The sequence below is a fragment of the Rhizobium sp. FKY42 genome, assembly GCF_005222835.1.
GTDB lineage: Bacteria > Pseudomonadota > Alphaproteobacteria > Rhizobiales > Rhizobiaceae > Neorhizobium.
This window is the reverse complement of the sequence record NZ_STGA01000008.1, coordinates 1-57,516: the sequence shown is the minus strand read 5'-3', so window position 1 is coordinate 57,516 and position 57,516 is coordinate 1. Positions and strand designations below refer to the sequence as shown.

The 57,516-nt window shown below is 57.0% G+C and carries 54 protein-coding genes (1 of these 54 only partly in view); 27 read left to right on the top strand and 27 right to left on the bottom strand.

All coding sequences use genetic code 11. From position 1 onward, the window contains the following. Positions 1 to 171 carry the 5' portion of a DUF2171 domain-containing protein gene (locus E8M78_RS04375; protein ID WP_137134005.1) on the bottom strand. It extends 18 nt beyond the left edge of the window, so only the first 171 of its 189 coding nucleotides appear in the window; it begins with the start codon at positions 169 to 171; its stop codon lies beyond the left edge, outside the window. Positions 172 to 252: 81 nt separating this feature from the next. Beyond that, a complete protein-coding gene (locus tag E8M78_RS04370) occupies positions 253 to 585 on the bottom strand; it encodes a hypothetical protein (RefSeq protein ID WP_137133898.1) in 333 nt (110 codons plus the stop codon). 305 nt (positions 586 to 890) lie between these two features. Between E8M78_RS04370 and E8M78_RS04365 the strand changes: the two genes are divergently transcribed. The 4 genes from E8M78_RS04365 to E8M78_RS04350 all read left to right on the top strand — a co-directional run bounded on the left by E8M78_RS04365 (position 891) and on the right by E8M78_RS04350 (position 4,725). Further along, positions 891 to 2,099 carry an efflux RND transporter periplasmic adaptor subunit gene (locus E8M78_RS04365; protein WP_246658220.1) on the top strand — a complete coding sequence of 403 codons (1,209 nt, stop codon included), beginning with the start codon at positions 891 to 893 and terminating at the stop codon, positions 2,097 to 2,099. A 5-nt stretch (positions 2,100 to 2,104) separates the two neighbouring features. Beyond that, positions 2,105 to 2,821, top strand: a complete 717-nt coding sequence (locus E8M78_RS04360) for an ABC transporter ATP-binding protein (protein WP_137133896.1) — start codon at positions 2,105 to 2,107, stop codon at positions 2,819 to 2,821. Then, positions 2,811 to 4,013 carry an ABC transporter permease gene (locus E8M78_RS04355; RefSeq protein ID WP_137133895.1) on the top strand — a complete coding sequence of 401 codons (1,203 nt, stop codon included), beginning with the start codon at positions 2,811 to 2,813 and terminating at the stop codon, positions 4,011 to 4,013. The genes E8M78_RS04360 and E8M78_RS04355 overlap by 11 nt, the downstream gene beginning before the upstream one ends. Before the next feature lie 67 nt (positions 4,014 to 4,080). Continuing rightward, on the top strand, positions 4,081 to 4,725 hold the full coding sequence (locus tag E8M78_RS04350; RefSeq protein WP_137133894.1) for a GntR family transcriptional regulator: 645 nt from the start codon (positions 4,081 to 4,083) through the stop codon (positions 4,723 to 4,725). A gap of 70 nt (positions 4,726 to 4,795) precedes the next feature. Here E8M78_RS04350 and sufA read toward each other — a convergent pair whose 3' ends face one another. The 7 genes from sufA to E8M78_RS04315 all read right to left on the bottom strand — a co-directional run bounded on the left by sufA (position 4,796) and on the right by E8M78_RS04315 (position 11,902). Next, complete coding sequence (gene sufA, locus E8M78_RS04345; RefSeq protein ID WP_137133893.1) at positions 4,796 to 5,188, bottom strand: Fe-S cluster assembly scaffold SufA; 393 nt, start codon at positions 5,186 to 5,188, stop codon at positions 4,796 to 4,798. A 107-nt stretch (positions 5,189 to 5,295) separates the two neighbouring features. After that, on the bottom strand, positions 5,296 to 5,676 hold the full coding sequence (locus E8M78_RS04340; RefSeq protein WP_062554788.1) for an SUF system Fe-S cluster assembly protein: 381 nt from the start codon (positions 5,674 to 5,676) through the stop codon (positions 5,296 to 5,298). A 10-nt stretch (positions 5,677 to 5,686) separates the two neighbouring features. Beyond that, the gene (locus tag E8M78_RS04335) at positions 5,687 to 6,907 is read right to left on the bottom strand and encodes a cysteine desulfurase (RefSeq protein WP_137133892.1); all 1,221 of its coding nucleotides are present in this window, start codon (positions 6,905 to 6,907) and stop codon (positions 5,687 to 5,689) included. A 92-nt stretch (positions 6,908 to 6,999) separates the two neighbouring features. Further along, the gene (sufD, locus tag E8M78_RS04330) at positions 7,000 to 8,274 is read right to left on the bottom strand and encodes a Fe-S cluster assembly protein SufD (RefSeq protein ID WP_137133891.1); all 1,275 of its coding nucleotides are present in this window, start codon (positions 8,272 to 8,274) and stop codon (positions 7,000 to 7,002) included. A 24-nt stretch (positions 8,275 to 8,298) separates the two neighbouring features. Continuing rightward, positions 8,299 to 9,054: a Fe-S cluster assembly ATPase SufC gene (gene sufC, locus E8M78_RS04325; RefSeq protein WP_137133890.1), complete on the bottom strand. Its 756-nt coding sequence runs from the start codon at positions 9,052 to 9,054 to the stop codon at positions 8,299 to 8,301. A 68-nt stretch (positions 9,055 to 9,122) separates the two neighbouring features. Then, positions 9,123 to 10,592, bottom strand: coding sequence for a Fe-S cluster assembly protein SufB (sufB, locus tag E8M78_RS04320; RefSeq protein WP_137133889.1), 1,470 nt, complete (start codon positions 10,590 to 10,592; stop codon positions 9,123 to 9,125). Between the two features lie 143 nt (positions 10,593 to 10,735). After that, positions 10,736 to 11,902, bottom strand: coding sequence for a cysteine desulfurase family protein (locus E8M78_RS04315; protein WP_137133888.1), 1,167 nt, complete (start codon positions 11,900 to 11,902; stop codon positions 10,736 to 10,738). A 214-nt stretch (positions 11,903 to 12,116) separates the two neighbouring features. On the opposite strand from E8M78_RS04315, the gene E8M78_RS04310 reads away from it, so the two are divergent. Next, positions 12,117 to 12,794, top strand: coding sequence for an alpha/beta hydrolase (locus E8M78_RS04310; protein ID WP_137133887.1), 678 nt, complete (start codon positions 12,117 to 12,119; stop codon positions 12,792 to 12,794). A gap of 64 nt (positions 12,795 to 12,858) precedes the next feature. On the opposite strand, the gene E8M78_RS04305 is transcribed toward E8M78_RS04310, so the two are convergent. After that, positions 12,859 to 14,043, bottom strand: a complete 1,185-nt coding sequence (locus E8M78_RS04305; protein WP_246658219.1) for a GGDEF domain-containing protein — start codon at positions 14,041 to 14,043, stop codon at positions 12,859 to 12,861. 200 nt (positions 14,044 to 14,243) lie between these two features. Between E8M78_RS04305 and tyrS the strand changes: the two genes are divergently transcribed. Further along, positions 14,244 to 15,497: a tyrosine--tRNA ligase gene (tyrS, locus tag E8M78_RS04300; RefSeq protein WP_137133886.1), complete on the top strand. Its 1,254-nt coding sequence runs from the start codon at positions 14,244 to 14,246 to the stop codon at positions 15,495 to 15,497. A gap of 52 nt (positions 15,498 to 15,549) precedes the next feature. Here tyrS and E8M78_RS04295 read toward each other — a convergent pair whose 3' ends face one another. The 3 genes from E8M78_RS04295 to E8M78_RS04285 form a co-directional block, all read right to left on the bottom strand. After that, positions 15,550 to 16,233, bottom strand: a complete 684-nt coding sequence (locus E8M78_RS04295; protein ID WP_137133885.1) for a hypothetical protein — start codon at positions 16,231 to 16,233, stop codon at positions 15,550 to 15,552. A gap of 110 nt (positions 16,234 to 16,343) precedes the next feature. Continuing rightward, positions 16,344 to 17,219 carry an ABC transporter ATP-binding protein gene (locus E8M78_RS04290; RefSeq protein WP_281405053.1) on the bottom strand — a complete coding sequence of 292 codons (876 nt, stop codon included), beginning with the start codon at positions 17,217 to 17,219 and terminating at the stop codon, positions 16,344 to 16,346. Between the two features lie 35 nt (positions 17,220 to 17,254). Continuing rightward, positions 17,255 to 20,671 carry a DUF3971 domain-containing protein gene (locus tag E8M78_RS04285; protein ID WP_137133883.1) on the bottom strand — a complete coding sequence of 1,139 codons (3,417 nt, stop codon included), beginning with the start codon at positions 20,669 to 20,671 and terminating at the stop codon, positions 17,255 to 17,257. A gap of 113 nt (positions 20,672 to 20,784) precedes the next feature. On the opposite strand from E8M78_RS04285, the gene bcp reads away from it, so the two are divergent. From bcp to E8M78_RS04260, 5 genes are all read left to right on the top strand, one after another. Then, positions 20,785 to 21,252, top strand: a complete 468-nt coding sequence (gene bcp, locus E8M78_RS04280; protein ID WP_137133882.1) for a thioredoxin-dependent thiol peroxidase — start codon at positions 20,785 to 20,787, stop codon at positions 21,250 to 21,252. A gap of 14 nt (positions 21,253 to 21,266) precedes the next feature. Beyond that, a complete protein-coding gene (locus E8M78_RS04275) occupies positions 21,267 to 22,109 on the top strand; it encodes a ferritin-like domain-containing protein (protein ID WP_137134003.1) in 843 nt (280 codons plus the stop codon). An 83-nt stretch (positions 22,110 to 22,192) separates the two neighbouring features. Then, a complete protein-coding gene (locus E8M78_RS04270) occupies positions 22,193 to 23,476 on the top strand; it encodes a M23 family metallopeptidase (RefSeq protein WP_246658217.1) in 1,284 nt (427 codons plus the stop codon). A 177-nt stretch (positions 23,477 to 23,653) separates the two neighbouring features. Next, on the top strand, positions 23,654 to 25,153 hold the full coding sequence (locus E8M78_RS04265; protein WP_137133881.1) for a DEAD/DEAH box helicase: 1,500 nt from the start codon (positions 23,654 to 23,656) through the stop codon (positions 25,151 to 25,153). A gap of 8 nt (positions 25,154 to 25,161) precedes the next feature. After that, on the top strand, positions 25,162 to 25,575 hold the full coding sequence (locus tag E8M78_RS04260) for an NUDIX domain-containing protein (RefSeq protein WP_137133880.1): 414 nt from the start codon (positions 25,162 to 25,164) through the stop codon (positions 25,573 to 25,575). An 8-nt stretch (positions 25,576 to 25,583) separates the two neighbouring features. Here E8M78_RS04260 and E8M78_RS04255 read toward each other — a convergent pair whose 3' ends face one another. From E8M78_RS04255 to E8M78_RS04225, 7 genes are read right to left on the bottom strand one after another with little or no spacing between them, the layout of a single operon-like run. After that, entirely contained in the window at positions 25,584 to 25,907 is a 324-nt protein-coding gene (locus E8M78_RS04255; RefSeq protein ID WP_137133879.1) for a TfoX/Sxy family protein, read from the bottom strand. Between the two features lie 6 nt (positions 25,908 to 25,913). After that, positions 25,914 to 27,545 carry a molybdopterin-binding/glycosyltransferase family 2 protein gene (locus tag E8M78_RS04250; RefSeq protein ID WP_137133878.1) on the bottom strand — a complete coding sequence of 544 codons (1,632 nt, stop codon included), beginning with the start codon at positions 27,543 to 27,545 and terminating at the stop codon, positions 25,914 to 25,916. After that, complete coding sequence (locus E8M78_RS04245; RefSeq protein ID WP_137133877.1) at positions 27,542 to 28,240, bottom strand: XdhC family protein; 699 nt, start codon at positions 28,238 to 28,240, stop codon at positions 27,542 to 27,544. Before E8M78_RS04245 ends, E8M78_RS04250 begins: the two co-directional genes overlap by 4 nt. Then, entirely contained in the window at positions 28,240 to 28,563 is a 324-nt protein-coding gene (locus E8M78_RS04240; protein ID WP_137133876.1) for an XdhC family protein, read from the bottom strand. Before E8M78_RS04240 ends, E8M78_RS04245 begins: the two co-directional genes overlap by 1 nt. Beyond that, complete coding sequence (locus E8M78_RS04235; protein WP_137133875.1) at positions 28,544 to 29,821, bottom strand: VWA domain-containing protein; 1,278 nt, start codon at positions 29,819 to 29,821, stop codon at positions 28,544 to 28,546. Before E8M78_RS04235 ends, E8M78_RS04240 begins: the two co-directional genes overlap by 20 nt. A gap of 3 nt (positions 29,822 to 29,824) precedes the next feature. Further along, positions 29,825 to 30,754: a MoxR family ATPase gene (locus E8M78_RS04230; protein ID WP_137133874.1), complete on the bottom strand. Its 930-nt coding sequence runs from the start codon at positions 30,752 to 30,754 to the stop codon at positions 29,825 to 29,827. Positions 30,755 to 30,780: 26 nt separating this feature from the next. Beyond that, complete coding sequence (locus tag E8M78_RS04225) at positions 30,781 to 31,230, bottom strand: flavin reductase family protein (protein ID WP_137134001.1); 450 nt, start codon at positions 31,228 to 31,230, stop codon at positions 30,781 to 30,783. Positions 31,231 to 31,432: 202 nt separating this feature from the next. Between E8M78_RS04225 and E8M78_RS04220 the strand changes: the two genes are divergently transcribed. The 4 genes from E8M78_RS04220 (at position 31,433) to purB (ending at position 35,151) form a co-directional block, all read left to right on the top strand. Then, complete coding sequence (locus tag E8M78_RS04220; RefSeq protein WP_170973313.1) at positions 31,433 to 32,521, top strand: branched-chain amino acid ABC transporter substrate-binding protein; 1,089 nt, start codon at positions 31,433 to 31,435, stop codon at positions 32,519 to 32,521. 81 nt (positions 32,522 to 32,602) lie between these two features. Continuing rightward, entirely contained in the window at positions 32,603 to 33,271 is a 669-nt protein-coding gene (rpe, locus tag E8M78_RS04215; RefSeq protein ID WP_137133872.1) for a ribulose-phosphate 3-epimerase, read from the top strand. A 7-nt stretch (positions 33,272 to 33,278) separates the two neighbouring features. Further along, entirely contained in the window at positions 33,279 to 33,788 is a 510-nt protein-coding gene (locus tag E8M78_RS04210) for a hypothetical protein (RefSeq protein ID WP_137133871.1), read from the top strand. Positions 33,789 to 33,849: 61 nt separating this feature from the next. Beyond that, a complete protein-coding gene (gene purB, locus E8M78_RS04205) occupies positions 33,850 to 35,151 on the top strand; it encodes an adenylosuccinate lyase (protein WP_137133870.1) in 1,302 nt (433 codons plus the stop codon). 53 nt (positions 35,152 to 35,204) lie between these two features. Here the strand turns inward: purB and E8M78_RS04200 are convergent, their stop codons facing one another. Further along, positions 35,205 to 36,860 (bottom strand): tannase/feruloyl esterase family alpha/beta hydrolase, encoded by a 1,656-nt coding sequence (locus E8M78_RS04200; RefSeq protein ID WP_137133869.1) that lies wholly within the window; start codon positions 36,858 to 36,860, stop codon positions 35,205 to 35,207. 140 nt (positions 36,861 to 37,000) lie between these two features. Here E8M78_RS04200 and E8M78_RS04195 point away from each other — a divergent pair, with 140 nt between their 5' ends. Continuing rightward, positions 37,001 to 37,555, top strand: coding sequence for an alpha/beta hydrolase (locus tag E8M78_RS04195; protein WP_137133868.1), 555 nt, complete (start codon positions 37,001 to 37,003; stop codon positions 37,553 to 37,555). A gap of 116 nt (positions 37,556 to 37,671) precedes the next feature. Continuing rightward, complete coding sequence (locus E8M78_RS04190) at positions 37,672 to 39,438, top strand: diguanylate cyclase (protein ID WP_137133867.1); 1,767 nt, start codon at positions 37,672 to 37,674, stop codon at positions 39,436 to 39,438. 49 nt (positions 39,439 to 39,487) lie between these two features. Here the strand turns inward: E8M78_RS04190 and E8M78_RS04185 are convergent, their stop codons facing one another. Further along, on the bottom strand, positions 39,488 to 39,799 hold the full coding sequence (locus E8M78_RS04185) for a DUF1476 domain-containing protein (RefSeq protein ID WP_170973312.1): 312 nt from the start codon (positions 39,797 to 39,799) through the stop codon (positions 39,488 to 39,490). A gap of 237 nt (positions 39,800 to 40,036) precedes the next feature. Here E8M78_RS04185 and purC point away from each other — a divergent pair, with 237 nt between their 5' ends. From purC to E8M78_RS04140, 9 genes are all read left to right on the top strand, one after another. Next, entirely contained in the window at positions 40,037 to 40,801 is a 765-nt protein-coding gene (gene purC, locus E8M78_RS04180) for a phosphoribosylaminoimidazolesuccinocarboxamide synthase (protein ID WP_062554317.1), read from the top strand. Between the two features lie 18 nt (positions 40,802 to 40,819). Further along, positions 40,820 to 41,062: a phosphoribosylformylglycinamidine synthase subunit PurS gene (gene purS, locus E8M78_RS04175; RefSeq protein ID WP_137133865.1), complete on the top strand. Its 243-nt coding sequence runs from the start codon at positions 40,820 to 40,822 to the stop codon at positions 41,060 to 41,062. 123 nt (positions 41,063 to 41,185) lie between these two features. Continuing rightward, positions 41,186 to 41,860 carry a phosphoribosylformylglycinamidine synthase subunit PurQ gene (purQ, locus tag E8M78_RS04170; RefSeq protein ID WP_137133864.1) on the top strand — a complete coding sequence of 225 codons (675 nt, stop codon included), beginning with the start codon at positions 41,186 to 41,188 and terminating at the stop codon, positions 41,858 to 41,860. A gap of 28 nt (positions 41,861 to 41,888) precedes the next feature. Next, positions 41,889 to 42,278, top strand: a complete 390-nt coding sequence (locus tag E8M78_RS04165; protein ID WP_137133863.1) for a hypothetical protein — start codon at positions 41,889 to 41,891, stop codon at positions 42,276 to 42,278. A 162-nt stretch (positions 42,279 to 42,440) separates the two neighbouring features. After that, the gene (locus tag E8M78_RS04160) at positions 42,441 to 43,025 is read left to right on the top strand and encodes an acyloxyacyl hydrolase (protein WP_137133862.1); all 585 of its coding nucleotides are present in this window, start codon (positions 42,441 to 42,443) and stop codon (positions 43,023 to 43,025) included. A gap of 155 nt (positions 43,026 to 43,180) precedes the next feature. Beyond that, positions 43,181 to 45,388: a phosphoribosylformylglycinamidine synthase subunit PurL gene (gene purL / locus E8M78_RS04155; RefSeq protein WP_137133861.1), complete on the top strand. Its 2,208-nt coding sequence runs from the start codon at positions 43,181 to 43,183 to the stop codon at positions 45,386 to 45,388. An 83-nt stretch (positions 45,389 to 45,471) separates the two neighbouring features. Continuing rightward, positions 45,472 to 45,705 carry a BolA family transcriptional regulator gene (locus E8M78_RS04150; protein WP_137133860.1) on the top strand — a complete coding sequence of 78 codons (234 nt, stop codon included), beginning with the start codon at positions 45,472 to 45,474 and terminating at the stop codon, positions 45,703 to 45,705. Positions 45,706 to 45,848: 143 nt separating this feature from the next. Then, positions 45,849 to 46,184, top strand: coding sequence for a Grx4 family monothiol glutaredoxin (gene grxD, locus E8M78_RS04145; RefSeq protein WP_137133859.1), 336 nt, complete (start codon positions 45,849 to 45,851; stop codon positions 46,182 to 46,184). 128 nt (positions 46,185 to 46,312) lie between these two features. Beyond that, a complete protein-coding gene (locus E8M78_RS04140; RefSeq protein WP_170973319.1) occupies positions 46,313 to 47,518 on the top strand; it encodes a multidrug effflux MFS transporter in 1,206 nt (401 codons plus the stop codon). A 59-nt stretch (positions 47,519 to 47,577) separates the two neighbouring features. On the opposite strand, the gene E8M78_RS04135 is transcribed toward E8M78_RS04140, so the two are convergent. The 5 genes from E8M78_RS04135 to E8M78_RS04115 all read right to left on the bottom strand — a co-directional run bounded on the left by E8M78_RS04135 (position 47,578) and on the right by E8M78_RS04115 (position 56,051). Then, on the bottom strand, positions 47,578 to 48,393 hold the full coding sequence (locus E8M78_RS04135; protein WP_137133857.1) for an inositol monophosphatase: 816 nt from the start codon (positions 48,391 to 48,393) through the stop codon (positions 47,578 to 47,580). Positions 48,394 to 48,401: 8 nt separating this feature from the next. After that, a complete protein-coding gene (gene ttcA / locus E8M78_RS04130) occupies positions 48,402 to 49,274 on the bottom strand; it encodes a tRNA 2-thiocytidine(32) synthetase TtcA (protein WP_246658229.1) in 873 nt (290 codons plus the stop codon). 55 nt (positions 49,275 to 49,329) lie between these two features. Further along, on the bottom strand, positions 49,330 to 51,990 hold the full coding sequence (alaS, locus tag E8M78_RS04125; protein WP_137133855.1) for an alanine--tRNA ligase: 2,661 nt from the start codon (positions 51,988 to 51,990) through the stop codon (positions 49,330 to 49,332). Positions 51,991 to 52,147: 157 nt separating this feature from the next. Then, positions 52,148 to 53,236, bottom strand: a complete 1,089-nt coding sequence (gene recA, locus E8M78_RS04120; RefSeq protein WP_137133854.1) for a recombinase RecA — start codon at positions 53,234 to 53,236, stop codon at positions 52,148 to 52,150. Positions 53,237 to 53,420: 184 nt separating this feature from the next. Beyond that, positions 53,421 to 56,051 carry a PAS domain-containing sensor histidine kinase gene (locus E8M78_RS04115; protein WP_137133853.1) on the bottom strand — a complete coding sequence of 877 codons (2,631 nt, stop codon included), beginning with the start codon at positions 56,049 to 56,051 and terminating at the stop codon, positions 53,421 to 53,423. A 322-nt stretch (positions 56,052 to 56,373) separates the two neighbouring features. Here E8M78_RS04115 and E8M78_RS04110 point away from each other — a divergent pair, with 322 nt between their 5' ends. Then, complete coding sequence (locus E8M78_RS04110; protein ID WP_246658216.1) at positions 56,374 to 57,417, top strand: flagellar biosynthetic protein FliO; 1,044 nt, start codon at positions 56,374 to 56,376, stop codon at positions 57,415 to 57,417. The last annotated feature ends 99 nt before the right edge of the window (positions 57,418 to 57,516 follow it).

Here is a 57,516-nt window from a genome sequence, read left to right as displayed (position 1 = left end):
ATCGGGCTCTTCTTCGAAGCTGGCTGCCTCCGCGCCATTTGTTGAGCGACGCACGCGATCACGCCTTGTAAGCTTGATTCGGCCATCTTTAACGCGAACAACGGTGCCGACATGCACTCCGTCGGCTCCAATTACTTCTGCATGCTCGCGGATACGGCTTGGTTCAATAATTGCTGGATCTCCTTTGCTGCTGCCTGCATCTAAGCGCAGTCATGCAGCAAAGGATCCCGTCAGAGCAGTTGGGAGCCGCTCTCATTCATGAATGGTATAGGAGCCAAGCTCGCAGAGGTTCTGCGTATCTTCTGTGGTATCGAGGTCAGAATCTTCAGTAAACTCGAAGCGCATGTCGTACTTGCACACTGTCCGACCATCGCGAATGGTGATTTTGATGCTTTCACCGGGCTGAAGAACGTCGTTACCGAATACGTCTTCTTCCCAGTCGTTGACACCAACAGGTGATGTATAAAAGCGTTCAAGCGTAGAACGTGTATTGTTCGTCAGCATGAACACGAGATCTTCCGCTTTTGCGGAGGACGCCAAAGCCGCGAAAGCGGCCGAAAACGCAACAACGTGTCGCAATTTCATCGAATTATCCCCTAAATCACCTCGTTATGGAGGCGCCCTCAGCATTAACTCATCAATTTTCATTCAACAATGTTCCTTTCGAAACATCACTAACGGTTAGCCTTACAGATTTTTAACTATGCAAGACCGCAGACTCGTGTCACGCGAAACTTGACAATTTTGGTATCCATTCCCGTGGGAGATGCTGGCTGATGAAGGCAAGCGAAGAGAGAACGACCGGCGAAAGTTCGGACGCTTTTCCAAGAAAACCTGATTTGAATAGCGTGCTGCTTGAATCAAGAACGAGCCGAAGCATTGGGAGAAAAATGCTCTGGTCCTTGGTCTTTCTCTCGCTGGCAGCAATGGTATCCGCAGGTTATCTCTATTCGGAGAATCGGCAGGCAACAGTCATATACAAAACGATTCCGGCCAAACGCGGTGATCTCGACGTTATGGTCACCGCAACCGGTTCGGTCCAACCGACAAACAAGGTGGAGATCTCCAGCGAGCTTTCCGGTACTATTCGCAAGGTCAATGTCACGTTCAATTCGCCGGTCAGCGCCGGTGAAGTTCTGGCAGAACTGGATACCAACAAACTTCAGGCCGACGTTCAGAGCGCCCGAGCAAAGCTGGCTTCGGCCAAAGCCAATGTCCTGAAAGCAGAGGCCGAACTCGGCTCCGCCAAAACACAATTGGAACGACTGAAATCCCTTGTCACGAATCGGATCTCAAGTCAGCAGGAGCTTGATACAGCGCAATATGCCTACGATGCGGCTCTGGCCACGCGCGAGATAAACCAGAGTAGCGTCCTGTCTTCAGAGGCAGATCTCAAACTTGCAGAAGTCAATCTTGGAAAGGCTCGCATCGTATCACCCATCGACGGCGTCATCCTGACCCGGGCAGTCGAGCCGGGTCAAACAGTCGCATCGTCTTTGTCCGCACCTGTTCTCTTCACGATAGCCGGTGACTTGAAAGAAATGGAACTGCAGGTGTCCGTAGACGAAGCTGACGTCGGCCAGGTCCGTGAGGGACAACATGCGAATTTCCGAGTTGATGCCTACCCAGACCGCACCTTCCCTGCCCGAATCGAGGCAGTCCGTTTCGCCTCTGAAACTGTATCCAATGTGGTGACATACAAAGCGGTGCTGGCCGTGGATAATGGTGCTTTGCTGTTACGACCAGGCATGACCGCTACGGCAGACATAGTTGTTCAGTCTGTGAAGGATGCTCTTCTTATTCCCAATATGGCGCTGCGGTATTCACCGGCTCCAACAGCGACACAAGAATCTGGCAGCATTCTGAATAGGCTTTTTCGAACGCCGCGTCCGCCTGGCGCATCCCGGAACCGGAGCACTCAGGATGCCGAATCCGCTGGCAAGCAGAGCCGTACGATCTGGGTCCAGCGTGGCGATGAAGTTCAACGCATCGTCATCGAAACGGGTGCGACCGATGGACAGTTCACGATCGTAAAGTCTGGAGATATTCGTGAGGGCGATGAACTCATCACCGCTGCGTCCGTGCGTGGAAGTCAATGACTGAAATGACCACCTACCCTCTCATAGAGCTTCGCGATGTGTGCAAGACATATGGCCGCGGGGAGGCAAGTATCCGAGCGCTTGCCAATGTCGATCTGTCCATCAAGGCGGGTGAATTTGTTGCGATCATGGGTCCTTCAGGTTCGGGCAAATCCACAGCCATGAACATACTTGGCTGTCTGGACGTCCCAACCTCCGGTGAATATTTCTTCCAGGGTATCGCCACATCTGGATTCGACGGTCGTCAGTTGACGCTTCTACGGCGGCACATGCTGGGTTTCGTGTTCCAGGGCTTTAATCTGCTGGCACGAACATCGGCAGTTGAAAATGTGGAACTCCCCCTCGTCTATCGTGGCATGGAAGCGCGCCAGCGCCGCAGCCTTGCAATGAAGGCGTTGGATCAGGTTGGCCTCAAGGGGCGCGAAAGCCACACGACACAAGAACTTTCCGGCGGTCAGCAACAGCGTGTGGCCATTGCACGCGCAATCGTCACGAATCCCACGATGTTATTGGCAGACGAGCCCACCGGCAATCTGGATACGAAAACAAGCGATGAGATCATGCAACTTCTGACGGACCTGAACCGTCAGCAGGGAATCACGATCGTCATCGTCACGCATGAAGAAGACATTGCAGCCTGTGCCCAGCGGCTGGTGCGTTTTACAGACGGCAGGATTGCCATCGACAGGCCCAATGAGAAGGGTACGGTCCATGCTTTTTGAGACGATGAAACTGGCATGGCGTGCCATCACCCGCAACATGCTTCGATCCTTTCTGACGGTGCTTGGTGTCGTCATCGGCGTCGCCGCTGTCATCGCCATGGTAACGGTCGGGAACGGCACGACAGCCAAAGTCCGCGAAGAGCTGTCTCGCCTCGGAACCAACACTCTTTTCGTCCGACCAGGACAATGGGGGCCGGGTCGCGCCAGCGTCGAGGCCAAGCGCTTTACTGAGTCAGACGTAGTGGCGATCCAGGAGCAGATTTCCGGCCTGAGGGCCGTTGCTCCGATCAACAGGTCGACGCAGACAGCGGTCGTTGGCGGACAAAACCGTTCGACCAGCATCATCGGATCAACAAACGACTATCTTCTCTCTCAAGACTGGACACTAGCAAACGGTCGCAGCTTCACATCAGCCGAGGAACGAGGTCAGGCGGCCTGTATCATCGGAGATACGATCCGTAGGGAGCTCTTCGGATCCGGCAATCCCGTTGGACAGGTTGTCCGTATCGGAACGGTAGCCTGTCCTGTTATCGGCGTTCTCGCGGCAAAGGGCCAGTCCGGGATGGGCGATGATCAGGATGATGCCATCATCATGCCACTGAAGCTGCATCAACGGCGAATTGGCGGCACAACGACCATTTCCAGCATTACTCTGTCAGCTGCTGATGGTGTCTCGACGGCCAAGGTTCAGGCGCAGGTGGAAACTCTTCTGCGCGAACGCCGGCGGATTGCATTCGGCAAAGAGGATGATTTTTCGGTCAGCGACATGACCCAGATTGCATCCGCCATGACAGGAACAACCGCGCTATTGACCGGACTTCTGGGTTCCGTTGCAGCCGTAAGCCTGCTGGTCGGCGGCATTGGCATCATGAACATCATGCTGGTGTCTGTTACGGAACGCACCCGCGAAATCGGTATCCGCCTTGCAATTGGCGCTCTGGAAGGTCAGGTGCTCCGGCAGTTTCTGGTCGAGGCAGTCATGCTTTCGCTTTTCGGCGGCATTAGCGGAATTCTGCTTGGCTTGGGTTTGGCCTATGGCGTGGTATCACTGTTAAGGGTCCCTTTCGTGGTAAACCCCACAATCATCACCATTGCCTTCGTTTTTTCCGCCGTGATCGGCATGATCTTTGGCTACTTTCCCGCAAGACGTGCAGCCATGATGAAACCAATCGACGCCCTTCGCCACGAATAGTGCCATTGGTTGCTGATATATCAACAGGTGCGTTGAGCGGTGTTTCTAACTGGTATATCAACGCATCATGGATGAAGTCGACGCCTCCCCCGCAGCACAGGAATCCTACAGCCGCCAAGCCTATCGGGCGCTTGAGCACCTGATCGTCACCTTGAAGCTCAAGCCAGGCACGCTGGTGACAGAGAAACAGTTGATCGATCTCTCCGGTCATGGACGCACGCCCGTTCGTGAAGCGATCCAGAAGCTGGAATGGCAAGGCCTGCTCGCGGTGCGTGCCCGAATCGGGCTGCAGATCTCCGAAATCATTCCGTCCGATTATCGCGATATTCTCGGCGTTCGCCGTCGTTTGGAACCCATGGCGGCAGAATTAGTGGCGACTCATGCAAACGAAGAGCAGCGTCGCAGAATGGTCAACTGCGCGCGAGATATGGGCGCTGCGGCTGCAACGGGAGACGTGAATGCGTTCCTGTCTGCTGACAAGCGTTTTGACGAAATTGTCGAGGAGGCCTGCCCCAACAAGTTTCTTGTCGGTTCCCTGGCGCCACTCCAAACGCATGCACGCCGGCTCTGGTTCTCCACCGCGACAACCTCTGCAATGGACCGGTCGGTCACACTCCATGTCAGCATCATCAGGGCCATCCAGCAAAGAAATGGCCAGGAAGCCTATACGGCAACAGAACAATTGCTCGATTACTTGAGCGAGAACATCTGATAAGCCAGCAAAAAACCCCGCAGCGAACGCGGGGTCTGATTTGTGCACTATTGCGATCTTACCGATTCATTCAGGCAGAAGGGCTTTCAGTTGCGCGCTGCTTGGCAAGCGCTGCCAAATCGGCGGGCTTCAATTCGACGGATTCACCACATCCACATGCCGAGGTCTGGTTCGGGTTCGTGAAGATGAAGCCGGACCGCATCTGTGTCGTCTCAAAATCCATCTGTGTACCAAGAAGATAAAGCACAGCAGAGGGTTCGATCCACACCTTCGCCCCGGCATGCTCAATCAGGTCATCCTTTGGATTCGGCTCAGTCACCAGATCAACGGTATATTCCATACCGGCGCAGCCTCCCTTCTTGATGCCGACGCGAATGCCCTTAGCATCCGGGCCAGACTTTTCGACGATTGCCTTGACGCGACCTGCGGCAGCGTCGGTCATGCTCATTACTACAAAGCCCATTGGCCTGATCTCCTTAACGCATCCGGATTCAAGGTCCGGAGGTTTCGGTCTGAATGTAGTCGCTTGAGGCTTAAGGATCAATGATTCCCAACAGTCGGCGGAACCAGTTAATACCAGCCGACGGCAACCTGCGCCTCTTCCGACATGCGCTCAGGCGTCCACGGCGGATCGAACGTCATTTCAACTTCAACACCGGAAACGCCTTCAACAGCGCCAACGGCGTTTTCAACCCAACCCGGCATCTCGCCTGCGACCGGGCAGCCCGGTGCCGTCAGGGTCATCACGATCTTGACCATGCGGTCGTCTTCGATATCGATCTTGTAAATGAGGCCAAGTTCAAAGATGTCCGCCGGGATTTCCGGATCATAGACGGTTTTGAGCGCCGCAATTATGTCATCGGAAAGGCGGGCCACTTCTTCGGGCGGAATGGCGGACTGGATGATGCCCTCGCGGGCATCCCACTTCGGTATGGTTTCTTCGGTCGACATCATTTCGTCCCTAAGCAAAGAAATTTCGCGCATAGTCCAGCGCATCGGCCAGCGCATCGACTTCGGCGCGGGTGTTGTACATCGCGAATGATGCACGGCAAGTGGAAGTTACGCCGAAGCGTTTCAAGAGCGGCATGGCACAATGGGTGCCCGCCCGCACCGCGACGCCCTTGCGATCAATGACCATGGAGACATCATGAGCGTGGATGCCGGCAAGCTCAAACGAGAAGATTGCACCCTTGCCGGGTGCATTTCCGATGATGCGAAGCGAGTTGATGGCCCGCAAACGCTCATTCGCATAGGCCGTCAGGTCAGCCTCATGGCGCGCAATCGCTTCTCTCCCGACTTTCTCGATGTAATCGAGCGCATGACCTAACCCGATTGCCTGAACGATGGGCGGCGTGCCAGCCTCAAAACGATGCGGCGGATCATTGTAGGTCACGAAATCTTCCGCGACATCGATGATCATCTCGCCGCCACCCTGGAACGGGCGCATTTCGTGCAAACGCTCCGGCTTGCCGTAAAGAACACCGATGCCGGATGGACCGTAGAGCTTGTGACCGGTCATCACGTACCAGTCGCAATCGATGTCCTTCACGTCGACCGGCATATGGACAGCGCCCTGGCTCCCATCGACGAGAACACGGATGCCGCGTTCCTTGGCGATACGGCAAACATCCTTCACCGGAACAACCGTGCCAAGCGCGTTCGACATCTGGGTGATCGCAATCAGACGTGTCCGATCCGTCAGGCATTTCTCGAATTCTTCGAGATGAAAAGCGCCTTCATCATCAACCGGCACCCACACCAGTTTCACGCCCTGACGCTCGCGCAGAAAATGCCACGGCACGATGTTGGAGTGGTGCTCAAGAACCGTCAGAACGATTTCATCACCCTCCTTGAGGTGTGGCATTGCCCAGCCATAGGCCACAGTGTTGATCGCTTCCGTCGAATTCTTGGTGAACACCACATTGTCCACCGAGCCAGCATTCAGGAAATTGCACACTTTCTGGCGTGCAGCTTCATAGGCTTCGGTTGCCGCGTTGGACAGGTAATGAAGCCCACGATGCACATTGGCATATTCTGCCGAATAGGCATGGCTGATCGCGTCGATCACCGACTGCGGCTTTTGCGCGGATGCTCCATTGTCGAGGTAGACAAGCGGTTTTCCGTGCACAGTTGTTGACAGAATTGGGAAGTCGCGACGGATCGCTTCGACATCGTAGGTCATGGGCAGCTATCTCACCGGCGGCTCAACTGGCCGCGCCATCATCTGCGTCGCCCGCAGGCATGGGCCAGCGCCCCTGCCTGCGGTAAAGTCAATCAGGCATGCTTTTCCAGCCAATTGGAAATGATCGCCTCAAGCGCTTCGACAAGCGCCTCATCTTCCAGCTCTTCAACGATTTCGGCTACGAACGCGTTGACCAGCATGGCGCGCGCCTTGCTGCGTGGGATGCCACGGGCCATCAGATAATACAGATGGTTGTCGTCGATATCAGCGACTGTTGCGCCATGCCCGCACTGCACGTCATCCGCAAAGATTTCGAGTTCCGGCTTCGCGGCAAACTCGGCATCATCCGACATCAGAAGCGTGTTGCAGGCCATGCGCGCATCGGTCTTCTGCGCATCCAGAGCAACCTTGATCATGCCCTGGAAAACGCCGCGCGCGCGGTCGAACACCACGTTGCGGAAAATTTCCGTCGACGTCGTGTTCGGCACGTTGTGCCCCAGCACCAGCGTCACGTCCGTATGGGTATCACCACCCAGAAGGTTCACACCCCGTAGTTGGAGATCAGCACCCTCACCCGCAACGTCGATGCGCAGTTCCTGGCGCACCAGCTTGCCACCGGCATTGATGACGAACAGGCGAAGCTTGGCGTTATCGCCAACGCGCACGCGCACCTGTGCCAGATGCGTATCGTCCGCGCCCTGCTCCTGCACGACAATCCAGGTAACCTCGGCGCCATCCTCCAGCGAAATATCGCTGACCGAAGAGACGAAAGCCTGCCCATCCGTGGTCTGGATATGCCGCTCGATCACCGTTGCCTTCGCACCAGCGCCAAAGCTGACCGGGAACCGGGTATGGGCCTGTCCGGCGCCATGCAGTGCCTGAATCTCGATCGGCTGTGAAATTTCGGCCCCTGCCGGAAACTCCAGCACATAACCATCGCGCACGAAGCTGCCATTGATCCTGCCGATCGTATCATCCTTGTCGATGACCGAAAGACCCGGTGCAGCAGTCCCTTCCCGCAGCATATCCGCGTAGGAACCGACGACTATACCCTCTACAGAGACGTTTCCGTCCACTTCACCCTGCTGCGTCTTGATCAACGCGGCCCCTTCAACCAGTGGGGCTGGGTTGCGTACAGATGCCGCCGGGCCGCTTGCCGGGATATTGCGCAGAAGCGTCTTCAGATCCGTATAGTGCCAGGCCTCGACACGACGTGTCGGAAGCCCGTTGTTCTTGAGATCGTCCACGAGGCGGTCACGTGCGCTGATAACGGCTCCATTGCCCGGCAATTCGCCGATCTGGGCATTGTAGCTGTCCAGCAGCGCAGCTTCCGCCGCCGTCTGGCGACTTTGTGTCTGCATGTTCATGCCAAAATTCCTTTCGCAGCGAGCTCAGGCGGCCTGACCGATGATATCGGCATAGCCATTGGCTTCCAGTTCCAGCGCCAGTTCCTTGTCGCCAGTGCGGATGATTTGCCCCTTGTAGAGGACGTGAACCGTATCCGGCACGATGTAATCCAGCAGGCGCTGATAGTGCGTGATCACGATGACGGCGCGATCAGGCGATTTCAGCGCGTTCACGCCATCGGCAACGATCTTCAGAGCGTCAATATCGAGACCGGAATCGGTTTCATCGAGAACGCACAGTTTCGGCTCAAGCAGCGCCATCTGCAGGATCTCGGCGCGCTTCTTTTCGCCGCCGGAGAAGCCAACATTCAGCGGACGCTTCAGCATGTCCGGGTTGATCTTCAACTCGGCAGCCGCTTCTTTGACCTTGCGGATGAAATCAGGCGTCGAAAGCTCCGCCTCGCCGCGTGCCTTGCGCTGCTCGTTCATGGCAACCTTCAGGAACTGCATGGTCGCAACACCCGGAATTTCAACCGGATACTGGAACGCAAGGAAGATGCCCTTGGCGGCGCGCTCGGCCGGATCAAGCTCCAGAATGTTTTCACCGTTGTACAAAATCTCGCCTTCGGTCACTTCGTAGTCTTCACGACCGGACAGAATGTAAGACAGCGTGGACTTGCCGGAACCGTTGGGGCCCATGATGGCGGCAACTTCGCCAGCCTTCACGGTCAGGTTCAGGCCGCGGATGATCTCTGTGCCGTCCTCGGCGATACGGGCGTGCAGATTGCGAATTTCAAGCATGATGTGATCCTTTCGGACGAATTGGTGCGGCGTCAAGCGCCATTGAAAAGGTGCGATTGGTTCGATCGTCAGCCGACCGAACCCTCAAGCGAAATACCGATCAGCTTCTGGGCCTCGACGGCAAACTCCATCGGCAGCTCCTGAATGACTTCCTTGACGAAGCCATTGACGATCAGGGCAATGGCCGCCTCTTCCGGAATGCCGCGCTGCAGGCAGTAGAACAGCTGATCTTCGGAAATCTTCGATGTCGTCGCTTCGTGCTCGAATTGAGCCGACGAATTCTTTGCCTCAATGTAAGGCACGGTATGCGCGCCGCAGCGGTCGCCGATCAGCAGCGAGTCACACTGCGTGAAGTTGCGGGCATTGGTTGCCTTGCGATGGGCCGAAACCTGACCGCGATAGGTATTTTGGGAAACGCCAGCCGCGATGCCTTTGGAGATGATGCGGCTTGACGTATTCTTGCCGAGATGGATCATTTTGGTGCCGCTATCGATCTGCTGATGACCGTTCGAAACGGCGATCGAGTAGAACTCGCCACGGCTATCGTCACCGCGCAGAATGCAGCTTGGATATTTCCAGGTAATGGCCGAGCCGGTTTCGACCTGCGTCCAAGAAATCTTGGAGCGATGACCGCGGCAATCGCCACGCTTTGTCACGAAGTTGTAGATGCCACCCTTGCCCTGCGCATCGCCCGGATACCAGTTCTGAACCGTCGAATACTTGATCTCGGCATCGTCGAGAGCCACAAGTTCCACGACGGCTGCGTGAAGCTGGTTTTCATCGCGCTGTGGTGCCGTGCAGCCTTCGAGATAGGAAACGTAAGCACCCTCTTCGGCAATGATCAGCGTCCGTTCGAACTGTCCGGTGTTCTTCTCGTTAATGCGGAAATAGGTCGACAGCTCCATCGGGCAACGAACGCCCTTAGGCACGAACACGAACGAACCATCGGTAAAGACGGCGGAATTCAGCGTCGCATAATAGTTGTCAGACGTCGGAACGACGGAGCCGAGGTACTTCTTGACCAGTTCCGGATGCTCACGAACGGCTTCCGAAATCGACATGAAGATAACGCCTGCCTTGGCGAGTTCCTTCTTGAACGTCGTCACGACGGAAACTGAATCAAATACCGCATCGACCGCTACGCGCGGCTTGTCTACGCCTGCAAGAATCTCCTGTTCCCTCAGCGGAATGCCCAGCTTCTCGTAGACTTTAAGAAGTTCGGGATCGACTTCATCCAGCGACTTCGGGCCGGGCGTGTTTTTCGGTGCCGCATAGTAATGAAGGTCGCTGAAGTCGATCTTCGGGTAATCGACGCGCGCCCAGGTCGGCTCTTCCATCGTCAGCCAGCGGCGATAGGCATCAAGACGCCATTCCAGCATCCATTCCGGCTCATCTTTCTTGGCCGAAATGAAGCGAATAATCTCTTCCGAAAGTCCCTTGGGGGCCTTGTCGACTTCGATAACGGTCTCGAAACCGTATTTGTACTGGTCAACATCGATCTGGCGGACCTGATCGATCGTTTCCTGCACGGCAGCCATGCTCATTCTCCAATCTCGCCGGAATCAAGGGTCCGGCAGGTTGTCATCTGTTGGCGGGGATCAGCCCCGTATGTAGGCGCCAGAAGGAGGTTTTAACACCTTTTGGCAAGCTAATTTTTGCGTTTCCGCAACTCCTGGCCCAATCACGCGACCTGTTCCGGCATCTTTCGACGCGCAGCTATTCGCTGGAAGGCGGTCAGCGCACGCTCGACAGCGATATCGTCCGTTGTCACTCCAAAGGAAATACGAAGCGCCCCCATTGCTGGATCCTGCCCCATCGCCATCAGAACCTGGCTTTGTCCGACTTTGCCGGAGGAACAAGCCGATCCCGCGGACAAAGCCACCCCTTCAAGGTCGAAGGCGATCTGCCCGGTTTCTGACTTCAAGCCCGGAAGCGTGAAAAACGTGGTATTGCACACACGCTCGGAGCCTTCCCCATGGATGATCACATCCGGAGCAACGGCGCGCATGCCGACTTCCAGTCTTTGCCGAAGGTGAAGCAGGCGTTCACGCGTCACATCCAGATCGCGCTTGACGACCTCAGCGGCGGCACCAAAGCCCACGATGCCAGGGAAATTTTCGGTACCGGACCGATGCCCCTTCTCTTGGCCGCCACCACGAACCAGAACCGATGGCATCATCACCTCGCCACGCATCACCAGCGCACCGACGCCCTTGGGGCCACCGATCTTGTGGGAGGAAAGGATGAGAAAATCAGCATCCAGCACGGTGATGTCGACCGCAATGCGTCCAACGGCCTGGACGGCATCCACGACAAGCAACCCGCCCGCGGCGCGCACAAGCTTTGCCGCCTCCGCGACGGGCTGGATGACGCCGGTTTCATTGTTGACGAGCATGACGGCCACCATCGGCAGGCCAGCACTACTATCATGACGTTCCAGCAAGCCCCTCAGTGCATCCAGATCCACCAGGCCCGTTGGCAAGACGGGGATCTCGCTAACCTGCTCACGACCGAACCTGCCGCCTTCCCGGACGGCCGGATGCTCGATTGCCGAGACATAAAGATGTCCGACGGTAAGCGGCGAGCGGCCCATCTTGAACGAGGGCGTCAAAATCCAGTTTGCCGCTTCGGTCGCGCCACTGGTAAAGATGACATGTTGCGGATCGGCGCTCACGAGAGCTGCCACCTGGCGACGCGCCTTGTCGATAGCCGCCCGCGCTGTACGTCCTTCTGCGTGCACGGACGAGGCATTGCCCGGCAGTTCGAACGCACTCAACATGGCTTCTCGAGCGGCGCCGCTCAAGGGCGCCGTCGCGTTCCAGTCCAGATATACGCGATCAAAAGCCATTGTCCGATCCGGTTTAAAGTCTACTTCACGCTTGGCGACGCATTTTTCTTGAAATTTTCGCCGCGCATGCCGTATGAGACGACCAACTGGGCGGCACGTCTTGCGCAGCCCAACTTTCGAATGGTTCTAAACTGTTTCTAGAAAAGATGACCGGCTTCGTCAAGTCTCGGCATCAATGAAACATTGGAAACATGAAAAGCTGACCGGAGTATCGATGCCTGAAGTCATTTTCAACGGCCCTGCCGGCCGCCTCGAAGGCCGCTATCAGCCTTCCAAGGAAAAGAGCGCCCCGATCGCAATCATCCTGCACCCGCATCCGCAGTTTGGCGGCACGATGAACAACCAGATCGTCTATCAGCTCTTCTATATGTTCCAGAAGCGCGGATTTACGACGCTCCGGTTCAATTTCCGTGGCATTGGCAGGAGCCAGGGCGAGTTCGACCATGGTGCGGGTGAACTGTCGGATGCGGCTTCTGCGCTTGACTGGGTGCAGAGCCTGCATCCGGATTCCAAGAGCTGCTGGGTCGCGGGCTACTCCTTCGGCGCCTGGATCGGAATGCAGCTTCTGATGCGTCGTCCGGAGATCGAAGGCTTCATGTCGATTGCCCCGCAGCCGAACATTTATGACTTCTCATTCCTGGCCCCCTGCCCATCCTCCGGTCTGATCATCAACGGTGATTCCGACAAGGTCGCGCCTGAAAAGGATGTGAATGGCTTGGTCGAGAAGCTAAAGACCCAGAAGGGTATTCTCATCACGCACCGCACGGTTGAAGGGGCAAACCATTTCTTCAACAACAAGGTCGAATCGCTGATGGGCGAGTGCGAGGATTACCTTGATCGTCGTCTGAACGGCGAACTGGTTCCCGAACCGGCGGCCAAGCGGATCCGCTGATCGACATTGGACTGCTTTGCTTGGAAAGGCTCCGCGAGGGGCCTTTCTTTTTGCCAAAAGCTGATCACCCGACCGCCGGCACGATAGCTAAAGGCTCCAGCCTGTGCTTCACGCAGTTTCGGCCAGCCGCCTTGGCGTCGTAAAGTGCATTGTCTGCAAGCCGCATGGCGCGGGCAAACTGTCCCCTTTCACTGAAGGTCGATACTCCGAAACTCGCTGTGATACTAAGGGTGTCGGGGATGCTGCTGCCCTTGTGCACTGCAATTGCGGCGCGAATAGCGTGGGCAAGAAGCATCGCAGCGTCAAGCTGCACGCGAGGCAACAAGATTGCAAACTCCTCGCCTCCTAAGCGGCCGACGACACTCGAAGCCGGAACGCTATCTGCCAGCAACTGGCCGACAGCATGGATCACTGCATCGCCAGTATAATGGCCATAGGTATCGTTCACACGCTTGAAATGATCAATGTCGCAAAAGATGACGGAATGCGGGCCGATAGGCATACGTCTCAGGGCTTCCTCGGCATGCTTCTCGAAGCCACGCCGATTTAGCAGGCTGCTAAGGGAATCGATTTCGGAGTTGCTTCTCTCATCGGCCATGATCTGCAGCACCAGAACAGCCAGCAAGGATAGACCCGTCATAACCATGAGCACCGCGGTCAGGCTCTGTGAAATCACGGCGTAGCTGGAATGGAGATAGTCACTGGCGGTTGGGCCCGCACCGACAGTGGCCGCGAGGTATGCCTTCAAAAAGAATTGTCCACCAGTCAACGTGAAGATGAAGGTCATCCAGCGATCTACTGCCGCCCGATACGACGAAGAAGCGATGGCAACGGCACTCAGCAGACAAGAAATTGCAAACGGTGACTGATAGGGAATTGAATGGGAGAGCGTACTACGAGGCACGTCGTAAATTGCGACGACGATGGCCGTGCAGACAACAAAGAAGATTGCCAGCGGAAGTGGCCGCGTGGCTACGTTGTACAGACTGCCGACACCAATGCGGATCAGGAGCAAGCCTGCCAGAACGGCTGCGAAAGCCACCATCGCCCCAGACCTGACAAACGGGGTATACGCGATGACGAGTTCGGCCGGCACCGAAAGAGACGCAACTGCGAAACCAAGCCCGATCCAGCGTGCAGCAGCGCGCGACCTGCTCCGCTGAGAAACAGCGAAGAAGACACCCGCAAAGGACATCGCAATCACGAAGTTGACGATCAGATATAGATTAGCGCCGTTGAACACATCCACTGGCCTTCAATGCCCGAACTCATTGGGCTCGCAAACCTTACCAGCAAGAGCATAATCAACCCTTACTTATCAATACGGTGACAGCACTCTACTCAGGACGCACTGATAACTTCCTAATCACTTTTGGAGTGATTCTCCACGGAAACAGTGTTAGAGGCGCTCTCAAAGAATTCCAACACCCATGCTGTCAGAGTCGTATCATGTCCAGGTTCAAGTCCGATTTTCTCCGCACACTCGATGAACGGGGCTTTATTCATCAGGTATCTGATGAAACAGGTCTCGACGAATTGCTGAACAAGGAAAGCGTGACTGCCTATATCGGTTACGATCCGACAGCTTCGAGCCTGCATGTCGGTCACTTGACGCAGATCATGATGCTGCACTGGTTCCAGGAAACTGGACATCGCCCAATTTCACTCATGGGCGGCGGTACCGGCATGGTGGGAGACCCTTCCTTCAAGGAAGAGGCCCGCAAGCTGATGACCGTCGAGATGATCGAGGACAACATTGCCTCGATCAAGACGGTATTCTCGCAATATCTTGATTATGCCCGTCCGCAGAATGCCGCGCTGATGATCAACAATGCCGAATGGCTGCGCGCACTGAACTATCTCGAATTCCTGCGCGATGTCGGGCGTCATTTCTCCGTCAACCGCATGCTCTCCTTCGATAGCGTCAAGACACGCCTGGATCGCGAGCAATCGCTGTCCTTCCTGGAATTCAACTACATGATCCTCCAGGCCTATGATTTCGTTGAATTGGCAAAGCGGTACGAATGCCGCCTGCAGATGGGCGGATCCGACCAGTGGGGCAACATCGTCAACGGCATCGATCTTGGTCACCGCATGGGTACCAAGCAGCTCTATGCCTTGACCTCGCCGCTCCTCACCACATCCTCTGGCGCAAAGATGGGCAAGTCTGCCTCCGGTGCTGTCTGGTTGAATGCCGATATGATGCCGGTTTACGACTTCTGGCAGTACTGGCGCAACACGGAGGATGCGGATGTCGGCCGCTTCCTGAAGCTCTTCACGACGCTTCCGATGGATGAAATCGCCCGTCTCGCAGCGCTTGGCGGATCGGAAATCAACGAGGCCAAGAAGATTCTCGCGACAGAAGTCACGGCAATTCTTCACGGTCGGGCAGCAGCAGAGCAGGCGGCAGAAACTGCCCGCAAAACCTTCGAAGAAGGCGCGCTGGCAGATACCCTGCCCTCGATTGACGTTCCCGTCGCGGAACTTGAGGCAGGCATAGGCTTGCTCAATCTGATCGTTCGCGCAGGCCTCGCCACCTCAAACGGCGAAGCACGCAGACATGTTCAAGGTGGTGCGGTGAAGATCAACGACGTCGCGGTATCCGACGAGCGCATGAATATCGGAACCGGTGAGATCTCGGCAGAGGGCGTGATCAAGCTCTCGCTTGGTAAGAAAAAGCACATTCTCGTTCGTCCGGCCTGAACATGCACAATAATCGTTAGTTTCGAGGGCTGGCAGAGAAATCTGTCGGCCCTTACTCGTTTGCCAGCTCCTGACGTTGGAAGATGAAAAAGCTTGCGCCGCCCAGGATTGCCACCCAACCCACAAGAATTGTGGCGGACAGCAAAAGGCCGGGCTGGTTCGGCGTGAACGTCGCATCACGCATCTCATTGGCGGCTACGGCAGGTAACCACCACAATTCCTGCGGCGACCCGATGTAAGCCTGAACAAGAACAGACGCCAAAGTTACGAGAAACGCGGTCAGAACCGCCACCATCGCGGAACGGAACGCTATGGTCAGCAGCGCCGTCAACGCAAGCAATACGAGAAGTTCAAGCATACCAGAGGCAAACGCCATTGCAAAAGTTGCCAGCCCATCAACCGTGAAAACCGATAGGATAGGATGCTCATCCATCCCCACAGTGAGAAGCGTCACAATGCCGTCGGCCGCTGCGACGAACAAAAGACTGAAGGCAAGACAAAGCGCCGCCGTGACGAACTTCGCTAGGCAAAGCCAGAAACGGCTCTGCCTCGGGACGAGATGCCGCCACGTCAAATAACGGTATTCTAGACTAAAAATCGCCGCCACACCCAAGGCAAAGAAAAGGTGAGCGAGCGTGTTTCCGGAGACACTCAATGAACGCGCAGCCATAGTCAACAGGTCGACGCCTTCCGCCAAATCCGAGCGCCCTGTTCTTCTGAAAACAACCACCTGCATCAGCACCTTCAGAAGCAAAGCGAATGCTGGCACGGCCAGAAATCCGGTAACGAACAGTGATTTTTGCACCAGGATCTTGCGAAGTTCCGCTTGAACGAGACGCCTGAAGCTCATCGTCTCATACCTTCCGGCCTGCGGGTTTCTGCAAGAAAAAAGCTCTCAAGATTTGGCCGTATCCATTTCGCCTCACGGACCTCGAACCCTTGAAGTATCAGCGACTTCAGCAAACCGGCGCCATCGGCTTTGGCAATCGTCACAGCAACGCCATCGTCTTCGAGGCGTGCCACCGAACCCAACCGCGCAACGACCGCCTCGGCTGGCCGGACATCAAGCCAAAGATACTCCTGACGACCGAGGAGATCTGACACCTGTCCCTCTGCCACCACTCGACCTTGATTCAGAATGACGACGCGGTCCGCAATCTTCTCAACCTCGTCCAGAAGATGGCTGGACAGAAGGACTGCAACGCCTTCCTCATATGACAACCTCTGGATCAGCCCGCGCATTTCTATCATGCCATCCGGATCAAGCCCATTGGTTGGCTCATCCAGTATGACTGCGCGGGGGCGACCGACCAGAGCGCAGGCTATTCCAAGCCTCTGACGCATACCTAGGGAAAAGCCCGAGATCCTTTGATCCGCTGCCCGCGTCAGATCGACGAGCTTCAGAAGGCCATCTGTTTCCGCTTTCACACCTGCGACATCCGCCACTCCATTGAGAAACTGCCTCGCAGACATGAATGGGTAGAAGGTCGGAGAATCAACAAGCACGCCAATCATACTGCGAGAGCGAACGGCAGCCTTTTCGCCAAACAGCCGCACATCGCCCCCGGTATGGCGCAGAAGACCGCAAATGATCCGCAGCAATGTGCTTTTGCCCGCGCCATTCGGTCCCAGCAGGCCGTAGACACCGGTCTCCGGCACATCAAATGACACCTGGTCGAGTACAAGAGTACGACCAGTACCCCAGCCAAAACTTTTAGACACACAGGAAAGGGCTATCGCGGTCAAATAAAAGGCCCTTATTGAAACTCAAAGATTTGCCGGAACACACCCGGCGCAATGAGGGATAGAGGATTGACGGTCAATTGCGGCTTGTCGATGGAGCCGGTCACCTTGAATGTAATTCCCAGCAAGCCGCGATCCCGACCATTGCCGAGAATAGTGCCGATCACGGGAAGTTCTGCGAAGAGCCGATTCAACCCGTAGGCGGGCATGAACGTACCCGTCATATCGAGATTGCCGACAGCATCGCGGATCATGCCCTGAAATGTCGCGCCAATCTGCTCGCCGCGCACGATGCCGTTTTCTGCCGAGAGGGCTCCGTCCCGATAGACGATTCGAGCGAAAGCGCGCTGGAACTTCGCCGAGCTGACATCAATATCGCGTTTCACAGCCGAGTTCAGACTACGGCCATCCTCACCGGGTGTGGAAACGATGGATTGCAGCCGGTTTTCTTCGACCAGTGCAAAGCTGCGGATATCGATATTTCCGCTCCAGTTCGAACCGCCTTCATTGTTCAGGCGAATGTTAAGCAGCCCGCCACGCATATGGCCGTACAGGTTGGCAAACCGCGCCAGCGACCCAGCGTCGCCACTGGTCAGCGTCAACACACTTCCCTGCCCGCTGCCGGCAGTCTGCGCAACGACGGCCTGTCGGCTCTCGGTGACACCGGAAAAAGCAATGGACTGCAGATCGCCGCCACTGACCGCAATGTCACCTGTCGTATTGAACAGAACCTCATCATTGAAGCCGATGATTTTGTCGAGCTTCAGACGTACACGTGTAGCATCGCGCGCCTTGGCGGCTGTACCAGATCGGGTCTCAGAGCCACTTTGGCCTTTCAATTTGGAGAGAACAGGCCTGATGTCGGCGGCATCACCCGATGCGGAAACCTCAAGCCCGCTTTTTCCACGGCGAATGGAAATGGCAAAACTGTCTGCGGGTGAAAGCTTTACACGGCTAAAATCCGCAGACGACAGGGCGCCATTCTTGAAGCTGAGGTCACCGGCGACACCGAAACCATCCCCTGTGATTGCCAGATTCCGGACATTCGTATTACCGTCCTTGGAGGCGACTTCCAGAGAAGCCTTCGCAGGGATGCCACTTCCCTTGGTCCAGCCGAGCCACGGTACTGAGAGCTTCGCCTTGGACAGATCCAGCGTGACCCCTTGTCGATCGGCATCAATACGCGACAGTTCCAGTTCCACGGGACCGTTGACGATATCACCAAGCCCCGGCAACAGCTTGTCACGCTGGTCGTTGTTGATTGTAGCATTCACCGTCAACTCGCGCTGAATCTTGGACTGCCCGTTGAATGGTTCAACCATCGAGATTTCGGCCGGAACGCCATCGATCTCGGCCTTGGCTTCCAGCCGCGCAGCGTCTGAATCCACCTGAAGATCACCATTGATGGCAGAGACGCTTCGATCGGCAATCTTCTTGGAAATCTTCATATCCTGAAGCGCAATCTTGCCCTTGAATTGGGGCGGGGGCGGATGTTGATCTTTGACCAGCCCGAACCGGGCGCTGACCGAAGCAATCGCCTTGCCCGAGAAATCCGCAGGCGCAAATTCGGTGCTTTTCAATCCGTTGATCGGCTTGAAGGAGGCAACCTCCGCGATCGCATCTGCATTGCCCGCGATCTGGAGGTCAAGATCCGCCATCAATGGCTTTGCATAGGTGGATTGTATCCTGAAAGAACCGCCCTGAATCTCCACCGATCGGCCTGATCCAAAGTAGGAGGCGGCCTGCCGAATGTCGAACCGCAGACGCTCGCCCACAAGGTCGAAATGTCCGGCTACGTTTCGAACCGGAGGAAGCTCACCCGGAAGGTTCAGCCGGTTATCGGCGATATCAAACGCGATCCGAAGCTCGTTCGCGGCAAGCTCCAGCGGTACATTCGGTCCCTTCATCCGGCCCGCCGGGATGAAGACGGCAATAGAACCGTTGGTTACGGTGCCGCCGAACATGTTCGCTACCGCCCAGTCGCGAGCCTTGTGCGCCATCCAGAATGGCCAAAGCTGTTTGACGCCGGCCACATCCATGCGCGGAAGCTGCGCACCGAAGCTGATTTCCGGCGACTGCGCTCCCAGAAAGCGCATCTGCAAGGAACCTGCCATCTGCCCGAGAGGACTGGAGACCTGCATATCGTTGAATTCGAGGCGTCGGTCAGCCGTCAGGAAACGGCCGGCCGCACGCAGATCGAAAAGAACCGGCGCTTCACCGCCAATCGCACCTTGTGCTCGGCCACCGCTCACCAGCAGGTCCAGACCAAAGCCCGGACGGGTGTCTTGCGCATTCAACCTGTTTAGATCGACAATCGCACCTGTGAGAGGAACCACCGTTGGGCCAAATCGCATCTCTGAGGGCAAGATCTCGATCGAATTACGCGCGAAATTGTACGCAACCCGGACTTCCGCTCCGGTCAAATCCTGCGGCACGCCATCGAAATAGATCTTGCCTGGAGCATGTTGGATATCGGCTCGAATGGAAGGCTTTGTCTCCGCCGTATCTCGTGACGCATTCAGCGTGATATTGATTGACCCCTCCAGCCCTTCACGCGGCAGACCGCCTTCCATGCGTTGCAGGAGAAAGGGTGTCAGGTCCAACCCGGAGATCTGGGCCATCAGCGCTTTGGTGACACCGTTCTGTGCAGTCGCATTCACCTGCAAATCTGCGCGCCGTCCATCAAGGTGCATCAAACCCTTCAGTTGCACCTGCCCCTGCTCATCCAGCGTCAGGGTCAGGTCATCGATCAGCAGCGTTGATACGCGACCCTCACGATCCGGTGGAAACTGGATGTTAATGCCGGAAATATTGACGGAGCCGGTTCGAGTTCTCTCGATCAGCCCCCGCGCCTCATCAAGACGCTGGAACGCCTGCTCCATGGTCGCAGGCCAACGGTCCACACGCGCCTTCGACAAATCCATGGGATCTCTGGCCGGTAGCAAGGCTGTATCTAGGTTGATCTTTTCCGCTTCAAGATGGCGGATTGAGACGCGGCCACTGACCAGCGCGAGCGGATCTATGGTGAGGCGAATGGCGCCTGTATTCGTCAAATGGGCCTTCGTCGCAACCTCGACAATGTCCACCTCGCGTGCTTCGAGTGCGAGGCGGAAATCCGAATCGAAACGGATTACGGTTGAGCCTACGGTCGCCTGATAACGAGGACCGATTGCTGCATTGAGAGACGCCTGCGCGCGCGCATTCAAAGCACTGTCGATGAAGCCGCCTTCGATTGCGAAAAAGCCGCTGCCGATTGCCGCAACAACGAGAAGGATAAAAATCGCGCAAAGCCGAAAGACACCTCGCCAGCGCGATGCGGGCGGCGGGCAATGCACAATCATCGGATCATGTGCCTGCGCCGACGGAAGATCATGTAACGGAATCAGATCCTTACGGCGGAAGCTGACTTTTTCACCTCGAATTTCCGCCATGTCTCTCCGCGCAGTGAAGGCTCATCAGAATCATGTGATCTGGACCAGACGCGCGCCAGTATATACCGATTGCGGCAAGATTGCTGTGCTCGTTCTCCAAAGAAAGGAATATCATGTCCGACCTTCAACCCGGCAACCCCGCACCGGATTTCAGCCTGCCGCGCGATGGCGGCGGTACGGTCACGCTTTCCAGCTTCAAGGGTAAGCCCGTTGTCGTCTATTTCTACCCCAAGGACGACACCAGCGGCTGCACGACGGAAGCACTTGATTTTACGACACTGATCCCGGATTTCGAAAAGGCTGCCGCAACCGTTATCGGTATCTCCCCCGACTCCGTCACCAAGCACGACAAGTTCATCAAGAAGCACGGCCTGGGCATAATCCTCGCAGCGGACGAGGAGCAGGTGGCCGCCAACGCTTACGGCGTCTGGAAAGAAAAAAGCATGTACGGCAAGACCTATATGGGCATTGAGCGCTCCACCTTTCTAGTTGACGCCGACGGGAATCTCGCCCGGATCTGGCCCAAGGTAAAAGTTGCAGGCCACGCACAGGAAGTGCTTGAAGCAGTGAAAGCCTTGTGACAGACCTCGGAGCCATGACAAAGGCTCCGGATCTCGAACTTCCTCCTGTTACCACGCTGCGCGGCGGCGCAATCGCCGCCGTCTCCTCGGACGACCTCGACATCAAGACACGCCTCGCGCAGCAGGTGGCGACCCGCTGGTTCGAACGAAAACTGTCACTTCGCTCACCGCTCGATCCGCCGGTTCCAGATAGGCCTGGAAGACCTAAGAAGCCGGAGCTCGTGCCGCCGAAAGCTGTCGAAAAGCGTTCGCTGCACACCATGAACGGGCGTATCGCAACGCTTCACGCTATCGCCCATATCGAACTGAATGCGGTTGATCTGGCGCTGGATATCGTTGCACGCTACGTGACCGAGCCTGTTCCACATTCGTTTTTCGATGGCTGGATGCAGGTTGCATTTGAGGAGGCCAAGCACTTCAACATGGTTCGCGACCGCCTGCGGCAATTGGGTGCTGACTATGGCGACATGCCAGCTCATGACGGACTCTGGAAAGCAGCGCACTCCACGCGCAATGATCTGACCGCCCGCCTCGCCGTCGTACCGCTCATTCTGGAGGCGCGAGGTCTGGACGTGACACCTTCGCTCCAGGCCAAGATGAGGGAAACGGGAGACCACGAAACGGCGGATATTCTCGACGTCATCTATAACGACGAGAAAGGTCATGTCGCGATTGGCGCAAAGTGGTTCCGCTTTCTCTGTGCCCGCGAACGCAAGGATCCTGCCGAAACCTTCAAACGCCTGGTACGGGAAAACTTCCGCGGCCCTCTCAAACCGCCCTTCAATGACCTGGCCAGAGCAGAGGCCGGATTGACGCCATCCTTCTATCGTTCTCTCAGCCCAATAAGTTCCGCGTAAGCGTGAATGGTTAACCACCCGTTAACCCTAACAGGATGTAATCACGACAGTTAGGAGCGAGCGATTCACGGCAGGAGAACGACGTGGCGAAGGGTGACGGACACCGCATCTTTGGCAAGCAGCCGACTGAACACGTTCTTATCCTCGCCTCCGGCGATCGCGTCCGGCATATGACGATCCGCCCTTGGATGACGGCATGCTGCATTACTTTCGCAGCGCTGCTCACCACCGCCTATCTCGGCGCCACGACCTATCTTGTACTGCGCGATGACCTGATCGGAGCAGCGATGGCCCGTCAGGCTCGTATCCAATACGACTACGAAGATCGCATTTCGGCACTCCGGGCGCAGCTTGATCGCATTACCTCCCGGCAGCTCCTTGATCAGCAGGTTGTCGAACAGAAGGTAGAGCAACTGCTTGAGCAACAAAATGCGCTGTTTTCCCGCCATGGAAAGCTTGGCAGCCTTCTCCAGCGCGCGGAGGAGTCGGGCATTGCTGTGCCGGACGCACCAGCTTCCGCGCTCCAGCCAGAACTGAAGGAAAAGCAAACCAGCGTGACCGGCGGCCTCAAGGCAATCGATCGCCTGCTGGCACAGGATGGAAAAGCCGCTTCCGGAGCGAAGCCGGGCGGAGTAGCGCTTCAGTCGGGCAGCATCGCTGATCGTGCAGACCGCGTATTTTCCAAAGTCACTTTGTCCCTGAAGAACATCGAGCAGGAACAACTTCGCCGGATACGCAGCCTCGCGGACGATGCCTATCGCACCGCCGATGCCATGGCGACGATCATGCGCCGTACTGGCGTGGATGTGCCGGATGCAGCGTCTGGAAAGCAGGCTGGCATGGGCGGCCCCTTCGTCGAACCCCTTGGAATCAACAGGTTCGAGACGTCACTTACCGATCTGGATACAGCCCTCAATCGTCTGGATGCGGTGCGAGAGGCAGCGCAGAAGCTTCCCTTCGGCAATCCGGCACCTGGCCGGGAAATCACGAGCGGCTTCGGTAATCGCATCGATCCGTTTCTCGGAAGACTAGCGCTGCACGCAGGCGTGGATTTTCAGGCCGATACGGGCGCGAGCGTGAAATCGACCGGCGCAGGCGAAGTTATTGCGGCTGGCATGAGCGGTGGCTATGGCAACATGGTCGAGATCGATCACGGTCAGGGTATCACAACACGCTACGGCCATATGTCCAGCATCCTCGTGTCCGTAGGCGATAGGGTCGAGGCAGGTTCGGTGATCGGACGGGCAGGAAGCACTGGCCGCTCCACGGGCCCTCACGTCCACTATGAAGTTCGCCGTGATGGCGACGCCGTGGACCCGATGCGCTTTCTCAATGCAGGTCTCAAGCTCACCACTTACATGAACTAAGCTCGGATTTCGTCAAGATCGCTCAAAAACACTTGTTAATTTACCATTTACGCTTGGTATCCGGGCAGTTTTCTTGACTTTGTCACACTTTGCGCTTATCTCGCGGCCATCATCGGACGCAAAGCGGTTCCGATTCACCTGAGTTCCTCGCGAACCTGAACGGAAATTGTTTTCTCATTGACCACATTTGCTGATCTTGGCCTGAGCCAGAAAGTCCTCTCTGCTGTAACCGACGCGGGTTACACGATCCCGACGCCTATCCAGGCGGGCGCCATCCCGCATGCTTTGCAGCGCCGTGATATCTGCGGAATTGCGCAGACCGGGACCGGCAAGACGGCCTCCTTCGTGCTACCGATGTTGACCCTTCTGGAAAAGGGACGCGCTCGTGCCCGTATGCCGCGGACGCTCATTCTGGAACCAACACGCGAGTTGGCAGCCCAGGTCGCAGAGAATTTTGAGAAATACGGCAAGAACCACAAGCTCAACGTGGCTCTCCTGATTGGTGGCGTATCGTTTGAAGAGCAGGATCGCAAGCTCGAGCGTGGTGCGGACGTTCTCATCTGCACACCGGGCCGGTTGCTTGATCATTGCGAGCGCGGCAAACTGCTGATGACCGGCGTCGAAGTCTTCGTTATCGATGAAGCCGACCGCATGCTGGACATGGGCTTCATTCCGGATATCGAGCGGATCGCCAAGATGATACCGTTCACGCGCCAGACCCTTTTCTTCTCGGCCACCATGCCGCCGGAAATCCAGAAGCTGGCTGACCGTTTCCTTCAGAACCCGGAACGTATCGAGGTCGCCCCGCCATCCTCCACGGCAAAAACAGTTACTCAGCGTCTCGTTGCATCCCACAACAAGGATTATGAGAAGCGGGCAAAGCTGCGCGACCTCATCCGTGCGCAGGATGATCTGAAGAACGCCATCATCTTCTGCAACCGCAAGAAAGATGTGGCCGATCTGTTCCGTTCGCTGGATCGTCACGGCTTTTCAGTCGGCGCCCTCCACGGGGATATGGACCAACGGTCCCGCACCACGATGCTCGCGAACTTCAAGGACAACAATATCACGCTGCTGGTCGCTTCGGATGTTGCCGCGCGAGGCCTCGACATTCCCGATGTCGGTCACGTGTTCAACTTCGACGTTCCGATCCACGCCGAAGACTATGTCCACCGCATTGGTCGTACGGGCCGCGCCGGTCGCTCGGGCCGCGCCTTTACGCTCGTGACCAAAGCGGATGCAAAATATGTAGACGCCATCGAGAAACTGATTGGTCAGGAAATCGAATGGCACGAAGGTGATCTGTCCGCCTTGCCGGCTCCGATGGAAAGCCATGACAATGATCGCGGTAAAAAAGGCCGTGATCGTGACAAGGACCGGAGTCGCGGAAAACGCGGTTCGGGTACCAAGACAGAGGCTCGCACTCAGGAAGAGTCTCCGAAGAGCAACGTGGCAGCAACACCTGAAGCAAGGACAGAAAGCGTGAACGCAGAACAGGCCAAGATCGACAATCGCCGCAGCAACCAGGGCCGCAACAGCCGTCCTTACCCGGCGAACGACGATAATCAGAGCCGCCGCCGCAGCCACCACCGCGACCATGATGATGGCCCGACACCGGTTGGCTTTGGCGATGACATTCCGGCATTCATGCTGATCGTCGCAAACGCCAAGGGCTGATCCAGCCCATGACATTGCGCCCTGGCTTGGATTTTCCGGGCGTTGGTACAGGATTGGTCATCCGCAATGCGGATGGCCATATTCTTTTGTACAAACGCCTTCGTGCGCCTGAAGCCGGTTTCTGGAACATTGTCGGCGGCAAGGTCGATCACCTTGAGCATTCCGCTGACGCTGCCCGCCGAGAGGCGGAAGAGGAAACCGGATTGACAATCCGTTCCGTCGATTTTCTGTGTCTGTCGGAGCAGATCATCCAAGCAGACCGGCAGCATTGGGTATCGGTGATTTACCAGACGAATGACTTTACTGGTGAACCGCGACTGACTGAGCCGGACAAGCTCTCGGAATTCGGCTGGTTCGCCTTGGACGACATGCCCGAGCCGCTCTCCGCATTTACACGGGACGCAATTCAATTCCTGAAGTGAGCCGCTCGCTACTTCCTGGCCGTCCTGAAACCTGCCTCGCAGGCTAGCCGCGCCCATTTTGCCATCTCGTCGGGATCATCCAGCGCCTCATCCGGTACTGACCAATAAGGCATGAGCACAGGCTTGCCCTTCTTGCCTTCATAGGTCCATTGCCGTGCTCCGGCGGCGCTAAACAAAGGCGCAGTGTGCTCATCTGCCTTGAGAAGAATTTCGTCGCGAAGTTCCAGCGCAACGATAACGCCGTCGCGGTAAATTCCTTTGCCGCCGAACATGCGTCGGATCGAAATCGGCAAGACCGCCTCGAACATTTCCTCGATCGCCTCGTTATCCATCACGATCTATCCCCTCAAAATACCGCCAGCCTGCTCGACAGCCTCTGGAGTGTCGACATCAAGATGGGCAGAGGCACCAAGCTCCACGTCAATGATCGGCAGGCCGCAAGTCTCGATGACATGCCGCGCGCCCACATCTCCCTCCAGCAGTTCAAGTTCATCGAAGGTCGCGCGTGGCAAAATAACGGGATTGCCGCGCTTGCCGGAAGCAACCGCACGTACAATGGCGCGGCCTTCCGCCTTAACGAAGGCATCGGCCAGAGCCTTGAGATCGTCGCTCATGATACCCGGCATGTCTGCCAGGACAACCATCAGGCCATCGCACCGCTGACGGAACGCGGTTGAAAGCCCGCACTTGATCGAGCTCGCCATCCCCGTTTCGAATAAATCGTTACGCAGGATTTCGACATCGAGTCCCTCAAGTGCACCGCCAACATCGACAGCGCGATAGCCTGTTACAACCGCAACAGGGCCGATATCGGCCTCAACCGCCCGTTCTGCCATTCTTCGAACCAGTGGAACGCCTTCAAATTCTGCGAGCAGTTTGTGCCCTGCCCCAGCCATGCGCCGCGCCTGACCTGCCGCAAGCAGCAACACCCTCAGCTGCAGTTTCTGCGCATGGCCTGCAAGCTCTCTGGGTTGCGGTCGACTGGGTATTTCCATAAGCAGACCTCCTACGCCAAGCCCGGATAGATCATACGAGCTCGGCGGTTGGCCTGCGAGTATTCGATCCAGGACCCAATCGAAACCGTTTTCTTTGGGCGAACGTGCGCACCCAGGCGCAACGATAATGGCTGTGTCAGCCATATGGCCGAGAACCAGCAAATTACCCGGATCGACCGGCAAGCCAACGTGATCGACCTTACCGCCTGCCAACCGCATCGCGTTCGGAAGCACATCTTCGGCATCACAGACAGCCGAAGCTCCGAACAGAATGATCATGCGTGGTCCGCTGCCGTCGAACTCCCGTTCAGCGTCATGGATGGCACGCGCGACAGCGTTCTCTTCGTGGACCACCCGCCTTTCAGAAACGATGACGCTGCCGGACGGTGCCAGACGTCGTCGCAGAACCTGCACGGTCTTGTCGAGAACTGATGGCTTTACCGAAGCCAGTTGCGTCTGAATAAGAGCAACGGAATGTGGTTGGAAGGCATGGACGGTAACCGCGTCGGCAAGAGCGAGAATCTCGGCTGCCTGATCCACGAGACGCTTGCTGACACCCAGCGGTATGATCTTGACTGTCGCGACCATATCGCCATCCGCGACCCGACTGAAGTCCTTCAGGCACGCCAATGTGATTGCCGGATCAACGCGATTGAAACGATCCACGAGCTGTTTATCAGCGCGGAACAGACCGTTACGGGTCGCGTAGACATTAACCCGTCCGGTCGCCGCCGGAGAAAGCCTGAGACCTTCTTTTGGCAGCAGCTGCGCGAGTTGTTCCGCGGCCTCGTCCTCTGTCAGATCGTCATTGTCCAGACGGGCGACGATCACCTGCTCCACACCGTGATCTCGAAGCGCCTCGATATCGCGGGCTGACAGACGCCTGCCTTTTTGCAGCTTGCCGGTCGCAACCATCATGCTGTGTGCGAGAATTGCTCCCTGCGCATCTTCAACCGCCACAGAACCGAACTTCATGCGCCTTGCTCTAAAATCGGGCGCCGACGAAAGGCCTGCACGATCTCCGCCATGATAGCGAGCGCAATCTCCTCCGGGCTGGACGCACCAATATCAAGACCGATAGGCGCACGGATTGATGAGATGTCTTCGTCGCTGAACCCCGCCTCCTTCAATCGCTCAATGCGCTTGGCATGGGTCTTTCGGCTACCGAGCGCACCCACATAGAAGCATCGGCTGCGCAAAGCTTCGGCGAGCGGATAATCATCGATTTTCGGGTCATGAGTCACGGCCACAAGCGCCGTATAGGCGTCGAGCCCGCGATCCTTCAACACATCCTCCGGCCAGTCGACGATCAGGTCGACACCTTGAAAACGCTCGGGTGTCGCAAATGCCGTGCGGGGGTCGATGATCGTCAGATCGAAATTCATCATTGGCGCCAGACGCGCCAGCGCCTGTGTAATGTGTACGGCACCGATCGCCACAATGCGCGGCGGCGGCAGGTAGACATTCAGGAAAACCTGACCTCCATCCATCTCCGCCAAACTGGATTTCCCCGTTTGCATGGCTTTACCCACCACATCGCGCAGACCGTTCGGCACCGGCTGACCTTCGGTAAAAACCGCGGTCGAACCCGCAGCCAGATCCGTGACGATGACCACGGCCCGGCGTGCCTGCCGCGCTGCATTGACCTGTTTGAGGACATCGAGCTGCATCAGTTGAGCTTCTCCACATAGACGCGGATGCGCCCACCGCAGGAAAGGCCGACGCGCCATGCCGTTTCGTCCGCCACTCCAAATTCCAGCAGCTTTGGCGTCCCCGCTTCAAGCACATCGAGTGCCTCGGTAATCACAGCCCCCTCGACACAGCCACCGGAGACCGAACCCTCGAAATTACCATTGGCATCGATGATGAGGTGGCTGCCAACGGGACGCGGCGCGGAACCCCATGTTTCGATGACGGTCGCAATCGCCACATCGCGACCTTCCGCTTTCCAGGTTTCGGCTAGAGAGAGAGGATCAAGGGATACGGCTGACATGCTGGTGGTTCCTTTCCAGGAAGCGGCGAGGATCATGGCTCTGGTCGAAACCCTGTCCGTTGAGTGCGTCTGCAAGATCGCTGATAGAGCTTATATTGTGCGCCGCCCTCAATTCGTCCACATGCGGCAACATGGCACGCACGCCTTTGGCCTTAGCCTCGAAGCCGTCGAAGCGAAGCAAAGGATTGAGCCAGATAAGACGGCGAGCGCTTCGATGCAGCCTGTCTAGTTGTCTAGACAACTCACCCACATCATCCCGCTCCAAACCGTCAGTGATCAGCAAGACGACGGCGCCACCGCTCATGACGCGGCGGCTCCAATCCTTGTTGAACCGGGTAAGCGCCGGCCCTATCCGCGTTCCCCCGGACCAGTCGGACACAGAGGCGGTGCAGGCAGCCAGAGCCTCATCGGGGTCGCGTTGCTTCAGGCTCCGGGTCACGTTTGTCAAACGCGTACCAAACAGAAAGACGTGCATCCGCCTGCGGCGTTCCATCAGCGCATGGCAAAAATGCAGGAAGATGCGTGTGTATTGGCTCATGGACCCCGAGATGTCCGCCAGCACGACCAAAGGCGGCTCGCGCCGTCGCGCCGTCTTGAACTTTGGCAGCAGCAGGTCGCCCCCGCTTCGCATAGCGTGACGCAGTGTGGCGCGCGCATCGATCCTGCGGGGTGGCAGACTGGGCTTGAACCGACGGGTCGCCACCGTCTGCAACGGCATGACGAGCCCGGATATGACATGGCGGGCTCGTTTCAGTTCCGCGGCATTCATCTGCGCGAAATCCATCTTCCGCAGCACCTCGGAATGAGAGGCGGTGAAACGGGCATCCGTCTCGATTTCTTCTCGAACCTCCTGCTTCGCCGGTCTCTGTCTATTGGCTGTGAGCGCGTCGCTTACCCTGGCGGCAGCAGGTTTTGGTTTTTCCTTCTCGCTATGATCGGCAATCTTGGGCGACATCATCTGGATCATCTTTTCCACCAGATCGCGGCGACGCCAGAAGATGCCGAATGCTTCTTCAAAGACCGGGATATCCTCGCGACGCTTCACAAAGACCGCCGCGAGTACAGCTTTGAGCTCCTGTCGTGATCCAAGTCCGATTGTCTGGACCGCTTCCACCGCATCAATCGTAGATTGAGGGGACGTCTTCAGCCCTGCCCGCCGCAGAACACGGGTAAAATGGGCAATGTTTTCAGCAAGCCTCCCGTCTCCCATCGGTAGCGGAGGCAATATCGCACCGTCGCTGCCATTCGGGCCAAGCATCGCTCAACCCGCAGCCAGCAGTTCGGCCTTCACTTCAGAAAGAAGCCTCGCGCCTTCCCCCTCCTTCATACGTGCGATGTCATCCTGGTACTTGAGCAGCGTTCCAAGCGTATCGGCGATCGTTTCAGGATCCAGCGCAATCCGATCGAGTTCCGTCAGGGCTGTCGCCCAGTCGATCGTCTCGGCGATACCGGGATTCTTGAACAGATCGACCGTCCTCAGCTTCTGAACGTAAGCAACAACCTCACGCGACAAGGCTTCCGAAGCCTGAGGCAGCTTGCGACGCAGAATGGCGAGTTCTTGCTCAGCGTCCGGATAATCGACCCAGTGATAAAGGCAGCGCCGCTTCAGGGCGTCATGAATCTCGCGGGTGCGGTTGGTAGTGATGATGACGATTGGCGGCTCGCTTGCCTTGATCGTGCCGAGTTCGGGAATGGTCACCTGAAAATCGGAGAGAACTTCCAGAAGAAACGCTTCAAACGCCTCGTCAGTGCGGTCGAGTTCATCGATCAGAAAAACCGGAGCAACCTCCCCTGGCTGCGCCAAAGCCTGCAGCACCGGTCGACGGATCAGATGGCGCTCGGAATAGAGGCTCGATTCGATTCTTTCACGATCATCCAGCCCAGCCGCCTCTGACAGACGAATATCCAGCATCTGTGCGGGATAGTTCCATTCGTAAACGGCGGAGGAAACATCAAGCCCTTCGTAGCACTGCATGCGAATGAGTGGACGTTTCAGCCCTTTTGCCAAGGCCTTGGCGATCTCGGTCTTGCCGACGCCCGCCTCCCCCTCCAGAAACAGTGGGCGCTTCATCCGTAACGCCAGAAACACCACAGTCGCAAGGCTGCGTCCTGCCAGATAATTTTGCCCCTCCAGAAGGCTGATTGTCTCCTCGATCGATGACGGCTTAGGTGTCGCGGTAGTCTCCGGCATGGTTCCTCCCCATGTTTCAGATGATGCTACAGCGAGTGGAACGCACGGTCCAGATAGATCAAGGGAGGGTTGGGAGGTCCAAGATGCAAGCCGACGACGGTGCCGATCATGACGAAATGGGTCGCGATGCGGCGCACCTCCACCAGACGGCAATCGAAAGCCGCGAGTGCATCCGAAAGGACCGGTGCACCTGTGGTAAGCGCCATCCAGTCGCCCAGCGCGAATCTCTGGTCGTTCGGCAGGTTCTCGAAACCGGCAAGCGCCCGCGCCAGGGATTGATGGTGAACGGCAAGCGTATTGAGAACGAAGCGCCCGCTCTTTTCAAAGATCTCGTTTTTGGCATTGTCTGCATTCAGGCAAGCCAACACTGTTGCGGGACTATCAGAGATCGAGCAAGCTGCCGTCGCAGTCACGCCACGCCGCACTCCTTCCCATTCAGTCGTGACGGCCTGAACATGACCGGCATATCGCGCCATGCCATCCCGGTAGCGTACAGGATCGATCGCTTCAGCGGCCAGTCTTTCGGAAATATCCACACATCTTCTCCCCGGCCGGTGGCCGTGTGACTTCTGGCATATGGATAACCTGCTTGCAGTTTTCCACGCAATGCCAACACGTGAGTTGAAGTTAATACGCAAAACTCTTTGACGCGCCTTGCTGAACGGATAAATGTCACTCATGCGCCACTCTTCCGTTATCCGTTCCAGTGCTATTCTGTCTGCGGCTCTTTGCGCGGTGCTTGCGCAACCGGCCTCGGCAGCGGTTATCGGCGTCGTAGCTCCGACGTCCGGACCCTACGTTCGACTGGGTGAACAGATCCGGCATGGAGCAAGTGCGGCGGTCGGCGATGGCAACCAGATCGTCGTGGTGCCGGAAACATGCGAGCCCGGCAGCGGCAAACAGGTCGCGGAGCAGCTGAAGACACAGGGCGTCAGCATCGCCATCGGCTTTCTCTGCGTCGAGACCCTGACAGATGCGCTGCCTGCACTAAAAGGTACCGGGATGCCTGCAATCACGGTCTCCGTTCGCTCGCGTATTCTATCGGAAGACGCGCAACGCCACGGCTGGTCGTTCTTTCGCGTTGCGCCCGCGGAGGGCCAGGAAGCCGCAGCCATATCGGACATTATCCTGGGGCGATGGCAGAACCAGCCGATAGCCCTCATTGACGACGGCACGATCTACGCGCGTGATTTGATCGCCGCGGTGCGCAGCCGGATAGAGGCCGGGGGCATCAAGCCGGTTTTCGTCGATACATTCCGGCCCGGTCAGGAACAACAGCTTTCTCTCGTCCGCAGATTGGCCAAGGCCGGTGCAGCGCGGGTCATCGTCGGGGGAGATCGGACAGACATTGCCGTTATGGCGAGAGACGCGGAAAAGGACGGGGCGAAGCTGACATTCGTCGGTGGTGATGTGATGCGCGCCGCCAACAGGCCCGTCAGTCTTCCGGAAGGTGTTATGGCCGTTGCACTTCCCGATTTCAGCAAGGAAGTCGATGCCGATGGCGCCGTTTCAATCCTGCGCGTCGCGGGGATTGATCCCGATGGTTACACGCTTCCTGCCTATGCAGCTGTACAGGTTGCGGAAAAGGCACTTGCTGCAGCGCGCCAGGGAAACCTCTCCCTGACAGATGCATTGCGAAGAGAGACCGTTGCCAGCGTCATCGGCCCGATCGACTTCACTGAGAATGGCGAACTCAAGCAGAACCTGTTCCAATTGCAAAGCTGGCGGACAAACGGCTGGGCGCTGGAGGCCGCTCAGACAGAGTAATTGCACCATGTAAAATCCGGCGATTGTGCCGATGCTGCTTGGATGTTAGAGGCGCGGCAAAGTTTACTCTGGAGGATCCTGATGTCTGCCCCTGTTCTTATCGCTCCCTCAGTTCTGGCTGCCGATTTTTCCAAACTTGGTCAGGAGGTGCGTGACGTCGTGGCAGCAGGCGCCGACTGGATCCATCTCGATGTCATGGACGGGCACTTCGTACCCAATATTTCCTTCGGTCCGGATGTCATCAAGTCGCTACGCCCGCACACGGATGCCTATTTCGATTGTCACTTGATGATTGCGCCCGCTGACCCTTATCTGGAAGCCTTCGCGAAGGCCGGTTGCGACAGCATCACCGTTCACGCAGAAGCCAGCCCGCACCTGCACCGTTCGCTGCAGACCATTCGCGGTCTTGGCAAGAAGGTCGGCGTCACCCTCAATCCGGCAACTCCACTGTCTGTGCTGGAAAACGTGCTGGACGATGTGGACTTGATCCTTATCATGAGTGTCAATCCTGGCTTCGGCGGACAGAAATTCATTCCGGCGATGAACGAGAAGATCCGTGCCGCGCGCGCTTTGATTGGCAACCGTCCGATCGACATCCAGGTTGATGGCGGCATTACAGCGGAGACGATCGGTGCAGCCACGAAGGCTGGCGCCAATGTCTTCGTTGCGGGTTCTGCAGTGTTCAAGGGCAATAGCGTCGAGAGCTATTCTGCCAACATTTCCGCCCTGCGGTCGGCTGCTGGAGCATAAGAAGAACATGACGAAGGCTGACGCAAACCGAAAGCCGCGCGCCAGCCTCATCTCATCGACGGTGACCAACCTCGGCTTCGCACTGTTGTGGGGGGCCTGCTGTTCTGCCCTCATAGCATGGCACATGTTTACCCTGGAGCGCTTTGAGGGCTTCCACCTCTCAGACCTCATTGTTCTCTATGGCATCGGCGCATCATTCGGCTGGCTTGTTTCCGCCTTTGGTCTCTACGGGGTGCGGCGGCTGGTCTGGAGAAACTGGCTGCTCTACCTGTTGGCGGTAACGCTGCTCGGCGCAACCACTGTCGCGATCACCTCGGGCCTCTTCGCACTCCAATATCGCAGTTTCTATGCCCAATGGCACGAGCATGCATTTACCCGGATCTGGATACTTCAGTTCCTGTTCACATCGGCATCTGCCGTGTACCAGTTTCTTGTTATCGGTCTTCGTTACTATTTTCCGGTGGGATTGCCCCTTTTACTTGGTGCAGCGGCCATTCTTGTTCGCTCTGTGCGTTGAGATTGCCTGTCGCCTTTGGTAAAGCGGGCCAACTTTTGACAGCCGTAAGGAACGAGCTTCGATGATCCCGCGCTATTCCCGGCCAGAGATGGTCGCCATCTGGTCCCCTGAAACCAAGTTTCGCATCTGGTTCGAAATCGAGGCTCATGCCTGTGATGCTCTGGCAGATCTCGGCGTGATCCCCAAGGAGTCCGCCAGGACAATCTGGGAAAAAGGTGGCGCTGCCGAATTCAACGTCGCTCGTATCGATGAGATCGAAGCCGTTACCAAGCACGATGTCATCGCCTTTTTGACGCACCTCGCTGAATTCATAGGCCCGGACAGCCGCTTCGTCCATCAGGGCATGACCTCGTCAGACGTTCTGGACACGACGCTGAACATCCAACTCGTTCGCGCGGCAGATCTTCTGATTGCCGATATGGACCGGGTATTGGCTGCCCTCAAGACCCGCGCCTTCGAGCACAAGGATACCATCCGCATCGGCCGCAGCCATGGCATTCATGCGGAACCGACGACCATGGGCCTCACCTTCGCGCGCTTCTATGCCGAGATGGATCGCAACCGTGCGCGTCTCGTCAACGCGCGCGCTGAGATCGCAACGGGTGCGATTTCAGGCGCCGTTGGCACCTTCGCCAATATCGATCCGCGCGTGGAAGAACATGTCTGTGCAAAGCTTGGCCTGACACCGGAGCCGGTCTCCACGCAGGTCATCCCGCGTGACCGTCATGCCATGTTCTTCGCCACACTCGGCGTGATTGCCTCCTCTATCGAAAATGTCGCGATTGAAATTCGCCACATGCAGCGCACGGAAGTGCTGGAAGCGGAAGAGTTCTTCTCGCCGGGCCAGAAGGGTTCGTCCGCCATGCCGCACAAGCGCAACCCCGTTTTGACCGAAAACCTGACCGGCCTTGCCCGTCTGGTGCGCATGGCCGTCACACCCGCGATGGAAAACGTTGCCCTCTGGCATGAGCGCGATATCAGCCACTCCTCTGTTGAACGTGGCATCGGTCCCGATACGACTATCACGCTGGACTTTGCACTGAACCGCCTTGCCGGAGTAATCGAGAAGCTGGTCATCTATCCGGAGAACATGTTGAAGAATCTCAACAAGTTCCGCGGATTGGTTCATTCCCAGCGTGTATTGCTTGCTCTTACGCAAGCTGGCGTCTCGCGCGAAGATTCCTATCGCCTCGTGCAGCGCAATGCGATGAAGGTTTGGGAAAAGGGCGCCGACTTCCTGGAAGAACTGCTGGCAGATACGGAAGTGCGTGCAGCACTCTCCGAAGAAGCCATTCGGGAAAAGTTCGACCTCGGATATCACACCAAGCACGTCGACACGATCTTCATACGCGTATTCGGTTAAGATCACGCATTGATCAGCCGGGGCACAACCCCGGCTGAATTTTTACCTATCCATCATTTGCAGATGTAACGGGCCTCATCTTTGGCATCGGTATTGCCAGATGCCGCAGTCAAGCCTGGATAGGGGCAGTAGAGATACTTCGACCCGGCCAGATGCGCTGCTTCCTTGTTTCCGGGCGTGACACCCGCAGCAACACTCTCGGGCTTTTTCCCCTGCTCCACCCACGCCACCAGCGGCGAGAAGAAATCAAAGTCGTCGTAGGATGGCCCACCAGCGCCATGGGGCATGCCGGGAATTCGGTATAGACGGGCGAATTCGGAGGCTTTGCCGCCGTTGTTCTGGTCGAGTTTCTTGTACCAGTTCACGGTATCAACGACCGAGAACACCGGATCCGCATTTCCGTGGAACACGATCATCTTGTGCCCCGCATCCCTGAAGGCCTTCAGGTCTGGGTTGTCGGACCCCGGCGGGATCATGAATTGCACCGAGGACTCCGTGAAGGTCGCATCCGATGCGAAGATTTTCGGGGCGTCCTTGTCAAAATCGAATTTGAGCAAAAATTGCTGCAGTTCATCTGGAGTGCCGCCGACCTTCACAGGGGGTGTGGTAAAGATCTGTGCCAGCGAAGAAGCACCCTGAACACCGATGATAGGCTTGCGACCCCACGCATCGTTTCCGCTCTCGATTTTCCAGCCGCGCCAGTTGTTGGAAGCCATGCCAGGATCCCAGGTCCAGGAACTATAGAGATTTTCACCTTTGCTGTTCTTCGGCCCGCCCTGAATTTTTACCAGTGCGGCAACCTGCGCAGGCGTCAGGCACTCCTTGTCGCCTTCCTTGGCGCATTGAAGCGCCTGCGGCTTGAACACTGTCTCGCAGGCATCTGCATTCGAAACGATGCCGTCCTTCACGCCGTCAGTCATATCGCACGCTGCGAGAATACCTTTGGCCAGAAGGTTCATGTCGTCTCGGGAAAAGGCCTTGGAAATGTCGGAGTTCAGGCCAGCCCATGTCTGCACGTCCCAGGCATGCTGGATCGCTGCCTTCGGCAAATTCAATCCAGGATATCCGGCGAGCAGACCGTCAAAGGCCGCAGGCATGCGGGACGCGGCAACCAATGCATGCCGTCCGCCGTTGGATGAACCCATGCCATAGGCAAAGGCCACAGGCTTTCCGTAATACTTCTCGACCGCCGCCCGCGCCAACGGTTGCAGCGTGGCAACCGCGCCGTAACCGTAATCAATGCGTGCTTGTGGATCAAAGCCGAAAGCAGCTCCACCAGCGATTCCCCGTTCCGCATACGCCTTTCCGTCATGGCCTGCATCACTGGAAACCACCGCATAGCCGCGAGATAGTGCCGTCTGTTTCTTGTCTCCGCCCATGACAGGGCCGAGGGCTGGAACCACGGTCCCATCATTGCCGCCGTTGAACTGGTGAACGAAACGTCCGTTCCAGGTGTCTGGCAGTCGCAGCTCGAAACGGATCGCATAGCTCTTGCCGTCTACACCTGTTCGCTGTCCGGTCGAGCCACGAACGATGCAATGCGCAACTGGCACCTCTTCGGTCGCAAGTGTCGCAACTGCCTCTGTTACGCTGAAGCCTGCCACAAAGCTCTCCCCCTTCGGCAGGTCTGCACAAGTCAAAGCATAGGCGGCATCAGTTGCAGCCAAAACTGTCAGGCAGGACGCACTCATGAAAATGACTGACTTCATACTTTCCTCCTCGAAGTGTGAGCTTCATTCCCAACAAGAGGCTAACATAACAATTTCATCCGGAACAGTAATAAATTAAAACAAAAAACGTCTCCGATCCGGACTTGACGCATCCGCTCGTCAGTCGCAATTAAGGGGCCATGAAAGCATCAGACGCAGATATTCTTATTGTTCCCGGCTACACGAATTCCGGGCCAGAACATTGGCAAACCCGATGGCAAAGCCGACTGCAGACGGCGCGGCGCGTGGAACAGGCCGAATGGTCGAAGCCCGTTCGCGCGGACTGGGTTGCGCGCATTGTCGAGGAAGTGAATTCCGCAACGCGTCCGGTCGTGATTGTAGCCCATTCGCTAGGCGTTCCGACGGCCATTCATGCGATTCCTCATTTCCGCAAGAAGGTCGCGGGCGCCTTTCTCGTTGCACCGCCCGATGTTACCAATCCGGAGATCCGTCCGAAGCATCTGATGACATTCGGACCCTACCCTCGCGATCCTCTGCCGTTCCCATCGCTAACGATTGCAAGCCGCAACGACCCGTTCGGCAGCTACGATCATGCTGACGACATCAGCAATGCCTGGGGTTCGCTGCTGATCGATGCCGGTGAGTCGGGCCATATCAACGCGGAGTCGGGTCACGGTCCCTGGCCGGAAGGTACGATGGTTTTTGCCAAGTTTCTGGCGAACCTGAAGCCCTGACAGATGCCGCATTCGCGCCTTTCGCATTTACAACCAAGGATACGCGTTACGTTAAGAGACGCTTAATACGCACTTGCTAACGTTTGTAAAAGCATCGACGCAATGGCTGGCTGCGGATGAAACCTGAAACGATGGCCGTTTCTCCTAAACAGGGGGAATTGGCCGCATATATCACCTGCATCGATACTCTTCCTCTGCCAACAGCTGTTGTTGAGCCGGGAGCCGGTCGCTTCGTTCACGCGAATCAGGCTTTCAAACAGCAGTGGGTTGCACGCAGTGTCTCGGATCTGACCTCTCTCATCCATAGCGACGATCTTGTCAGTGTTTCGACACTGCTTGCGGAGAGGCCGGCAGAAACTTCATCCGAAACCACGCGCTCGACACTGATTCGCGTTCCGATGAACGACGGGAGCATTCGATGGGCGAAAGCCTTCGTCAGCCCGTTTCGACTTGATCTGGCACCGAATGCAACCTTGCTTATGGTGCAACTTGTCGATTTCACCGACGACAAACTCATGGTCGATGATCTCGTCGCACGCGAAACGCGTTGGAACAGCGCGCTTGTCAGTTCGGAATCCGGCGTCTGGGACCACGATTATCGGGCAGGTCGCAAGTATTATTCGCCAATCTGGCGGTGGATCCGCGGACTTTCGCCTGGCGATCCCCTGCCCGCCTCCAAAGAAGCCTGGCTCAATCTGGTTCATCCGGACGACCGCGCCTTCACGCTTCATGCCATGGAGCGCCAGGAGGCCGGAGATCCCGCTTTCCAGGTCTTCGAATACCGCGAGCGTCACAAGGACGGCCACTGGGTATGGATTGAATGTCGCGGCGCCTGCATTGATCGTGACGAAAATGGACGCGCCATGCGCGTCGTCGGCACAGACAACGACATCACGCAACGTAAGGACGCCGAACACCGTGCCGCCAAAGTTGCGCGCCGCCTCGAGATGGCGCTCGCCATTTCCGGCGTGGGCGTCTTCGAAGCGGATTTGACGGCCGGCGAAGTGGACTGGGATGTCCGCATGTTCGAAATCTTCGGGGTTCCCAAAGGCGAGAAGATTCGTCTCGGCGTGACATGGGAGAGCTTTCTCCACCCGGAGGATCGGGAGCGCGTGCTGGCCAATGTCATCGCGCATGACGGCCGAGAGGGGTGCTTTTGGGATCGCTATCGAGTCACTCTTGCGGGTGGCGAAGAGCGCATCATCAAGAGCTGCAGCATGACGTTTACCGACGTTGATGGTCATTTGAAGCTGGTTGGCGCCAATTGGGACGTCACGAATGACGTTCTGCTGCAGCAGGAACTGGAAAGAGCAAAAAGCCTCGCCGAGGCGCGCAATGCAGAGCTGGAAGCAACGCGCGATCAGATCGAGCACAATGCACTTCACGATTATCTGACGGGACTGCCAAACCGTCGCTATCTGGATCTGGCGCTGGATCAGTTGTCGAAAAGCTGCAGCCTTAAAAATCGCAGCCTCGGTCTGCTACATATTGATCTTGATGGCTTCAAGCAGATCAATGATGGCTTCGGCCACAGTGTGGGTGATGCAGTCCTCTACCACGTCGCGGGAGAGTTGCGGCAAATTGCGGGCGCGAGAAACTTCGTCGCGCGAGCAGGCGGCGATGAGTTCGTAGTACTCGTGCCCTTTGCGGGAACAACCGACAGACTTTCCATACTGGCGGACAGGATCATTACGGCGATGAGCAAGCCTTATAGATATGGAGACACGCTTTGCCACTTCGGTGCCAGCATCGGCGTGGCCTACGCATCAGGCCCATCCATCAACGGTCATCAGATTTTGCTTGATGCGGACACGGCGCTCTACGAGGCCAAGCACAGCGGCAAGGGACGCCATGCAGTGTTCGACGCAGCGGTATATCGCTGACGTAGAATCGGAAGCCGAGGCAACGTTCCCATTGCCTCGGACATGTTTGTCAGCTGCGCATCTCATCAAGGATTTCGATCAGGAGTGCATGCATGCGCGATGTGATTTCGTCTTCATTCAAAACGACATTGGCAGCAGTAAAGTCTTGCCGCAATCTGTCGATAAGCTGAACATCAGTGGGATGCTCGACACCCCATTCCGCAAGATTGGTTGCATAGCCCAAAGGATCCTGCGCCCCCATGGTTTCTGCCGCCCAAAGGCCGATCAGCTTGTTTCGTCGCGCTTCCGCGCGAAAAAGCCAAGTCTGTTCCTGGGTATATTTCATTTCGAGCGCTTGCGCGCGGTCACGCATCGTAATCATCAACATCCCCTGTTTCAGCCCTTCGTTCAAAAGCGAATTATTGAAGGCTGATGGAATGATGCACACCAATATTTGCGGAAGCGTGTAACGGCACGGTGAATAAATGCTTCCAATTGACGATCAACAGAACGGTTCTCCATCCACGCGCATTGTGAAACGAGACAATTTCCGTTATGGGACCGCTCAATCCTATTCCACAGCGCATCACAATGCGCACGAACAACGAGACAAGATGTCATGAACCGTCGCCGCCGTATTTACGAAGGCAAGGCTAAGATCCTTTATGAAGGCCCGGAACCGGGCACGCTGATTCAGTTCTTCAAGGACGATGCCACCGCCTTCAATAAGAAGAAGCATGAGGTGATCGATGGCAAGGGTGTGCTCAACAATCGTATTTCAGAGTATATCTTTACCCATCTGAACAAGATTGGCATCCCTACCCATTTCATCCGCCGCCTCAACATGCGTGAGCAGTTGATCCGCGAAGTGGAAATCATTCCACTAGAGATCGTTGTCCGCAATGTCGCGGCCGGATCACTGTCGGAGCGACTGGGCATCGAGGAAGGCACTGTCCTGCCCCGTTCGATCATCGAGTTCTACTACAAGTCCGATGCCCTTGCAGATCCCATGGTTTCCGAAGAGCACATCACTGCTTTCGGATGGGCAAATCCTGCGGAACTGGACGACATCATGGCTCTTGCCATTCGCGTCAACGACTTCCTGTCCGGTCTCTTCCTTGGTGTTGGCATCCAGCTGATCGATTTCAAGATCGAATGCGGACGCCTGTTCGAAGGCGACATGATGCGCATCATTCTGGCAGATGAGATTTCGCCGGACAGCTGCCGTCTCTGGGACATCGAAACCAGGGAGAAAATGGATAAGGATCGCTTCCGCCGGGATCTGGGCGGCCTTCTGGAGGCCTATTCCGAAGTTGCGCGCCGTCTGGGAATCATCAACGAAAACGAGCCGATCCGCGGAACGGGTCCGGTTCTCGTACAGTAAGCCGTCAGGGAGCAAGCAGTGATCAAGGCACGTGTTACCGTCACTTTGAAGAACGGTGTTCTGGACCCGCAGGGCAAGGCCATTGAAGGTGCGCTCGGAAGCCTCGGTTTCGAAGGTGTAAATCAGGTTCGGCAGGGCAAGGTATTCGATCTCGAGGTCGAAACCGGCGATCGTGCGAAGGCCGAAGAACAAATCAAAGCCATGTGCGACAAGCTTCTGGCCAACACTGTAATCGAGAACTACTCGATCAGCCTGGTCTGATACAATCGTCGGGCGGTTTCGATCGCGCCGAGAGAATTTTGTGCGGGCTTCAGTCAATGACAGCCCGCACCACGGAAATTTTCAGAAAACCGCTTCTGCGCGAAGCCTGTTGAGGTCAAGCCCATGAAATCCGCCGTCGTTCAATTGCCCGGTCTGAACCGCGACCGTGACATGATTGCAGCTCTCACGCGCATCTCCGGTCAGGCACCAGTCGCCGTATGGCAAACAGAAACGGATATCCCGGATGTGGATCTAATCGTCATTCCCGGCGGCTTCTCCTACGGCGACTATCTGCGCTGCGGGGCGATCGCGGCACGCATGCCCGTCATGGAAGCCATCCGTCGCAAGGCTGAAGCTGGCGTAAAGGTACTGGGCGTCTGCAACGGCTTTCAGATCCTTGTCGAGGCTGGCATGCTCCCCGGCGCACTGATGCGCAACGCGTCCCTGAAGTTTGTCTGCAAGGAAATCAAGCTTGAGGTCGTCAATGCCGATACGGATTTCACGCGCGCCTACGAGACGGGCCAGATCATCCGCTGCCCGGTAGCCCACCATGATGGCAACTATTTCGTGGAAAGCGAAACACTCAAGTCACTCGAAGACAACAATCAGATTGTCTTCCGCTATGCCGAAGGCACCAACCCCAACGGCTCTCTGTCGGATATCGCTGGCGTCGTGAACAAGCGGGGCAATGTGCTTGGCATGATGCCACACCCGGAAAATCTCATCGAAGCCGCCCATGGTGGCAATGATGGACGCGGCATCTTCGCCTCGGCGCTCGAAGTCGTCGCGGCCGCCTGATCAACCGCCAGGAATATCGAGAAGACATATGCACAATTTGACGGTCGGTATCGTGACAATTCTGGCAGCAACAGCGCTCTCGGCCTGTCAGTCCGATCGTCAACAGCCTCAGCCCCAGAACCGGGCGGCGCTGCCCACCATGGAAAGGGTAGCGCTCGCGGCGAATTCCTGCTGGTTCAAATCGGGAGACGCAGCCTTCAAGGATTATCGTCTCGCGCCCGAACTGAATTCCTTCTCCGGGCGCCCCCGCATTCTGGCGGTGCCGCGCCACAGCCCCGAATCGAGACCACTTCTCGTCGTTCAGGCGGAGGGAAATCCTGCTCGACTGGACGCATTTGGCCCGCTTGTCGATGGCCCGCAAGGTGCCCGCATCAAGCAGGATGTCGTGCGCTGGGCGAATGGCGGCAAAAACTGCTGAGTCACCATCCCGGTTGTGGCAAAAATGTGATCTTCGAGAACAATCGCGCGAGCGGGACTCCGGTTCGTTTAAGGCTGCTTGCTGCTATAGTTAACTAACGCCTAATCTACCTCCAGAGAGATTCGCTGCCTCGCTGAAGGCGGCCACAGGGGCGGTAGACCTATGCAGCAAAAGCTGGTTTCGAGCCTGATCGGGACAACTGCCATTCTGCTTGCACTGTGTTCGCCGGTGATGGCGGCAGACACCGCAATCGCCTCTGGAGCCGGCCCCATCTTCGACGAAGCCCGCTTCGGAGCCTATGGCGCGATCGACAATACCTATAGCAACGACGAGAAAGGATTCTTCGTTACCGGCATGCTGTTCTTCGATCCCTGGGATCATGACAATGCACAAGGATGGCAGAAGCTCACCAGCCCCCGTGTCCATGTCGGTGCTGACATCAGTACCGCTGGCGAAACCAATCAGGCCTATGCCGGCTTTTCCTGGACCTTTGATCTCAATGAGCGTTTCTTCCTTGAAGCAGGCTTTGGAGGCAGCGTGAATGATGGCAAGCTTCGGTTTGACGGTGGACGCGGTCCGTATCTCGGTTGCCATGCTTTGTTTCATGAATACATGGCGGCTGGCGTAAACATTAACGACCACTGGCGCGTGGTGGCTCAGGTCGAGCACTCGTCCCATGCCGGGCTTTGCGGCGATTGGAACAGCGGCGTCACGCGCGCAGGCGTGCTTGTCGGCTACAAGTTCTAGCCCGCCAACTGGTCGCTGAACCGCACATCTTAGGTGTGACTCACAGACATGCGCATTCGAAGTGAATCATATGGGCGTGGCAGGAAATTTCCTGTCGCGCCCATCATTCTTCTAGGATAAAGAGACGCCAGCCCGGACCGCCTGTAGGGAAGACGATGACTATTCCGAACCAGATCGCCATTACACCAGAACTTGTTGCTGCCCACGGACTGAAGCCTGATGAATATCAGCGCATTCTTGACTTGATCGGCCGCGAACCGACCTTCACCGAACTCGGCATCTTTTCTGCAATGTGGAATGAACATTGCTCTTACAAGTCTTCCAAGCGCTGGCTGCGCACGCTGCCGACCAAGGGGCCGCGCGTCATTCAGGGCCCTGGCGAGAATGCTGGTGTGGTAGACATCGATGACGGTGACTGCGTCGTCTTCAAGATGGAAAGTCATAACCATCCCTCCTACATCGAGCCGTACCAAGGCGCCGCAACCGGCGTTGGCGGCATCCTGCGCGATGTCTTCACCATGGGCGCGAGACCCATTGCCGCCATGAATGCCCTTCGGTTCGGCGCACCGGATCATCCCAAAACCCGCCACCTCGTATCGGGCGTTGTATCCGGCGTCGGCGGCTATGGTAACTCCTTCGGCGTTCCGACCGTCGGCGGCGAAGTGGAGTTCGATTCCCGCTACAATGGCAACATTCTGGTCAATGCCTTCGCAGCCGGTCTCGCCAAGAGCGACGCGATCTTCTACTCCAAGGCAGAAGGTGTAGGTCTTCCTGTTGTCTATCTCGGCGCGAAAACCGGTCGCGACGGCGTCGGTGGTGCCACTATGGCCTCCGCAGAATTCGACGAATCGATCGAAGAAAAGCGCCCCACCGTACAGGTCGGCGATCCCTTCACGGAAAAGTGCCTGCTCGAAGCCTGCCTCGAATTGATGGCGACCGGCGCAGTTATTGCCATTCAGGATATGGGCGCTGCTGGTTTGACCTGTTCTGCTGTTGAAATGGGCGCCAAGGGCGATCTGGGTATTGAGCTTGATCTCGATAAGGTTCCGGTCCGCGAGGAACGGATGACGGCATACGAAATGATGCTGTCCGAAAGCCAGGAGCGTATGCTCATGGTTCTTCGTCCCGAAAAGGAAGAAGTTGCGAAGGCGATCTTCGTCAAGTGGGGGTTGGATTTCGCAATCGTGGGTAAAACGACGGATGACCTCCGTTTTCGCATTCTTCATGAGGGCGAGGAAGTCGCGAACCTGCCCATCAAGGAACTGGGTGACGAAGCACCGGAATATGACCGTCCATGGCAGCCATCCGTGACGCGGCCTGCACTGCCCGCCGATAAGGTTGCCGCTCCCGCCGATTACAACGACGCACTGTTGAAGCTCGTCGGCTCACCCAACCAGTCGAGCCGTCGCTGGGTTTATGAGCAGTATGATACGCTGATCCAGGGCAATTCCCTTCAGCTGCCGGGTGGAGACGCAGGTGTTGTGCGTGTGGAAGGCCATGCCAGCAAGGCTCTGGCATTCTCCTCGGACGTTACACCGCGCTATGTCGAAGCCGATCCCATCGAGGGCGGCAAGCAGGCAGTGGCCGAATGCTGGCGCAACATCACCGCCACGGGCGCCGAGCCTCTGGCCGCGACGGATAACCTGAACTTTGGCAATCCGGAGAAACCGGAAATCATGGGCCAGCTGGTTGGTGCCATTCAGGGCATTGGCGAAGCCTGCCGCGCCCTCGACTTCCCAATCGTTTCCGGCAACGTCTCGCTTTACAACGAGACCAATGGCGTGGCGATCCTGCCTACACCGACCATCGCCGGCGTTGGCCTGTTGCCTGACTGGTCGAAGATGGCCAGGATCGGAACTGCCAAAGATGGTGACGTGCTGATCATGATCGGCATCGATGGTTCGCATCTGGGCTCATCCATCTATCTCCGCGACATTGTCGGCTCCACGGAAGGTCCGGCTCCTGAGGTTGACCTGAAGGCCGAGCGCCGCCACGGCGATTTCGTACGCGGCCTGATCAGAAACAGCCAGGTTACCGCATGCCACGACATTTCTTCCGGCGGTTTGCTGCTTGCCTTGGCGGAAATGGCGATGGCCTCAAAGAAGGGAGCCAAGATCTCGCTGGGAGAATGCAAAGGCTTGCCGCACGCCCTCCTTTTCGGAGAAGATCAGGCGCGCTATGTCATCGCAGTTCCGGCCGACCTGGCGAACTTCGTCTGCGCAAGTGCAGAGTCCGCAGGTGTCCCGTTCCGCCAACTTGGTAACGTCGGTGGCACCGCTCTTCAGGTCGATGATCTGGTGAACGTCGAGGTTACACGTCTTGTTGATGCTCACGAGGACTGGTTCCCCACCTTTATGGCGTGAGCAGTATCAAGAGGCTTTGAGAATCCGGTGAAATTTGGCAGTCTGGTCGAAAACAACCATACCTAACTAGGAAGGACGACCAGATGCCTATGCGCCCCGGTGAAATCGAAGACATGATCAAAGCTGGGATCCCGGGTGCCAAAGTCACGATCCGGGATCTGGCAGGTGACGGTGATCACTATGCCGCCGAAGTGGTTGCGGAAGCTTTTCGCGGCAAAAGCCGTGTGCAGCAGCACCAGATGGTCTATGAAGCCCTGAAGGGTAACATGGGCGGCGTCCTGCATGCTCTCGCGCTTCAGACCTCCGCACCGGACTAAGCTTTATTCCAATCTGTGAATAAACCCATCACGCGAAATCATAGTTCCAGTCGTATTTTGCCGCTGGCTTCCGTCAGGTTTCGTGATAATAAGCAACCCATAATATCTGGACCTTGACTCCAGGTGAGAGAAGGAAATCAATCATGAGCGGTATTCATGAGCTGATCGACAGCGAAGTGAAGGGCAATGATGTCGTGCTTTTCATGAAGGGCACGCCTCAGTTCCCGCAATGCGGTTTTTCGGGCCAGGTTGTCCAGATTCTCGATTATCTCGGCGTGGACTACAAAGGCATCAACGTGCTGGCCGACGCGGAAATCCGCCAGGGCATCAAGGATTATTCCAACTGGCCAACAATTCCCCAGCTCTACATCAAGGGTGAATTTGTCGGCGGCTGCGACATTGTCCGCGAAATGTTCCAGTCTGGCGAACTCCAGACCCATTTTCAGGATCAGGGCATCGCCGTTCGCGGCGCAGCCTAAACGGGCCTCAACCAGCTTCGCTGGCTGACTTTCAAGTTTGAGGCGCCGCTGGAATGCGGCGCCTTTTCATTTGTGGGAATTTTTGCGTGAAACCTGCGACCAAGACCGCGCCTTCAAGCCTCAAAGGCATTGGAAAGCAAGAGTTCATAGCCATGATGGCAATGCTGATGGCACTAAATGCCCTGGCTATCGACATCATGTTGCCTGCGCTTCAGGAAATTGGAGCGGATCTTCAAGTCGCAGATGTCAATGAACGTCAGTTCATCGTGTCTTCCTATCTGTTCGGGTTTGGCTTTGCCCAATTGCTGTATGGCCCGATCTCGGATCGGTTTGGGCGGCGTGCACCCATGATTTTCGGGCTCTCGGTCTACATCCTGTGCTCTTTGCTGATCGTGATCGTGCCATCATTCGGCATGCTGCTCATGCTTCGCTTCATTCAGGGTGCCGGCGCGGCATCAACGCGCGTCATCACTGTCTCCATCGTCCGCGATGTCTTCGGAGGCCGGTCAATGGCGGAAGTCATGTCGCTGATCATGATGGTGTTCATGATCGTGCCGATCATAGCACCAGGAACCGGGCAATTGATCATGCTGGGCGGCAATTGGCATCTGATCTTCCTGTTCATCGCGATCATGGCTGGTATGATCCTTGCTTGGATGACGCTTCGCCTTCCTGAAACTTTGGCTAAAGAGGATGTACGTCCTCTTACCCTGAGTTCTATCCTAGGCGGCTTCCGCATCGTTCTCACCAACCGCGTTGCGCTGTGCTACACCATATCCGCAACCTTCATCTTCGGGGCGCTCTTCGGCTTCATCAACTCGGCTCAGCAGATCTACGTGGGCATATATGGGCTGGGACCGTGGTTCCCGGTGGCGTTTGCGGCCGTTGCTGCCTTCATGTCGCTGGCCTCGTTCATCAATGCCCGGCTTGTAGGTCGCTTTGGAATGCGCAAGCTCTCGCACGGCTCGCTGCTCGGCTTTATACTGGTGACCTTCGTCTGGCTGCTCGTGCAGGTGCTGAGCACGGAACCGATGCCGTTTCTGCTGTTTCTCTCGTTTTTTGCCCTCGCCATGTTCCAATTTGGCTGGATCGGCGCGAATTTCAACTCGCTGGCGATGGAACCATTGGGGCATGTGGCTGGCACAGCCTCGGCCGTCCTCGGCTTCATGAGCACGATTGGTGGTGCCGCCATCGGTGCCGTCATCGGTCAGGCTTTTAACGGAACTGCATTGCCCATGGTGGCCGGGTTCTTCAGTGTCTCCATCATCGGGCTCATCTTTGTGCTGATCGCCGAGAAGGGGAAACTCTTCCAGCAGCACAATCCCAGAATCTGATCTTGAACGGAAAGCTCCGGCGCTCTATCGGCGCCGTGCTCGCTTGAACTGTCGATCAATCAGCCGATGATCTCCCGGCGCAGGATCTCCCAGCTTTCGCGGCTCGTGGACGCCAGAAGACCACCCGAAAACTCGGAAGGCTTGTAGGGCGAACCGTCAAATTTTGCGACGTGACCACCCGCTTCCTGCACAATCAACGAACCAGCCACATGGTCCCAAGGCATCAGCTTGTTGTAGATAACGAAGTCCACGTGACCGCTCGCAATCGTCCGATACTCTTGCGCCGAGCATCGGTAGCTGGCGAAAAAGCGAACCTTGGCGAGGTTGGTCAATACACGCAGCCGCTCCTCGTCGAAGAAGTAAGCGCCCGAAGCCATCCCGTACATTTGCTCCAGTGGCTTGGCCGCTGCCACAGCGAGACGCGTTGCCTGCCCGTCCGGCCTGCGCATGAATGCGCCACTGCCCTTCTCAGCCATGACCCAGTCATCACTCATCGGGTCATAGATGATGCCCGCAACAGCCTCACCTTTGTAGACAACTGACGCCATAACGCCGAACGCCGGAATGCCGCTGGCGAAATTGAAAGTGCCATCCACCGGATCGACAATGACGGCCAGCTCTGCATCTTTCAGCTTTCCCAGAAGGTCCGGGTCTGACGCGACAGTTTCCTCGCCGATGAAGAGTGCCTGTGGTACCAGACGCTCAACCTCTGCCTTGATGAAGCGCTCTGCACTCTCGTCCGCCTCTGTCACAAGATCGGAAGCCTCGGATTTACGACGCACATCATGCGCCTCCAACCGCCGGAAACGAGGCACGATTTCGCTTTTTGCGGCCTGTCTCAGAACATCCGCAAGTACACTAATATCAACGGGCATGAATGACCTCAACTCTTGGGGGAAGGCGTCAGACCCGCGAAGTCAAACAGGGACGGGTCCAGCAAGTGGGAGGGGTTGACGTGCGATAGCGCCCGCAGCATGCGGTCCTTGCGGCCGGGCATCTGCACTTCCATGGTCGTGAGCATCTGTTTCATGGCATTGCGTTGCAAACCATCCTGTGAGCCGCAGAGATCGCAGGGAATAATCGGAAACTGCATGGCGGCAGCGAACTTCGCCAGATCCTCTTCGGCGCAATAGGCCAGCGGCCTTAACACGAATAGATCTCCCTCATCATTCAGGAGCTTTGCTGGCATCGCTGCCAAACGCCCGCCGTGAAAGAGATTCATGAAGAAGGTTTCCAGGATATCATCCCGGTGATGACCGAGAACCAGCGCGTCACAGCCTTCCTCGCGGGCAATGCGATACAGGTTGCCGCGCCGCAGCCTGGAACAGAGCGAACAGTAGGTCGCGCCTTCAGGCACCTTCTCTTTGACAACCGAATAGGTATCCCGGTATTCGATGCGATGTGGCACATCGATACCCTTGAGATATTCGGGCAAGATATGCTTGGGGAAATTCGGCTGTCCCTGATCGAGATTGCAGGCGATGAGTTCGACCGGCAGCAGGCCGCGCCATTTGAGATCCATCAGGAGCGCCAGCAGCGAATAGGAATCCTTGCCTCCCGACAGGCCGATAAGCCAACGCCTTTGGGAGCCAAGCATATTGAAATCTTCAAGCGCCTGACGAACCTGACGCAAGAGCCGCTTGCGCAACTTGTTGAAAGCCGTCGTCTGCGGCGCATGCGCATAGAGATCGTTGGGAAAAGAGTTCTCAACGTCAGCCGCCTCATTCAGATCGTCAATCGGCGTTGCCAGCGTCACAGTCTTCTCCCAGAAATTGAGCCCGGCTCCGAAACCGGGCTCCGTCATTGTCACATCAGCCCGAAATTGCCACAGCGACTGCTTCGATCGCCGCATCTGCCTGGCTGCCATCCGGACCACCGGCCTGCGCCATATCCGCACGTCCGCCACCACCCTTGCCACCAAGGCTGGCCGAAGCCACGCGCACGAGGTCGACAGCGCTGAGGCGCTGCGTCAGATCCTCGGTCACACCAACCACTGCGCTTGCCTTGCCATCTTGACTGACAGCGATCAGCAGAACAACGCCAGAGCCAAGCGTGGATTTGGCATCGTCCACGAGACCCTTCAGGTCCTTGGCATCAACACCCATGACCGCCTTGCCGAGGTACTTCACACCATTGATCTCACGAGCCTCTGGAGCAGCCGCCCCCTGGGATCCACCCATGGCAAGCTTGCGGCGGGCATCCGCCAGTTCCTTCTCGAGCTTCTTGCGCTCATCCATCAGGGCTTCAACACGCGAGAACACATCGTTTGGCTGAACTTTAAGCAAGCCTGCCAGTGCCTTAACGCGTTCATCCTGCTCAGCCAGATAGGCGCGCGCGCCCTCACCGGTGACCGCCTCGACACGGCGCACGCCGGAACCGACCGCGCTTTCGCCAAGAACTCGGACCAGACCGATATCGCCAGTCGCTGACACATGGGTGCCGCCGCACAGTTCGACAGAATAGGCCTTTCCGGCCTTGCTGCCTTCAATACCCGTTCCCATGGAAACGACGCGTACTTCCTCACCGTATTTTTCGCCAAAGAGCGCCATCGCTCCTTCTGCGATTGCGTCATCCACGCTCATCAGACGCGTCGTTACCGGTGCATTCTGCAGGATGATGGCATTGGCCATATCCTCGACCCGCTGCAATTCCTCCGCCGACATCGGCTTTGGATGTGAGACGTCAAAGCGCAGGCGCTCCGGCGCGACCAAAGATCCCTTCTGAGCCACATGGGTGCCGAGAACCTCGCGCAGCGCCTCATGAAGCAGGTGCGTCGCAGAGTGGTTTGCCCGCAGCCGTGACCGACGGCTGTGATCAACCGTCAGAGCAACTGCATCCCCAACCTTCAGACTACCATCGCCAATCGTCGCCGAATGCACGAACAGGCCCTCGCCCTTCTTCTGCGTATCCGTCACGGTCACCTTGGCATTATCGGAGGAGATGACACCGGTGTCCCCCATCTGGCCACCGGATTCGCCATAGAATGGCGTCTGGTTGACGACGATCTGAACCTTCTCGCCCGCATTCGCCTTGTCGATTGCAACGCCGTCACGAACGATTGCCTGAACAACGCCCTCGGCAGCTTCCGTGTCGTAGCCAAGGAATTCGGTCGCGCCGAACTTTTCCTTCAGCTCGAACCACACGCCTTCCGTCGCTTTTTCGCCGGAACCCGCCCAGTTGGCACGTGCCTCCGCCTTCTGCCGCTGCATCGCATCGTTGAAACCCGTCAGATCGACGCCAATCCCACGTGCACGCAGCGCATCCTGCGTCAGATCGAGCGGGAAACCATAGGTATCGTAGAGCTTGAATGCGGTCTCACCGTCAAGCGAGTCACCCTTGTGCAGGGTCTCGGTCGCATCTGACAGAAGCGAAAGACCGCGCGCCAGCGTGGTGCGGAACTTCGATTCCTCCAGCTTCAGAGTCTCGGAAATCAGGGCCTCGGCCCGATTGAGTTCGGGATAGGCACGCCCCATCTCACCCACCAAAGCGGGAAGAAGCTTGTACATCAACGGCTCGCGCGCGCCGAGCAACTGCATGTGGCGCATGCCGCGACGCATGATGCGACGCAAAACATAACCGCGACCCTCGTTCGAAGGCAGAACACCGTCGGCAATCAGGAACGCCGACGAGCGTAAGTGATCGGCAATGACACGGAAACTTGCGGCCTGATCACCTTCAGCCTTGGCGCCGACAACATCTTCCGTTGCGGAAATCAGGGTCTTGAAGAGATCGGTTTCGAACACGCTCTGCACACCCTGGAGGATGCAGGCCATGCGCTCGAGACCGAGACCGGTATCGATAGACGGACGTGGCAGAGGTGTACGCTCACCCGGCGCCGTCTGCTCGAACTGCATGAAGACGAGGTTCCAGAACTCAAGGAAGCGGTCGCCGTCCTCTTCCGGGGAACCCGGAGGGCCGCCCCATACATGTTCGCCCTGATCGATAAAGATTTCAGAGCAAGGGCCGCAAGGGCCGGTATCGCCCATCTGCCAGAAATTGTCCGAAGTCGGGATACGGATGATCTTGTCATCCGAGAAACCGGCGATCTTCTTCCAAAGCGACGCTGCCTCATCATCATCTGCATAGACGGTCACCAGCAGACGATCCTTCGGAAGGTCAAATCCCTTGGTAACCAGGTTCCACGCAAGTTCGATCGCGCGTTCCTTGAAGTAGTCGCCGAACGAAAAATTGCCGAGCATTTCAAAGAAAGTAAGATGGCGCGCCGTATAGCCGACATTATCAAGGTCGTTATGCTTGCCGCCAGCGCGCACGACCTTTTGGGAGGTCGAAGCTGTCGTGTACGGTCTCGTCTCAAGTCCGGTGAATACGTTCTTGAACTGCACCATGCCGGCATTGGTGAACATGAGGGTTGGGTCATTACGCGGCACCAGCGGGCTCGACGAAACAATTTCGTGACCGTTCTTCCGGAAATAGTCGAGGAAGGTCGACCGGATATCATTCACGCCACTCATGCAAAACCCTTCTATACCGCCAATCGCGGTCCCCATCTTTCAAAGCTTTTGGCTTTTAACGTTCTCGCTGAATGCTGTCCAGCTTAACAAGAAAATGGCCACGCGGTTTACACCACGCAGCCATTCAGATGATCATCCAATCACCGCAAGTGATGCATCATGCATCCGGATCACCGTCGTCAGCATTGCTGTCCGGCCCACCATTCTGGAGGAAGCGATCGGCTATCAGACCGGCGTTCTGGCGAAGTGCGGTCTCGATCTCGCGCGCCAGTTCCGGATTCTCGCGAAGGAACGTCTTGGCGTTCTCGCGACCCTGCCCGAGGCGCTGGCTGTTGTAAGAGAACCAGGCGCCCGACTTTTCGACGATACCCGCCTTCACACCCAGGTCAACAAGCTCACCGGTCTTGGACACGCCTTCGCCGTACATGATGTCGAACTCAACCTGCTTGAAGGGAGGTGCCATCTTGTTCTTGACAACCTTCACGCGGGTCTGGTTGCCCACAACCTCTTCCCGCTCCTTGACCGCGCCGATACGACGGATGTCGAGACGAACCGATGCATAGAACTTCAGCGCATTGCCACCTGTCGTGGTTTCGGGCGAACCAAACATGACGCCGATCTTCATGCGGATCTGGTTGATGAAGATGACCATGCAGTTGGAGCGGGAAATCGAAGCAGTCAGCTTGCGCAAAGCCTGGCTCATCAGGCGCGCCTGCAAGCCAGGGAGGCTGTCACCCATTTCGCCTTCAATTTCCGCACGCGGCGTCAGAGCAGCAACCGAATCGACGACCAGAACATCAACTGCACCGGAGCGAACCAGCGTGTCAGTGATTTCAAGTGCCTGTTCGCCCGTGTCAGGCTGCGAGATCAGAAGGTTCTGGAGATCGACACCCAGCTTGCGCGCATAGACCGGATCAAGAGCGTGTTCAGCATCTACGAAAGCACAAACACCGCCCTTTTTCTGAGCTTCTGCGATTGTCTGCAGCGCCAGCGTGGTTTTACCGGAACTTTCCGGGCCATAGATTTCGATGATGCGTCCCTTGGGCAGACCACCAATTCCCAGCGCAATATCCAGACTCAGCGAACCTGTCGAGACCGTCTCGATTTCGACCACACTTTCGTTGGCACCGAGCTTCATGATCGAACCCTTACCAAAGGATCGTTCGATCTGAGAAAGTGCTGCCTCCAACGCCTTACTTTTATCCACTGACTTATCCTCTACGAGCCGCAACGAATTCTGAGCCATGATTCACCTATGGGTTAAGCAGCAGGGCTCATAACGAACCAGCCGATGAATCATTTGTACCTATTTTGTTCTCATTTGGCAAGCCCCAGCTAAGAGCCTGACAACCATAAACAAACGCGATATTGTTCACTATGCGTTCTATGCTAATTTAGCGTACGCCGTTTGTTCCAGTCACTTTTTGTTCTCAGTCATTCCGATCGAGCATTTCCCGCACGGCGACAGCCAGTTGCTTCAGCGAGAAGGGCTTCGGCAGGAAACCAAACTTCGCATCGGCCGGAAGGTTCTTGGCGAACGCGTCTTCCGCGTAACCGGAAACAAAGATGAACTTGAGATCCGGATAGGATTTCCGCAATTCTCGCAAAAGGGAAGGCCCATCCATTTCCGGCATGACGACGTCTGAAACGACGATATCGACCTTGCCCTCAAGCTCTTCCATGATTTCAAGCGCTTCGGTTCCGGACCCGGCCTCATGGACTGTATAGCCCCTCGTCTCCAGCATGCGCTTACCGCCCCGCCGTACCGCCTCCTCATCTTCCACCAGCAGGACGACGGCAGAGTTACCGGTGAGATCGACGTTCTCGTTGGTGGCAGCGGACGCAGCTTGTTCAGATACAGCTGCGGACGGCGGCGCTTCGGATGCGGTTGCACCGACAGAGCCGGTCGCAGCCGGAACGACTGGCTGAACGTCTGGAATGTGGCGGGGAAGGAAGACGCGGAAGGTCGTGCCTGCACCGACTTCCGATTCCGGATAGATGTATCCGCCCGATTGCTTGACGATGCCGTAGACCATGGAAAGACCGAGACCGGTTCCCTTGCCCACCTCTTTCGTCGTGAAGAATGGCTCGAAGATCTTGTCCATGATCTCCGGCGGGATTCCGGTCCCATTATCGGAAACTTCAACCAGAACGAAGTCCTCGTTCGGCAGCCTTGCATTGGCGAAGCTCCCGACCTCGTCCCGCGAAACATTCCTCGTCCTGATGCGGATCTGGCCGCCACTCGGCATGGCGTCGCGCGCGTTGACGCACAGATTAATCAGAACCTGTTCGAACTGCGAAAGGTCGGTCCGCACCGGCCAGAGATCTCGGCCATATTGTACATCGAGCTTCACGTTGGTGCCGGATATCAGGCGATCCACAAGCATGCGCAGATCACCGACAACGTCGGTCAGATTGAGAACGGCCGGGCGCATCGTCTGCTTGCGTGAGAATGCCAGCAGTTGGCGAACCAGCACCGCCGCGCGATTTGCATTTCGCTTGATCTCCATGAGATCGGCAAAACTGGCATCGGATGGACGCGCCTGCAGCAACAGATGATCCGACGAAAGAAGAATGGCCGTCAGGACATTATTGAAATCATGCGCAATGCCACCGGCGAGGGTGCCGACGGCATTCATCTTTTGCGTCTGCGCCATCTGCGTCTCGAGCGCTTTCTGCTCGGTCGTTTCGACGGCATAGATGATCGCGACCTCTTCCGGCGCCTCATCGCTCTCGTCGATCACCGCATTGACGTAGAAGCGCACGTGACGCGCTTCGTCACCCGGATGACGGCAATCAATCGGCGCAATATCGCCCTGGCGATCCTTGGCTGCCGCCAGCGCACGCATCAGGTCGGCGCGCGCCCCCTCGTGGATGATGACATCAAGTGTTACGCCGCGGTCGACATCATCGCGCGAGACCACGCCTGCAAACAGCCGGAGAAATGGTGCGTTGATGCGCAGGATCTTGCCGTCGCCACCGATCGACGCGATGGCCATCGGCGTATTGTTGAAGAAGCGTGTGAAACGCATGGCAGAGGCGGAGCCGTCGGCGCCCTCTCCTCGCGGCCGGTCGAGAACAATGGTCCGGCTCTCGCCCGGAGCACCGTCTCGCATGGAGGAAACGCTGTGCACCAGTCTGACCGGCAAGCTCTGTCCGTTCGCGCGTCTAAGGTCAAGATCAAGCGTCTCTGTCCGCGTCTGTCCGGCACCCGGCTGCACAGACTGGATAAGCGCCATCCCCTCGCCCGCGACAATGTCGGTAATGTTCATCGAACCGGGTGCAAACTTCGTCAGGTCGAGAGCAAGCCATTCAGCGAGTGTTGCATTGAGGTAAAAGATCTCACCTTTCTTGCCCGCAGAGAAGAAGCCCACAGGGGCGTGATCCAGATAGTCGATGGCATTCTGAAGTTCGCGGAAAAATCGCTCCTGGTCGTCACGTTCAGCGGTAATATCGGAAAGCTGCCAAACGTCGAAGGGCTGCTTCTGGCTGGCGGACTGGAGAATACGGGCTTTGAGTCGATACCAGTGCGCACCCGATCCGCTGCCCGAACTGCGTCCGAGCGGTTTCAGCAGACGAAACTCCTCATGGCTCTCCCGCCCCTCGCGCAACGCTGCAGTCAATCTGTAGAGAGCCTCGGTCGCTTCCTTGTTCTTTGAAAGCAGCGCTTCGAGAGATTGAGCATTGGCAGCCTTGGTTGCGCCGGTCAGCCGCCCGTACGCCGCGTTCGCATAGAGAATTCGTCCGCGCTCATCGGTCACCAGAATGCCGTCAGGGTGGGTCGCCAGATAGGTACCTGCAAATTCGTCGGAGCGGCTCTGAGGCATCACCTCCACGAGACCAATGATGGACGAAACGATAAAGAAGATGCCGACCATAGCAAGGATGCCAAGAACACCCAGGACGAATTCGTTGTTCATGGCCTCCTTGAACAGGACGAACGCGATCGAAACGCCCACGAGAATCAGCGCAAGCACAAGCAGCCGCAAAACGGTTCCGCTACGTCTGCCGCGATCCACCAGCGGCGCATTCATGCTGCCTGTCGGCTGCGATTTCGTCATCACACCTCGCACTCTCGAACCCGCGCCCAAACCCGCGCCAAAGCGCGAACGTGGAATCGATCCAGCAACTTCCATAGCAATTTGGCGAGGCCGCAAAAAGCGCCGCAGCAAAGAAACCCGTTGAGAAAGCAGTCAACGGCATTGTCTCGCTTCTGATTCCGGCCATATCTCGCACTGCAGGATGGCCAGAGCGGTGTTTTGCACTGCTGCTCGATCCATGCCTTGCCGCCCGCTCAGGCCTGCTGATAGGGTGAGTCTCCTGCCGTACAGGTCGAGATTGCTGAAACAGTTGGAGTAGAAGACAACAATGGTGGATGAATTCATGACTGCCTACGGGAGCCGCCTGGTCATTGCCGTGCTTGGCGTCGGCATTGGCCTCCTGCTTTTGATCGGCATTCTTTATCTCATTCGCCGTCGCAGCGGGCCTTCTCCCTTTCTACGTGGCGGAAAGAACCGGCAGCCACGCCTTCAGGTGCTGGACGCGGCAGCGGTCGACGCCCGTCGTCGTATCGTTCTGATCAGGCGTGACAACGTGGAACATCTCGTCATGATTGGTGGCCCAACGGATGTCGTCATTGAAAGCGGCATCGGTGCGGCGCGCGATGGCGAAACGCTTGCCTACTCAACGACCACCGCTTTGCCATCCGCGGCAAGTTCAGATGTTCGTCTCGACGCTCCACCTCCACAGCGTCGCATCGCCGCCGCCAAGCCTGACGTTACTGTTGCGCCCACTGCGCCGGCAGCTTCAATTCTGCCGAAGATACCACCTGCCGAGGCGCAGGCGCAGTCCGCGCCATTGCAACGGGCCGAACCGATCAAACCCCTTGAGCCGGTGATGGCGGCGGCAAAGCGTCCGCAAGAAGGTCAGAAGAAGCCTACCGCCATCGAACCGGTCGTCATGGATCCAGTTCCCACGGTTCAGCCAATGACAGAACCGGTCCGTCCGACAAATGGCGCAACCGAAGTATCGAAGGCGCCGGATATAGGTGCTGCAAGCGATGCGCTGGACGCAGCCCGCCGACGCGTCTTCCAACCGGCCGCGGACCGCAGCCCGACGCCTGCCCCTGTGAAAACAGAACCGGCGGTCCTTTCCCCCACTTCAGCAGAAAAGCCGGTCCAGGCCGATGCTCCGGTTTCCCCTCCTCCCCAGCCGGCAACCAAAGCACCAGACACGGAGACAGCGAAGCCGCGTTCTCTCGGCAGCGAATTCGATCGGATCCTCGAGGAGGAAATGGCCAACAATCTGTCGACGCAAAGGAGCGATCCGGCCAATCCACGGGTTACCGGCGCCACGGCGGAGCCAATGCTACAAAACGAAATTGCCCGGATTTTCGGTGAAATGTCCGTGACGCGCGATGGAAAATGAACACCAGATCTGAAGATCGATGGCCGGAAATAAAGTCATGACCTCCACCAGAGGTGGAGGTTTGAAACGCTGCGCTTGAACCGCTAGAAGCGGTTTTGC

Bases quoted from the DNA above. Each gene is read 5' to 3' on its own strand.
- sufB (WP_137133889.1), bottom strand. From the start codon at position 10,592: ATGGCTGCCGTGCAGGAAACGATCGATCAGGTCCGCCAGATCGATGTT.
- E8M78_RS04360 (WP_137133896.1), top strand. From the start codon at position 2,105: ATGACCACCTACCCTCTCATAGAGCTTCGCGATGTGTGCAAGACATAT.
- E8M78_RS04310 (WP_137133887.1), top strand. From the start codon at position 12,117: ATGCCTGAAGTCATTTTCAACGGCCCTGCCGGCCGCCTCGAAGGCCGC.
- E8M78_RS04340 (WP_062554788.1), bottom strand. From the start codon at position 5,676: ATGTCGACCGAAGAAACCATACCGAAGTGGGATGCCCGCGAGGGCATC.
- E8M78_RS04295 (WP_137133885.1), bottom strand. From the start codon at position 16,233: ATGCAGGTGGTTGTTTTCAGAAGAACAGGGCGCTCGGATTTGGCGGAA.
- E8M78_RS04365 (WP_246658220.1), top strand. From the start codon at position 891: ATGCTCTGGTCCTTGGTCTTTCTCTCGCTGGCAGCAATGGTATCCGCA.
- purC (WP_062554317.1), top strand. From the start codon at position 40,037: ATGAACCGTCGCCGCCGTATTTACGAAGGCAAGGCTAAGATCCTTTAT.
- alaS (WP_137133855.1), bottom strand. From the start codon at position 51,990: ATGAGTGGCGTGAATGATATCCGGTCGACCTTCCTCGACTATTTCCGG.
- sufA (WP_137133893.1), bottom strand. From the start codon at position 5,188: ATGGGCTTTGTAGTAATGAGCATGACCGACGCTGCCGCAGGTCGCGTC.
- E8M78_RS04275 (WP_137134003.1), top strand. From the start codon at position 21,267: ATGACAAAGGCTCCGGATCTCGAACTTCCTCCTGTTACCACGCTGCGC.
- E8M78_RS04220 (WP_170973313.1), top strand. From the start codon at position 31,433: ATGCGCCACTCTTCCGTTATCCGTTCCAGTGCTATTCTGTCTGCGGCT.
- E8M78_RS04230 (WP_137133874.1), bottom strand. From the start codon at position 30,754: ATGCCGGAGACTACCGCGACACCTAAGCCGTCATCGATCGAGGAGACA.
- E8M78_RS04115 (WP_137133853.1), bottom strand. From the start codon at position 56,051: ATGACGAAATCGCAGCCGACAGGCAGCATGAATGCGCCGCTGGTGGAT.
- rpe (WP_137133872.1), top strand. From the start codon at position 32,603: ATGTCTGCCCCTGTTCTTATCGCTCCCTCAGTTCTGGCTGCCGATTTT.
- E8M78_RS04370 (WP_137133898.1), bottom strand. From the start codon at position 585: ATGAAATTGCGACACGTTGTTGCGTTTTCGGCCGCTTTCGCGGCTTTG.
- purB (WP_137133870.1), top strand. From the start codon at position 33,850: ATGATCCCGCGCTATTCCCGGCCAGAGATGGTCGCCATCTGGTCCCCT.
- E8M78_RS04135 (WP_137133857.1), bottom strand. From the start codon at position 48,393: ATGCCCGTTGATATTAGTGTACTTGCGGATGTTCTGAGACAGGCCGCA.
- sufD (WP_137133891.1), bottom strand. From the start codon at position 8,274: ATGAACATGCAGACACAAAGTCGCCAGACGGCGGCGGAAGCTGCGCTG.
- E8M78_RS04245 (WP_137133877.1), bottom strand. From the start codon at position 28,240: ATGCAGCTCGATGTCCTCAAACAGGTCAATGCAGCGCGGCAGGCACGC.
- recA (WP_137133854.1), bottom strand. From the start codon at position 53,236: ATGGCTCAGAATTCGTTGCGGCTCGTAGAGGATAAGTCAGTGGATAAA.
- E8M78_RS04210 (WP_137133871.1), top strand. From the start codon at position 33,279: ATGACGAAGGCTGACGCAAACCGAAAGCCGCGCGCCAGCCTCATCTCA.
- E8M78_RS04190 (WP_137133867.1), top strand. From the start codon at position 37,672: ATGAAACCTGAAACGATGGCCGTTTCTCCTAAACAGGGGGAATTGGCC.
- E8M78_RS04285 (WP_137133883.1), bottom strand. From the start codon at position 20,671: ATGGCGGAAATTCGAGGTGAAAAAGTCAGCTTCCGCCGTAAGGATCTG.
- E8M78_RS04195 (WP_137133868.1), top strand. From the start codon at position 37,001: ATGAAAGCATCAGACGCAGATATTCTTATTGTTCCCGGCTACACGAAT.
- E8M78_RS04255 (WP_137133879.1), bottom strand. From the start codon at position 25,907: ATGGATAACGAGGCGATCGAGGAAATGTTCGAGGCGGTCTTGCCGATT.
- E8M78_RS04250 (WP_137133878.1), bottom strand. From the start codon at position 27,545: ATGAAGTTCGGTTCTGTGGCGGTTGAAGATGCGCAGGGAGCAATTCTC.
- E8M78_RS04160 (WP_137133862.1), top strand. From the start codon at position 42,441: ATGCAGCAAAAGCTGGTTTCGAGCCTGATCGGGACAACTGCCATTCTG.
- purQ (WP_137133864.1), top strand. From the start codon at position 41,186: ATGAAATCCGCCGTCGTTCAATTGCCCGGTCTGAACCGCGACCGTGAC.
- E8M78_RS04335 (WP_137133892.1), bottom strand. From the start codon at position 6,907: ATGACCTACGATGTCGAAGCGATCCGTCGCGACTTCCCAATTCTGTCA.
- E8M78_RS04110 (WP_246658216.1), top strand. From the start codon at position 56,374: ATGACTGCCTACGGGAGCCGCCTGGTCATTGCCGTGCTTGGCGTCGGC.
- E8M78_RS04235 (WP_137133875.1), bottom strand. From the start codon at position 29,821: ATGCTTGGCCCGAATGGCAGCGACGGTGCGATATTGCCTCCGCTACCG.
- E8M78_RS04200 (WP_137133869.1), bottom strand. From the start codon at position 36,860: ATGAAGTCAGTCATTTTCATGAGTGCGTCCTGCCTGACAGTTTTGGCT.
- E8M78_RS04150 (WP_137133860.1), top strand. From the start codon at position 45,472: ATGCCTATGCGCCCCGGTGAAATCGAAGACATGATCAAAGCTGGGATC.
- E8M78_RS04260 (WP_137133880.1), top strand. From the start codon at position 25,162: ATGACATTGCGCCCTGGCTTGGATTTTCCGGGCGTTGGTACAGGATTG.
- E8M78_RS04185 (WP_170973312.1), bottom strand. From the start codon at position 39,799: ATGATTACGATGCGTGACCGCGCGCAAGCGCTCGAAATGAAATATACC.
- E8M78_RS04165 (WP_137133863.1), top strand. From the start codon at position 41,889: ATGCACAATTTGACGGTCGGTATCGTGACAATTCTGGCAGCAACAGCG.
- E8M78_RS04315 (WP_137133888.1), bottom strand. From the start codon at position 11,902: ATGGCTTTTGATCGCGTATATCTGGACTGGAACGCGACGGCGCCCTTG.
- E8M78_RS04355 (WP_137133895.1), top strand. From the start codon at position 2,811: ATGCTTTTTGAGACGATGAAACTGGCATGGCGTGCCATCACCCGCAAC.
- grxD (WP_137133859.1), top strand. From the start codon at position 45,849: ATGAGCGGTATTCATGAGCTGATCGACAGCGAAGTGAAGGGCAATGAT.
- sufC (WP_137133890.1), bottom strand. From the start codon at position 9,054: ATGCTTGAAATTCGCAATCTGCACGCCCGTATCGCCGAGGACGGCACA.
- E8M78_RS04350 (WP_137133894.1), top strand. From the start codon at position 4,081: ATGGATGAAGTCGACGCCTCCCCCGCAGCACAGGAATCCTACAGCCGC.
- tyrS (WP_137133886.1), top strand. From the start codon at position 14,244: ATGTCCAGGTTCAAGTCCGATTTTCTCCGCACACTCGATGAACGGGGC.
- E8M78_RS04225 (WP_137134001.1), bottom strand. From the start codon at position 31,230: ATGGCGCGATATGCCGGTCATGTTCAGGCCGTCACGACTGAATGGGAA.
- E8M78_RS04240 (WP_137133876.1), bottom strand. From the start codon at position 28,563: ATGTCAGCCGTATCCCTTGATCCTCTCTCTCTAGCCGAAACCTGGAAA.
- bcp (WP_137133882.1), top strand. From the start codon at position 20,785: ATGTCCGACCTTCAACCCGGCAACCCCGCACCGGATTTCAGCCTGCCG.
- purL (WP_137133861.1), top strand. From the start codon at position 43,181: ATGACTATTCCGAACCAGATCGCCATTACACCAGAACTTGTTGCTGCC.